This window comes from Stenotrophomonas sp. AS1 (assembly GCF_048957655.1).
GTDB classification, from domain to species: domain Bacteria; phylum Pseudomonadota; class Gammaproteobacteria; order Xanthomonadales; family Xanthomonadaceae; genus Stenotrophomonas; species Stenotrophomonas bentonitica_A.
In genome coordinates, this window is sequence record NZ_JARVXM010000001.1 from 624,900 (window position 1) to 679,787 (window position 54,888).

57 protein-coding genes and 1 other RNA gene (2 of these 58 running past the window's edge) are annotated in these 54,888 nt (G+C 67.2%); 23 read left to right on the plus strand and 35 right to left on the minus strand.

Annotation, left to right across the window (positions count from 1 at the left end; translation table 11 throughout):
* The 5 genes from PV764_RS02835 to PV764_RS02855 all read left to right on the plus strand — a co-directional run.
* Positions 1-144, plus strand: partial view of an RNA polymerase sigma factor gene (locus tag PV764_RS02835; RefSeq protein WP_026069777.1) — the end only. The gene continues 411 nt to the left of window position 1, outside the view; the window shows 144 of its 555 coding nt (coding positions 412-555); its start codon lies off the left edge, out of view; the stop codon is at positions 142-144.
* Positions 141-1,121 carry a hypothetical protein gene (locus PV764_RS02840; RefSeq protein ID WP_421116155.1) on the plus strand — a complete coding sequence of 327 codons (981 nt, stop codon included), beginning with the start codon at positions 141-143 and terminating at the stop codon, positions 1,119-1,121. The genes PV764_RS02835 and PV764_RS02840 overlap by 4 nt, the downstream gene beginning before the upstream one ends.
* A 44-nt stretch (positions 1,122-1,165) precedes the next feature.
* The gene (locus PV764_RS02845; protein WP_019183149.1) at positions 1,166-1,774 is read left to right on the plus strand and encodes an IMPACT family protein; all 609 of its coding nucleotides are present in this window, start codon (positions 1,166-1,168) and stop codon (positions 1,772-1,774) included.
* Positions 1,767-3,533, plus strand: a complete 1,767-nt coding sequence (locus tag PV764_RS02850; RefSeq protein WP_046272951.1) for an ABC transporter transmembrane domain-containing protein — start codon at positions 1,767-1,769, stop codon at positions 3,531-3,533. Before PV764_RS02845 ends, PV764_RS02850 begins: the two co-directional genes overlap by 8 nt.
* A 67-nt stretch (positions 3,534-3,600) precedes the next feature.
* Positions 3,601-3,795: a hypothetical protein gene (locus PV764_RS02855; RefSeq protein WP_019183151.1), complete on the plus strand. Its 195-nt coding sequence runs from the start codon at positions 3,601-3,603 to the stop codon at positions 3,793-3,795.
* 147 nt (positions 3,796-3,942) lie between these two features.
* Here the strand turns inward: PV764_RS02855 and PV764_RS02860 are convergent, their stop codons facing one another.
* The 6 genes from PV764_RS02860 to hrcA form a co-directional block, all read right to left on the minus strand.
* The gene (locus tag PV764_RS02860; RefSeq protein ID WP_284129547.1) at positions 3,943-5,055 is read right to left on the minus strand and encodes a prephenate dehydrogenase; all 1,113 of its coding nucleotides are present in this window, start codon (positions 5,053-5,055) and stop codon (positions 3,943-3,945) included.
* Positions 5,052-5,960: a pyridoxal kinase gene (gene pdxY / locus PV764_RS02865; protein WP_019183153.1), complete on the minus strand. Its 909-nt coding sequence runs from the start codon at positions 5,958-5,960 to the stop codon at positions 5,052-5,054. The genes PV764_RS02860 and pdxY overlap by 4 nt, the downstream gene beginning before the upstream one ends.
* Before the next feature lie 242 nt (positions 5,961-6,202).
* Entirely contained in the window at positions 6,203-7,336 is a 1,134-nt protein-coding gene (gene dnaJ / locus PV764_RS02870; protein WP_019183155.1) for a molecular chaperone DnaJ, read from the minus strand.
* Between the two features lie 164 nt (positions 7,337-7,500).
* Positions 7,501-9,429: a molecular chaperone DnaK gene (gene dnaK, locus PV764_RS02875; RefSeq protein ID WP_019183156.1), complete on the minus strand. Its 1,929-nt coding sequence runs from the start codon at positions 9,427-9,429 to the stop codon at positions 7,501-7,503.
* Between the two features lie 175 nt (positions 9,430-9,604).
* Positions 9,605-10,120: a nucleotide exchange factor GrpE gene (grpE, locus tag PV764_RS02880; RefSeq protein ID WP_019183157.1), complete on the minus strand. Its 516-nt coding sequence runs from the start codon at positions 10,118-10,120 to the stop codon at positions 9,605-9,607.
* A gap of 82 nt (positions 10,121-10,202) precedes the next feature.
* On the minus strand, positions 10,203-11,270 hold the full coding sequence (gene hrcA / locus PV764_RS02885) for a heat-inducible transcriptional repressor HrcA (protein WP_019183158.1): 1,068 nt from the start codon (positions 11,268-11,270) through the stop codon (positions 10,203-10,205).
* Positions 11,271-11,395: 125 nt separating this feature from the next.
* Between hrcA and recN the strand changes: the two genes are divergently transcribed.
* Positions 11,396-13,057, plus strand: a complete 1,662-nt coding sequence (gene recN / locus PV764_RS02890) for a DNA repair protein RecN (RefSeq protein WP_046272949.1) — start codon at positions 11,396-11,398, stop codon at positions 13,055-13,057.
* Between the two features lie 179 nt (positions 13,058-13,236).
* Here recN and PV764_RS02895 read toward each other — a convergent pair whose 3' ends face one another.
* Entirely contained in the window at positions 13,237-14,154 is a 918-nt protein-coding gene (locus PV764_RS02895) for a LysR family transcriptional regulator (protein WP_019183160.1), read from the minus strand.
* Between the two features lie 96 nt (positions 14,155-14,250).
* Between PV764_RS02895 and PV764_RS02900 the strand changes: the two genes are divergently transcribed.
* A complete protein-coding gene (locus PV764_RS02900; protein ID WP_421116156.1) occupies positions 14,251-15,492 on the plus strand; it encodes an SGNH/GDSL hydrolase family protein in 1,242 nt (413 codons plus the stop codon).
* A gap of 86 nt (positions 15,493-15,578) precedes the next feature.
* On the opposite strand, the gene fur is transcribed toward PV764_RS02900, so the two are convergent.
* Entirely contained in the window at positions 15,579-15,986 is a 408-nt protein-coding gene (gene fur, locus PV764_RS02905; RefSeq protein WP_019183162.1) for a ferric iron uptake transcriptional regulator, read from the minus strand.
* A 104-nt stretch (positions 15,987-16,090) separates the two neighbouring features.
* Between fur and PV764_RS02910 the strand changes: the two genes are divergently transcribed.
* Positions 16,091-16,483 carry an outer membrane protein assembly factor BamE gene (locus PV764_RS02910; protein WP_421116157.1) on the plus strand — a complete coding sequence of 131 codons (393 nt, stop codon included), beginning with the start codon at positions 16,091-16,093 and terminating at the stop codon, positions 16,481-16,483.
* Positions 16,484-16,499: 16 nt separating this feature from the next.
* Here the strand turns inward: PV764_RS02910 and PV764_RS02915 are convergent, their stop codons facing one another.
* Both PV764_RS02915 and PV764_RS02920 read right to left on the minus strand, forming a co-directional pair.
* Positions 16,500-16,760, minus strand: a complete 261-nt coding sequence (locus PV764_RS02915) for an RnfH family protein (protein WP_019183164.1) — start codon at positions 16,758-16,760, stop codon at positions 16,500-16,502.
* A gap of 3 nt (positions 16,761-16,763) precedes the next feature.
* Complete coding sequence (locus PV764_RS02920; RefSeq protein ID WP_026069778.1) at positions 16,764-17,192, minus strand: type II toxin-antitoxin system RatA family toxin; 429 nt, start codon at positions 17,190-17,192, stop codon at positions 16,764-16,766.
* Positions 17,193-17,249: 57 nt separating this feature from the next.
* Between PV764_RS02920 and smpB the strand changes: the two genes are divergently transcribed.
* The 4 genes from smpB to ssrA all read left to right on the plus strand — a co-directional run bounded on the left by smpB (position 17,250) and on the right by ssrA (position 19,182).
* Complete coding sequence (smpB, locus tag PV764_RS02925; protein WP_019183166.1) at positions 17,250-17,753, plus strand: SsrA-binding protein SmpB; 504 nt, start codon at positions 17,250-17,252, stop codon at positions 17,751-17,753.
* The gene (locus PV764_RS02930) at positions 17,753-18,181 is read left to right on the plus strand and encodes a GNAT family N-acetyltransferase (protein WP_019183167.1); all 429 of its coding nucleotides are present in this window, start codon (positions 17,753-17,755) and stop codon (positions 18,179-18,181) included. The genes smpB and PV764_RS02930 overlap by 1 nt, the downstream gene beginning before the upstream one ends.
* Positions 18,182-18,318: 137 nt before the next feature.
* Positions 18,319-18,672, plus strand: coding sequence for a hypothetical protein (locus PV764_RS02935; protein WP_019183168.1), 354 nt, complete (start codon positions 18,319-18,321; stop codon positions 18,670-18,672).
* Positions 18,673-18,779: 107 nt separating this feature from the next.
* Positions 18,780-19,182: a transfer-messenger RNA gene (gene ssrA, locus PV764_RS02940) on the plus strand.
* Positions 19,183-19,272: 90 nt separating this feature from the next.
* On the opposite strand, the gene PV764_RS02945 is transcribed toward ssrA, so the two are convergent.
* From PV764_RS02945 to PV764_RS02960, 4 genes are all read right to left on the minus strand, one after another.
* A complete protein-coding gene (locus tag PV764_RS02945) occupies positions 19,273-20,115 on the minus strand; it encodes an alpha/beta hydrolase-fold protein (RefSeq protein ID WP_019183210.1) in 843 nt (280 codons plus the stop codon).
* A 97-nt stretch (positions 20,116-20,212) separates the two neighbouring features.
* Positions 20,213-20,524 (minus strand): hypothetical protein, encoded by a 312-nt coding sequence (locus PV764_RS02950; RefSeq protein WP_019183211.1) that lies wholly within the window; start codon positions 20,522-20,524, stop codon positions 20,213-20,215.
* Positions 20,525-20,579: 55 nt separating this feature from the next.
* Positions 20,580-21,131 carry a TetR/AcrR family transcriptional regulator gene (locus tag PV764_RS02955; protein ID WP_019183212.1) on the minus strand — a complete coding sequence of 184 codons (552 nt, stop codon included), beginning with the start codon at positions 21,129-21,131 and terminating at the stop codon, positions 20,580-20,582.
* A gap of 4 nt (positions 21,132-21,135) precedes the next feature.
* Positions 21,136-22,641, minus strand: a complete 1,506-nt coding sequence (locus PV764_RS02960) for an MFS transporter (protein ID WP_421116158.1) — start codon at positions 22,639-22,641, stop codon at positions 21,136-21,138.
* 210 nt (positions 22,642-22,851) lie between these two features.
* Between PV764_RS02960 and PV764_RS02965 the strand changes: the two genes are divergently transcribed.
* Positions 22,852-23,121, plus strand: coding sequence for a hypothetical protein (locus PV764_RS02965; protein WP_070470240.1), 270 nt, complete (start codon positions 22,852-22,854; stop codon positions 23,119-23,121).
* 17 nt (positions 23,122-23,138) lie between these two features.
* On the opposite strand, the gene PV764_RS02970 is transcribed toward PV764_RS02965, so the two are convergent.
* Together PV764_RS02970 and PV764_RS02975 are read right to left on the minus strand one after the other, a co-directional pair.
* Positions 23,139-23,474 carry a hypothetical protein gene (locus tag PV764_RS02970; RefSeq protein WP_421116159.1) on the minus strand — a complete coding sequence of 112 codons (336 nt, stop codon included), beginning with the start codon at positions 23,472-23,474 and terminating at the stop codon, positions 23,139-23,141.
* 129 nt (positions 23,475-23,603) lie between these two features.
* A complete protein-coding gene (locus PV764_RS02975; RefSeq protein WP_019183216.1) occupies positions 23,604-23,774 on the minus strand; it encodes a hypothetical protein in 171 nt (56 codons plus the stop codon).
* 271 nt (positions 23,775-24,045) lie between these two features.
* Here PV764_RS02975 and PV764_RS02980 point away from each other — a divergent pair, with 271 nt between their 5' ends.
* The 3 genes from PV764_RS02980 (at position 24,046) to PV764_RS02990 (ending at position 26,153) form a co-directional block, all read left to right on the plus strand.
* On the plus strand, positions 24,046-24,456 hold the full coding sequence (locus tag PV764_RS02980) for a g-type lysozyme inhibitor (protein ID WP_421116160.1): 411 nt from the start codon (positions 24,046-24,048) through the stop codon (positions 24,454-24,456).
* Between the two features lie 55 nt (positions 24,457-24,511).
* Entirely contained in the window at positions 24,512-25,180 is a 669-nt protein-coding gene (locus tag PV764_RS02985) for a hypothetical protein (protein ID WP_421116161.1), read from the plus strand.
* Between the two features lie 100 nt (positions 25,181-25,280).
* Complete coding sequence (locus PV764_RS02990; protein WP_421116162.1) at positions 25,281-26,153, plus strand: endonuclease/exonuclease/phosphatase family protein; 873 nt, start codon at positions 25,281-25,283, stop codon at positions 26,151-26,153.
* 81 nt (positions 26,154-26,234) lie between these two features.
* On the opposite strand, the gene PV764_RS02995 is transcribed toward PV764_RS02990, so the two are convergent.
* The 6 genes from PV764_RS02995 to PV764_RS03020 all read right to left on the minus strand — a co-directional run bounded on the left by PV764_RS02995 (position 26,235) and on the right by PV764_RS03020 (position 34,258).
* On the minus strand, positions 26,235-26,456 hold the full coding sequence (locus PV764_RS02995; protein WP_019183220.1) for a membrane protein: 222 nt from the start codon (positions 26,454-26,456) through the stop codon (positions 26,235-26,237).
* 208 nt (positions 26,457-26,664) lie between these two features.
* Positions 26,665-28,095 carry an efflux transporter outer membrane subunit gene (locus tag PV764_RS03000; RefSeq protein ID WP_284129563.1) on the minus strand — a complete coding sequence of 477 codons (1,431 nt, stop codon included), beginning with the start codon at positions 28,093-28,095 and terminating at the stop codon, positions 26,665-26,667.
* Entirely contained in the window at positions 28,089-28,826 is a 738-nt protein-coding gene (locus PV764_RS03005; RefSeq protein WP_421116163.1) for an SDR family oxidoreductase, read from the minus strand. Before PV764_RS03005 ends, PV764_RS03000 begins: the two co-directional genes overlap by 7 nt.
* Positions 28,827-28,851: 25 nt before the next feature.
* Positions 28,852-32,022, minus strand: coding sequence for an efflux RND transporter permease subunit (locus PV764_RS03010; protein WP_019183223.1), 3,171 nt, complete (start codon positions 32,020-32,022; stop codon positions 28,852-28,854).
* A 160-nt stretch (positions 32,023-32,182) separates the two neighbouring features.
* Complete coding sequence (locus PV764_RS03015) at positions 32,183-33,394, minus strand: efflux RND transporter periplasmic adaptor subunit (RefSeq protein WP_046272934.1); 1,212 nt, start codon at positions 33,392-33,394, stop codon at positions 32,183-32,185.
* Between the two features lie 90 nt (positions 33,395-33,484).
* A complete protein-coding gene (locus tag PV764_RS03020; RefSeq protein WP_421116164.1) occupies positions 33,485-34,258 on the minus strand; it encodes an SDR family NAD(P)-dependent oxidoreductase in 774 nt (257 codons plus the stop codon).
* Between the two features lie 367 nt (positions 34,259-34,625).
* Between PV764_RS03020 and PV764_RS03025 the strand changes: the two genes are divergently transcribed.
* Positions 34,626-35,648: a LysR family transcriptional regulator gene (locus PV764_RS03025; protein WP_019183226.1), complete on the plus strand. Its 1,023-nt coding sequence runs from the start codon at positions 34,626-34,628 to the stop codon at positions 35,646-35,648.
* Positions 35,649-35,853: 205 nt separating this feature from the next.
* On the opposite strand, the gene PV764_RS03030 is transcribed toward PV764_RS03025, so the two are convergent.
* Together PV764_RS03030 and PV764_RS03035 are read right to left on the minus strand one after the other, a co-directional pair.
* Entirely contained in the window at positions 35,854-36,549 is a 696-nt protein-coding gene (locus tag PV764_RS03030; RefSeq protein ID WP_019183227.1) for an OmpA family protein, read from the minus strand.
* 152 nt (positions 36,550-36,701) lie between these two features.
* Positions 36,702-38,117 (minus strand): cryptochrome/photolyase family protein, encoded by a 1,416-nt coding sequence (locus PV764_RS03035; RefSeq protein WP_421116165.1) that lies wholly within the window; start codon positions 38,115-38,117, stop codon positions 36,702-36,704.
* Between the two features lie 219 nt (positions 38,118-38,336).
* On the opposite strand from PV764_RS03035, the gene PV764_RS03040 reads away from it, so the two are divergent.
* Together PV764_RS03040 and PV764_RS03045 are read left to right on the plus strand one after the other, a co-directional pair.
* Complete coding sequence (locus PV764_RS03040) at positions 38,337-38,966, plus strand: superoxide dismutase (protein ID WP_046272932.1); 630 nt, start codon at positions 38,337-38,339, stop codon at positions 38,964-38,966.
* 112 nt (positions 38,967-39,078) lie between these two features.
* Positions 39,079-39,405, plus strand: a complete 327-nt coding sequence (locus tag PV764_RS03045) for a tetratricopeptide repeat protein (RefSeq protein WP_019183230.1) — start codon at positions 39,079-39,081, stop codon at positions 39,403-39,405.
* Positions 39,406-39,616: 211 nt separating this feature from the next.
* Here the strand turns inward: PV764_RS03045 and PV764_RS03050 are convergent, their stop codons facing one another.
* From PV764_RS03050 to PV764_RS03065, 4 genes are read right to left on the minus strand one after another with little or no spacing between them, the layout of a single operon-like run.
* Positions 39,617-40,252 (minus strand): inorganic diphosphatase, encoded by a 636-nt coding sequence (locus PV764_RS03050; protein ID WP_046272930.1) that lies wholly within the window; start codon positions 40,250-40,252, stop codon positions 39,617-39,619.
* A 49-nt stretch (positions 40,253-40,301) separates the two neighbouring features.
* Complete coding sequence (locus PV764_RS03055) at positions 40,302-41,687, minus strand: metallophosphoesterase (protein WP_421116166.1); 1,386 nt, start codon at positions 41,685-41,687, stop codon at positions 40,302-40,304.
* Complete coding sequence (locus PV764_RS03060; protein ID WP_421116167.1) at positions 41,684-42,817, minus strand: phytase; 1,134 nt, start codon at positions 42,815-42,817, stop codon at positions 41,684-41,686. The genes PV764_RS03055 and PV764_RS03060 overlap by 4 nt, the downstream gene beginning before the upstream one ends.
* A complete protein-coding gene (locus PV764_RS03065; RefSeq protein ID WP_399620885.1) occupies positions 42,817-45,387 on the minus strand; it encodes a TonB-dependent receptor in 2,571 nt (856 codons plus the stop codon). The genes PV764_RS03060 and PV764_RS03065 overlap by 1 nt, the downstream gene beginning before the upstream one ends.
* 336 nt (positions 45,388-45,723) lie before the next feature.
* On the opposite strand from PV764_RS03065, the gene upp reads away from it, so the two are divergent.
* Both upp and PV764_RS03075 read left to right on the plus strand, forming a co-directional pair.
* A complete protein-coding gene (gene upp / locus PV764_RS03070; RefSeq protein WP_019183235.1) occupies positions 45,724-46,359 on the plus strand; it encodes a uracil phosphoribosyltransferase in 636 nt (211 codons plus the stop codon).
* A 108-nt stretch (positions 46,360-46,467) separates the two neighbouring features.
* Positions 46,468-46,752: a PsiF family protein gene (locus PV764_RS03075; protein WP_313217935.1), complete on the plus strand. Its 285-nt coding sequence runs from the start codon at positions 46,468-46,470 to the stop codon at positions 46,750-46,752.
* Between the two features lie 139 nt (positions 46,753-46,891).
* Here PV764_RS03075 and PV764_RS03080 read toward each other — a convergent pair whose 3' ends face one another.
* From PV764_RS03080 to rsmD, 6 genes are all read right to left on the minus strand, one after another.
* Complete coding sequence (locus PV764_RS03080) at positions 46,892-47,779, minus strand: MBL fold metallo-hydrolase (protein WP_019183237.1); 888 nt, start codon at positions 47,777-47,779, stop codon at positions 46,892-46,894.
* 96 nt (positions 47,780-47,875) lie between these two features.
* Complete coding sequence (gene ggt / locus PV764_RS03085) at positions 47,876-49,612, minus strand: gamma-glutamyltransferase (protein WP_421116168.1); 1,737 nt, start codon at positions 49,610-49,612, stop codon at positions 47,876-47,878.
* On the minus strand, positions 49,609-49,893 hold the full coding sequence (locus tag PV764_RS03090) for a YfhL family 4Fe-4S dicluster ferredoxin (RefSeq protein WP_070427136.1): 285 nt from the start codon (positions 49,891-49,893) through the stop codon (positions 49,609-49,611). Before PV764_RS03090 ends, ggt begins: the two co-directional genes overlap by 4 nt.
* Positions 49,894-50,018: 125 nt before the next feature.
* Entirely contained in the window at positions 50,019-50,510 is a 492-nt protein-coding gene (locus PV764_RS03095; RefSeq protein ID WP_019183240.1) for a hypothetical protein, read from the minus strand.
* A 47-nt stretch (positions 50,511-50,557) separates the two neighbouring features.
* Positions 50,558-51,067, minus strand: a complete 510-nt coding sequence (gene coaD / locus PV764_RS03100; RefSeq protein ID WP_019183241.1) for a pantetheine-phosphate adenylyltransferase — start codon at positions 51,065-51,067, stop codon at positions 50,558-50,560.
* Positions 51,068-51,074: 7 nt separating this feature from the next.
* Entirely contained in the window at positions 51,075-51,677 is a 603-nt protein-coding gene (gene rsmD / locus PV764_RS03105; protein WP_399620897.1) for a 16S rRNA (guanine(966)-N(2))-methyltransferase RsmD, read from the minus strand.
* Positions 51,678-52,004: 327 nt separating this feature from the next.
* On the opposite strand from rsmD, the gene htpG reads away from it, so the two are divergent.
* Positions 52,005-53,903 carry a molecular chaperone HtpG gene (gene htpG, locus PV764_RS03110; RefSeq protein ID WP_019183243.1) on the plus strand — a complete coding sequence of 633 codons (1,899 nt, stop codon included), beginning with the start codon at positions 52,005-52,007 and terminating at the stop codon, positions 53,901-53,903.
* A 91-nt stretch (positions 53,904-53,994) separates the two neighbouring features.
* Here the strand turns inward: htpG and PV764_RS03115 are convergent, their stop codons facing one another.
* Complete coding sequence (locus tag PV764_RS03115) at positions 53,995-54,291, minus strand: hypothetical protein (protein ID WP_019183244.1); 297 nt, start codon at positions 54,289-54,291, stop codon at positions 53,995-53,997.
* A gap of 167 nt (positions 54,292-54,458) precedes the next feature.
* On the opposite strand from PV764_RS03115, the gene ftsY reads away from it, so the two are divergent.
* On the plus strand, positions 54,459-54,888 hold the 5' end (the start) of the coding sequence (gene ftsY / locus PV764_RS03120) for a signal recognition particle-docking protein FtsY (RefSeq protein ID WP_019183245.1). 1,130 nt of this gene lie beyond the right edge of the window; only the first 430 of its 1,560 coding nucleotides appear in the window; its start codon is at positions 54,459-54,461; its stop codon lies beyond the right edge, outside the window.

The following is a 54,888-nucleotide window of genomic DNA, read 5'->3' on the forward strand; positions in this document are numbered from 1 at the left end:
GAGCAGCGCGAGGTCCTGCAGTTGCGCCTGGAACAGGAACTGAGCCTGGAAGAGATTGCCGAGATCACCGGGGTCGGCCGCGAGACCGTCAAATCGCGGTTGCGCTATGCCATGGACAAACTCCGTGCGGGGTTGACCGTATGAACCGCCCGGATCCGCTGACCCCTGAAGAACGCGAACTGGCCCGGCTGCTGGGCCGGCCCAGTGCCACCGGCCCGGCGCCGGCGATCGACGAGGCCGTGCTGGCGGCCGCGCGCACCGCCGTGGAAGCACCGGCGGCCGATGCGGCCACCTGGAAGCTCCCGCCCGATGCGCCCCTCCGTTCGCGGCGCCCGCGCTCGCGGCTTCCGGCGGCGTTCGGGCTGGCCGCCTCGGTGATCTTCGCGGTGGGCATTGCGTGGCAGCTCAAGCCCGACGACCCGCCCGCGCCCCCTCTGGCCGAGCCGGTCGCTGCCCCGGCCTCGAGCGCCGCAGTCACCGACGCTGCACCGGCGATGGATGCCGCGCCGTCTCCGCCACCGCCTGACGCGGCACCACCGGTGGTGCAACAGCAGCGCGCGGCCAAGCCCCAGGCACAGGCCCCGGCACACCCCCCACCTGCTCCAGCCGCCGCGCCGCCGGCACCCGAACGCGCACGGCGCGTCGCAGCGCCGCGCCCGGAAGCCATCGCCGCGCCTGTACCGCCCGCCCCGGCCCCGGTGCAGGCGCCGGCACCGATGATGTCGGCCCCGGCGCCCGAAGCGGCCACCTCCTATGCGATGGAGGCGGCAGAACCGGCGCTGGACCGTGTCGTGGTGACCGGCTCCACCCTCGAGCGCCAAGCGCCGCGCGCCGCCTCCACGAGCGCCGCACCGGCCAAGCCCGCGCCCAGCGCGCCTGGCGTGATGCGTCGTGCGGCCGCGCCGATGGCGGCACCCGCCTCGGCAGACGACGCCGTGCGCGCCCTGCATCAGGCCGTCGCGGCCGACGCCGGCCTGCCGCGCAAACAGTGGCTCAAGCGCATCCGCGAGCGTCGCGATGCCGGTGACGTGGATACCGCGCGTGCCAGCCTGGAACGCTACCTCCAGCAATACCCGGAAGTGCGCATCCCGCGCGATCTGCGCCAGCTGCTCGAGAACTGACGCTGCGCGTACGGTGAACGGGCATCCCCACTAGAATGGCGGGAATGCCCGATACGCTCGCCACCACCGTCAGCCACAGCCTGGACATCAAGCACAGCCGCTTCATCGCCCACGCCGCGCCGATCCCACATGTGGCCGCCGCGCTGGAATTCCTGCAGCAGGTTGCCGTCGTGGATGCCACCCACAACTGCTGGGCCTATCGCTACGGCAACGACTACCGTTCCAGCGACGACGGCGAGCCCGCTGGCACCGCCGGCCGCCCGATCCTGGCGGCGATCGATGGCCAGGGCTTCGACCGGGTGATGGTCGTGGTCACCCGCTGGTACGGCGGCATCAAGCTCGGCGCGGGCGGCCTGGTGCGCGCCTACGGCGGTACCGCCGCCGAGTGCCTGCGGGTCGCGCCACGGCTGCCTCTGATCGCCATGGCCGAACTGGATGTGCACGCCGGCTTCGAAGATCTGGGCCCGCTGCATGCCGCGCTGGGCGCGCATCTGGCCGAAAAAGTGGGCGAAGCCTTCACCGCCGACGGCGTGAACCTGCACCTGCGCTTGCCGGCCGATCAGGTCGAGCTGTTGAAAAACCGCCTCCGCGACGCCACTCGTGATCGTGTCCGTATTGAATCCCGCATCGAACCAGGCCCATCGAATGACTGACGCACCCGCTCCGCAAGACACGCCGATGCGCCGATTGGGCAGCTTGAACACGCTGTGGCCATTCGTGCGCCGGCATGTCGGGCTGTTCAGCGCCTGGCTGGTGGCCCTGGCCGTGTCGTCGGTGGCTACGCTGAGCCTGCCGGTCGCGGTCCGCCAGATGATCGACCACGGCTTCAACAGTGGCGGCCAGATCAACAAGGCCTTTGCCCTGCTGTTCCTGGTCGCGGTGGTGCTGGCGCTGGCCACGGCCGCTCGCTTTTTCTTCGTCTCCCTGCTGGGGGAAAAGGTGGTCGCCGATCTGCGCAGCCGCCTGTACGCGCACCTGATCACCCTGGGCGCCGGCTTCCATGACCGCAGCCGCAGCGGCGAGCTGGTCTCGCGCCTGACCGCCGACAGCGAACTGCTGCGCAGCGTGATCGGCTCGACCATGTCGGTGGCCCTGCGCAGCAGCGTCACCGTGATCGGCAGCCTGGTGATGCTGTTCGTGACCAGCCCGCACCTGGCGGCCTGGTCGCTGGTCGGCATTCCGCTGGCGGTGCTGCCGATCATCATCGGCGCCCGCCGCCTGCGCAGCATCGCGCGCGCCAGCCAGGACCGCATCGCCGATGCCAACAGCCTGGCTTCGGAAACCCTGGGCGCGGTACGCACCGTGCAGGCGCACGCGCGCGAGCCCTATGAACGTGGCCGCTTCAACGCCGCCCTCAGCGATGCCATCGGTGCCGCACGCCGGCGCATCCGCGCACAATCGATCGTCACCGCCAGCGCCATCGTGCTGGTGTTCGGCGCGATCGTCGGCGTGCTGTGGTTGGGCGCGCACGAGGTGATCGACGGCAACATGAGTGCCGGCACCCTGGGCCAGTTCGTGCTGTACGCGCTGATCGGCGGCGGCTCGGTCGGCGCACTGGCCGAAGTCTGGAACGAACTGCAGCGTGCCTCCGGTGGCATGGGCCGCATTGCCGAGCTGCTGCAGGAAGAGGTCGAGATCACCGCCCCCGCCAATCCCACCGCGTTGCCGCAGCCACTGCGCGGCGAGATCCGGTTCGAGGAGGTGGTGTTCCACTACCCGCAGCGCCCGGATACCGCCGCGCTGGACCATGTGGACCTGCACGTGCGCCCGGGCGAGACCGTCGCACTGGTCGGTCCGTCCGGTGCCGGCAAGAGCACCATCCTGTCGATGCTGCTGCGCTTCCACGATCCGGCTGCCGGCCGCATCCTCGTGGACGGCGTGGACCTGCGCCAGGTCGACCCCGCGCAGCTGCGCGAGCAGCTGGCACTGGTGCCGCAGCAGCCGACCCTGTTCGCCAGCAGCGCGTTCGAGAACATCCGCTACGGGCGCCTGGACGCGACCGATGAAGAGGTGCAGCGCGCGGCCGAAGCGGCCGAGGCCGATGAGTTCCTGCGCGCCCTGCCCGAGGGGTATGCCAGCGAGCTTGGCGAGCGCGGTGCGCGCCTGTCCGGCGGCCAGCAGCAGCGCATCGCGATCGCGCGCGCCCTGCTCAAGAACGCGCCGATCCTGTTGCTCGACGAAGCCACCAGCGCGCTGGATGCACAGAGCGAGCGCGCCGTGCAGCAGGCGCTGGAGCGCCTGATGGCCGGGCGCACCACGCTGGTGATCGCGCACCGCCTGGCCACCGTGCTCAAGGCCGACCGCATCGTGGTGATGGACCACGGTCGCATCGTGGCCCAGGGCACGCATGCCGAACTGCTGGCCGAAGGCGGTCTCTACGCCGAACTGGCGCGCCTGCAGTTCATCGATTGATGACGGGCCGGTAACACCGGGCGTCGCATCCTGCAGCCCTCACTGGATGCGCTGCAGGAGGTGTTTCATGTCGTTCCGACAGTTTCCCGCCACCGATGCCAACGGCGACGACTACGTCATCATCGAGTTCAAGGATGAGCAGGCCGATGCGGCCGCCGGCAACAGCCAGGGGGCGCGCTATGAGTTGGCCGACGGCCGCCATCTGATCCGCGACGGCCGCCAGTTCCGGACCGCCGGTGGTGAGCTCACCCTCACCACCTGAGGCCCGGCAAAAAAGTTGCACGGATGTTGGTCATTTTTTGACCAAGTATCTTGACAGCCTTTTGGCGCAAGGCGCGAACACACTTATCCACACGTTTGTGCGCAGATCATCCACACCCCCTGTGGATGAATGTTGCACTGCACCGTGTCAGCGCACCAGCACGCGGCCGATGCCGGAGGCATCGATCTCGATGGCGGCCGCCTGCAGTGCCAACGCGTCGCTGCCCGCCACGAACCCCACCCGGAAGTGCACCTCACCGGCGGGCGTGCGCGAGGAATGGATCGACGCCAGGCTGACCCGGTGCCGCTCGAACACGTGGAGCAGCTCGCGCAGGGAACCCGGCCGGTCTTCCGGGAGATGCACGCTGATCGCATTGCGCTCGGTCAGATCCGCGAGCAGGTACCCGACCCGCTCGAAGGTGTAGTTGCCATCGGCCAGCACCCCGGTTCCCAGGCTGTCACGATTATCCAGCAACAGCTGCTGTCGGAACGCCGCCCGTGCCGCGTCATCGCCCTGCTCCAGCTGCGCCCGAAGCTGATGCAACTGGGCCAGCAAGCGGTCCAGCATCGGTGCGACGTGCGGATTGCCGAACTGGATGTCTTCGTAGATCGCCGGATTGAGCGAGAGGATGCGCGCGATGATCGCGGTATCCAGTTCGAACGAGGCCGAGCGGTACGGCATCAACGCCGGCAAGGCGCCCAGGATCGGCGCGTACTCGCGCAGCACGCCGGCCTGCGCCAGATGGGTGGCATGCACCATTGCCTGCACCAGCGCCATGACCTGGTCGTGGTGCTCCGGCGTGGCGCGCACGCACTCGGCTTCCAGCGCGTCGCACAGCTGCTGCACGAACGGCTGCCACTGCGACAGGCGCGCCTCGCAGACCACCATCACCCGACCCTTGAGCGTGGGTGCCTTGGGCGGTGCGGTCATCGGGTGCAGGCCCACCACCTCCGCCTGCGAGGCGAGCATCGCCTCCACCGGTGCGGATTTGACCGAGGTGACATCCAGCCACAACCGACCGGCTTCGCGACCGGCAGAGCGCGCCGCATAGTCGGCGATCAGCGCCGGCGTGTGCCGGATCGGTGCGGAGAAGATCAACACCTCCGCGCGGTCCAGCAGCGTCTCCGGGCTGTCCGATGCGGCATCGGCCGGGTCATGCCCGATGACCTCCAGCCCAAGACGTTGTTCCAGGAAGCGGCGCAGCCAGCGCCCGTAGGCACCGTCGCTGCCGACGATGCCCACCACCGGTGTCAGACTCACGCCAGACGCTCGGGAACGAAACGATCGGGCAGCGCCAGCGCCGCCGGCGCCGCGGCCAGCACATCGAACTCTTCGTGGCCGTTGGCCAGCGTGGTTTCCAGCGCGACATGCACGCCGGCGATGGCGCGCGAGATCGCCTGTTCGAAGGTTTCGCCACGCAGCAGGAAGGCGACCAGCAGCGACATCAGCACGTCGCCCGTCCCGGCCACGTCCACCGGCAGATGCGGCGAGGACCAGCGCCAGATGGCATCACGGCTGACCGCCAGCGTGACCAGCTGGCCCGGATCACCGCCGACGCTGTGCGCCAGCACCCATTCCGGACCGCGTGCGAGCAGGGCCTGCGAGGCGGCGATCGCATCGTCCTGGGCCAGGCTCGGCATCCCCGTGAGGCGGCCGAGTTCGAAGGCATTGGGCGTGACCAGCCAGGCGTGCGGAAGCAGGCGTTCGGCGAAGACCTTCTCCAGGCCCGGCTCGACATAGGGGCCGGTATGGGTGTCGCCGATGACCGGGTCCAGGCAGTAGCGCAGCTGTGGCGAGGACGGCAGCACCGCATCGAGCCAATCGGCGAAGGCCGCACCGTTGCCGACGCTGCCGAAGTAACCGGAAACCAGCATCCGCGCGCGTTGCGGCAGGCCGCGCTCGCCCGCACCCAGGAGCAGGTCGGCGAACCAGTCCGAGGGCAGCACGCGGCCACGCGTGGTCTCGTAGAACGGCGCGTTGCTGAGCAGCGTGGTGGGGATTTCGGCCACGCGCACGCCCAGCGCGCGCAGCGGCGGCACGGCAGCGCTGTTGCCGGCATAGCCGTAGACCAGCTGCGACTGGACCGAGATAACGTCGACCGGCGACGGACCGTCCGGGCGCTGGCGGCGGCCGTGGACCAGGTGGCTTTCGAGGGATTCGTTCATGCCGACATTTTACGCCCGGCGCCGCCCGGTAGAGCCACCCCACGGGTGGCTGTCAATCCACGGTAGAGCCACCCCATGGGTAGCTGTCGATCCACCGGGCACCGCGTGCAGCCACCCATGGGGTGGCTCTACCTTGGCCGGGCGGTGCAGCCACCCATGGGGTGGCTCTACCCCCGGTCTGGGCGCACAAAAAGCCCCCTGTCGCCAGGGGGCCTTCGGTAGTTCACAGGAACCTGTGACGCTTACGACGTCATGCGATCCCAGAAGCCCTTCACGCCATCGATGAACGTCGCCGACTTGGGCGAATGCTTGCGCGCTTCCTCACCGGTGAAGGTGGTCTCGAACTGCTCCAGCAGCTTGCGCTGCTCCGGGGTGAGGTTGACCGGGGTCTCCACCACCACGCGGCAGTACAGGTCGCCTTCGCTGCGGCTGCGCACCGAACGCACGCCCTTGCCACGCATGCGGAACAGCTTGCCGGTCTGGGTTTCGGCCGGAATGCGGATCTCCGCATAACCACCGAGCGTGGCCACGCGCACGGTATCGCCCAGCGCGGCCTGCGAGATGCGGATCGGCACTTCGCAGTGCAGGTCGTCGCCGTCGCGCTGGAAGATCGCGTGCTCGCGCACCCGCACTTCCACGTACAGATCGCCCGCCGGGGTGCCAGCCGGACCGGCCTCGCCTTCACCGGACAGACGGATGCGGTCGCCGGTATCGACGCCCGCAGGCACCTTGACCGACAACACCTTGTCTTCCTCGACACGGCCATTGCCGTGACAGGTCTTGCAGGGGTTCTGGATGATCTGGCCACGGCCGTTGCAGTGGTGGCAGGCCTGCTGCATCGCGAAGATGCCCCGCTGGATGCGCACCTGGCCCTGGCCACGGCAGACCGAACAGGTCTCGACCTTGCCATCTTCCGAACCGCTGGCATTGCAGTCATCGCATTCGACAAGACTCGGAATCTCGATGCGGCGTTCCACGCCCATCACCGCTTCTTCCAGGTCCAGCTCCATCACGTAACCGATGTCGGCACCGCGACGGGCCTGGCGCGGACCGCCACCGCCGGCGCCACCGCCGAAGATGTTGCCGAAGATGTCCCCGAAGATATCGCCCATGTCCGGGCCACCCGGACCACCGCCGCCGCCCATGCCGTGCTCGAACGCGGCGTGGCCGTGGGCGTCGTACATGCGGCGCTTGTTGCTGTCGGACAGGGTTTCGTAGGCTTCCTTGCATTCCTTGAAGGATGCTTCGGCCTCGCTGTCACCCGGATTGCGGTCCGGATGGTACTTCATCGCGCAACGGCGATAGGCCTTCTTCAGTTCTTCGTCGCTGGCGGTGCGGGACACGCTCAGCACTTCGTAGTAATCGCGCTTGCTCATAACTTGAATCGGGTTCCGGAAGTCGGGATTCGTCAAAGCGGAAGAGCGGCACCAGGTCCGCTCTTCCGCCGGGCGCCCCGACAGGCCGGGAAACGGCTGTCAGGACCAGAAGGGGGATATGACAACGGGACGCTGCCTGCGCAACGTCCCGTGTCGAGTCCGGATCAGGACTTCTTGTCGTCCTTGACTTCGGTGAACTCGGCGTCGACCACATCGTCGTGCGCGCCGTTGTTGGCACCGGCATCCGGGCCCGGCGCCGCGCCGCCCTGCTCTGCCGCTGCGGAGGCAGCAAACAGCGCCTGGCCGGCTTCTTCCAGCACCTTCGACTTGGCTTCGATCTGGGCCTTGTCGTCGCTCTTCATCGCGGTTTCCAGATCGGCCAGGGCCGACTCCACCTTGCCGATCACATCGCCGCCGACCTTGCTGCCGTGCTCGGTGATCGCGGTACGGGTACCGTGGATCAGCGCGTCAGCCTGATTGCGAGCCTGGACCAGCTCGTGGAACTTCTTGTCTTCTTCGCGGTTGGCTTCCGCGTCGGCGACCATGCGTGCGATCTCGTCCTCGGACAGACCCGAACCGGCCTTGATCTCGACCTTCTGTTCCTTGTTGGTCTTCTTGTCCTTGGCCGACACGTGCAGGATGCCGTTGGCGTCGATGTCGAAGGACACTTCCACCTGCGGCAGGCCGCGCGGCGACGGCTCGATGCCGGAGAGGTCGAACTTGGCCAGCGACTTGTTGAAGCGGGCCTGCTCGCGCTCACCCTGCAGCACGTGCACGGTCACGGCCGACTGGTTGTCCTCGGCGGTGGAGAACACCTGCGAGGCCTTGGTCGGGATGGTGGTGTTCTTCTCGATGATCTTGGTGAACACGCCACCCAGGGTTTCGATGCCCAGCGACAGCGGGGTCACGTCCAGCAGCAGCACGTCCTTGACGTCGCCGCCCAGCACGCCGCCCTGGATCGCAGCACCCAGTGCCACCGCCTCATCCGGGTTGACGTCCTTGCGCGGTTCCTTGCCGAAGAACTCGGTCACGGCCTGCTGCACCTTCGGCATGCGGGTCTGACCGCCGACCAGGATGACTTCACCGATGTCGCTCGAACGCAGGCCGGCATCGTTCAGCGCGATGCGGCACGGCTCGATCGACTTCTTGATCAGGTCTTCCACCAGCGCTTCCAGCTTGGCGCGGGTCAGCTTGATGTTCAGGTGCTTCGGGCCCGACGCGTCAGCGGTGACGTACGGCAGGTTCACTTCGGTCTGCTGGCTGGTGGACAGCTCGATCTTGGCGCGCTCGGCGGCGTCCTTCAGGCGCTGCAGGGCAAGCGGATCCTTGCGCAGGTCGATGCCCTGGTCCTTGTTGAACTCGTCGACGAGGTACTCGATGACGCGGTTGTCGAAATCTTCGCCGCCCAGGAAAGTGTCACCGTTGGTGGCCAGCACTTCGAACTGCTTCTCACCGTCGACGTTGGCGATCTCGATGATCGACACGTCGAAGGTGCCGCCGCCCAGATCGTACACAACGATCTTGCGGTCACGGCCGTCACCCTTGTCCAGGCCATAGGCCAGGGCAGCAGCGGTTGGCTCGTTGATGATGCGCTTGACTTCCAGACCGGCGATGCGGCCTGCGTCCTTGGTGGCCTGGCGCTGGCTGTCGTTGAAGTAGGCCGGCACGGTGATCACGGCCTCGGTGACGGTCTCACCCAGGAACGCTTCGGCGGTCTTCTTCATCTTCTCCAGCACGCGGGCGGAGATTTCCTGCGGGGCCATCTTCTTGCCGTCGCTGGTCTGCACCCAGGCGTCGCCGTTGTCATGGGCCAGGATGCCGTAGGGCACGTGCGCGATGTCCTTCTGGACTTCAGCGTCGGTGAACTTGCGGCCGATCAGGCGCTTGACAGCGTAGAAGGTGTTCTTGGGGTTGGTCACGGCCTGGCGCTTGGCCGAGGCGCCGACCAGGACTTCGCCGTCCTTGGTGTAGGCGACGATGGACGGCGTGGTGCGATCGCCTTCCGCGTTTTCGATGACGCGGGCCTTGCCGCCGTCCATGATCGCCACACACGAGTTGGTGGTGCCGAGGTCGATACCAATGATCTTGCCCATGAGGGAGACTCCTGAAAGTTCTGGGTACATCCGGCAGTTGCCGGGTTATGAATGGGATGTGTGGGACGCTGGGGACACTTTCAAGCCGTCCATCAAACACAGTGTTCGATGGCGACCCAACGCGTTCAGCGTCCGGTCGAGCAGCCGGGCAACGCCCGGCTCACCGGCCTGCGGCTCAGTCGCGGGCCACCACGACCAGCGCCGGACGCAGCAGGCGGTCGTTGAGCAGGTAGCCCTTCTGGAACACCTGGACCACGCTGCCCGGCGCCGCGCCGGGCGCGTCGACCTGGCTGATGGCCTGGTGGTGGTCCGGGTTGAAGGTCTGACCGGTCGGGTCGAGCAGGGTCAGGCCGTTGTCGGCGGCGACCTTGAGCAGCTGCTTGTAGGTCAGTTCGAGACCTTCGCGCAGCGGGCTCGGGTCACTGCCGGCGGCATTGAGGCCGGCATCGAGGCTGTCGAAGACCGGCAGCAGCTCGCCGAGCAGCTTTTCGTTGGCGAAGCGGCGCGCCTGTTCGACGTCGCGGGCCACGCGCTTGCGCTGGTTGTCCAGGTCGGCGCGCTCGCGCAGCGACTCCGAGCGCAGCAGCGCCAGCTCGTTGTGCAGGCTGTCCAGCTGCTGCTGCAGGGACGGCTCCGCGGCCGGCTCGCCGGCGGGATTCTGGGATGCGATATCTGACTGATCTTGGTTCATTTCCGGATCCTTGGCGGTGACTCTCCGCCTCCACCCACCCCTATGTGGGCGCGGCTACGGGATTCAAGAGTCCAAGGCCGCTTTATGCGCGATCGCGGGACAATCCGCCGCCACCGGGCGAGCCCAGCGCAGCGCCCAGCACCTGGGCGGTGGCTTCCACCAGCGGAATCATCCGGTCGTAGGCCATCCGCTTGGGGCCGATCACCCCCAGCACGCCCAGCACCTGGCCGTCGGCCGAATACGGGGCGGTGACCAGCGAGACGCTTTCCAGCGGCATCACCCCGGTCTCCTCGCCAATGAAGATGCGCACTCCCGGGGCCTGGATGGTGCGTTCGAGCAGCTGGAGGATCTCGCGCTTGCTGGCGAACACGTCGAACAGCTCGCGCAGGCGCTCCAGGTCGGACAGGTCCTGCACGCCCATCAGCCGGGTCTGCCCGGCCAGCACCATGTCGTCGGCCGGCGGCACCATGGCCTGCTCGGCCAGCTCGATGCTGTGCGCCAGCAGCTGCTCCATCTCCGACTGCGCATCGCGCAGCTCCAGCAGCAGCCGGGCCCGGATCTCGGCCAGCGGCCGCCCGGCGCAGTTGGCGTTGAGGTAGTTGGCGACCTGCTCCAGCTCGCCCGGATCGAAGCTGCGGCGCGGCTCGATCACCCGGTTCTGCACTTCGTTGTCGGCAAACACCAGGATCGCCAGCACCCGACGCGCGTCGAGCGCCACGAAGTCGATGTGCCGGAACGCGAACTGTTCCCGGCGCGGGGCGCTGACCACCCCGACGAAATGGCTCATCGCCGAGAGCAGCTCCGAGGCACTGCCGAGCAGGGCCTGGGTGCCGGTGCCGGTGGCCAGCTCGGTGCGCAGGCGGCTGAGCTCACCCTCCCCCGGCGGCTGCATCTTGACCAGGCTGTCCACGAACACCCGGTAACCGTGCGCGGTCGGCACGCGGCCGGCCGAGGTATGCGGCGAGCTGAGCAGGCCGAGGTCTTCCAGGTCGCCCAGGATGTTGCGGATGGTGGCCGGGCTGACATCCAGGCCGGCATGCCGGGCAAGCGTCTGCGAGCCGACCGGCTCGCCATCCTGGATGTGGCGCGCGATCAGCGTCCGCAGTAGATGGCGGGCACGCGGGGCGAGATGGGACGCGGAAGGGTGCATGGAATCAGCCTGTGAGACGCCCACTTAGATAATGGCTGCACGGGGCGTTGGCAAGTCATTGGAGACGCCCCCCGCCCATGCTAGCTTGCGCGGCTTGGAGACGCCCCTCGTGTACAACGTAGACCATGCTTAGACATCTATCGATCAAGGATTTCGCGGTCGTCCGCGCCACCGAGCTGGAATTCGGCGCCGGCATGACCGTGGTCTCGGGTGAAACCGGCGCGGGCAAGTCGCTGATGGTGGACGCGCTGGGCTTCCTGTCCGGGCTGCGCGCCGACAGCGGCGTGGTCCGCCACGGCGCCGCCCGCGCCGAGCTCTCGGCCGAATTCGCGCCGCCGGCCGATGCGCCGGCCCGCCAGTGGCTGCGCGACAACGAGCTGGACGACGAAGAACAGTGCCAACTGCGCCGGGTGATCCGCGCCGATGGCGGTTCGCGCGCCTTCATCAACGGCCGCCCGGTGACGCTGACCCAGCTGACCGAGCTGGCCGGCATGCTGGTGGAGATCCACGGCCAGCACGAACAGCAGGCCCTGCTCTCGCGCCCCTCGCAGCTCTCGCTGCTGGACGCCTTCGCCCGCAACGACGCCGAGCGCGCCCAGGTCCGCCAGACCGCGGCACGCTGGCAGGCGCTGGTGGACGAAGCCGAGGCGCTGTCGCGCCAGGGCGATGTCAGCGACCGGATCGGTTACCTGGAGCACCAGCTCAGCGAGCTCAAGCGCGAAGACCTGGACCCGGCCTCGATCGCCACCCTGGGCAGCAGCCACCGCCGCCAGGCCCATGCCAGCGCGCTGATCGGCGCCTGCGACGTGGCCGTCAGCCGCCTCAACGGCGACGACGAGGTCTCGGTGCTGCAGCTGCTGCAGCAGACCCGGCATGATCTTGCCCGCGTGGCCGAGCACGACAGCCGGCTCGGCGAGGTCGATGCACTGCTCGACAGTGCCGCCATCCAACTGGACGAAGCGCTGTCCCTGCTTGATCGCGTCCACGACGACCTGGACGCCGACCCAGAGCAGTTCGAGGACATCGAGCGACGCCTGGGCCGCCTGCACGACCTCGCCCGCAAGCACCGCGTGCCGATGGAAGCGCTGGGCGAGCACCGCGACGCCATGGAAGCCGAAGTCGAGCAGCTTCGCGGTGCCGACGAGCGCCTGCAGGCCCTGGCCGGCGAGATCGACCGTGCCGCCGGCCAGTGGACGACCGTGGCCGAGGTGCTCAGCGCCAGCCGCCGGAAGGCTGCCAAGGCCCTGTCGGACACCACCACCACCCTGATCGGCGAGCTGGGCATGGGCGGCGGTCAGTTCCTGATCGATATCGAGCCGCAGAGCGTGGTCAAGCCGGACCCGAACGGCGCCGAGCGGGTCGAGTTTCTCGTTGCCGCCAACGCCGGCCAGCCGCCGCGCGCCCTGCGCAAGGTGGCCTCGGGCGGTGAACTGTCCCGCATCTCGCTGGCGATCGAAGTCGCCGCCTTGGGCCTGGATGCCGTGCCGACCATGGTCTTCGACGAAGTCGACTCAGGCATCGGCGGCGCCGTGGCCGACATCGTCGGGCAGAAGCTGCGCGCCTTGGGCGAGAAGCGTCAGGTGCTGTGCGTCACCCATCTGCCCCAGGTCGCCTCCAAGGGCCACGCCCACTACCGGGTCAGCAAGGCCCCGGTGGACGGCATGACCCAGAGTGCGGTCGAGAAGCTGGACACCAAGGCCCGCGAAGAAGAGCTCGCGCGGATGCTGGGCGGCGTGGAAGTCAGCAAGGAAGCCCGCGCCGCGGCGCGCAAGCTGTTGCAGGTTTGAGGGCGGGTACCGACCAACGGTCGGTACCTACCCGTTCCAACGTATCGACCAACGGTCGGTACCTGCCGCTCCAACGTACCGACCCACGGTCGGTACCTGCCGGCCACGACCCGGTAGTGCCGGCCGCTGGCCGGCTCCCCGCGGACCCGGTTCCGCCCGCGGCATCCACCCCACACCCCTCACCCCAACGGCTGGGCCAGATCGACCCGCGCGACCAGAAAATCCAGCAGCGCGCGCACGCGCAGCGGCAGGTAGCCGCCCTGCCCCTGGAACACCGCGTGCACCTCCTCCAGATCACCAGGGTTGGCCGATTCCAGCACCGGCAGCAGGCGCCCGGCCGCCACATCGGCCTGCACCTGGAACGCCGCCAGCCGCGCCATGCCCACGCCACCGAGCACCAGCCTGCGCAGCGCCTCGCCGTCGCTGGCGCGCGCGTTGCCCTGGGTGGGCACGACCTGCCGCTCGCCATCAACGACCAGCGGCCAGCCGGCCTGCGTACGCGGATGCCCGATGTCGAGCCGGTTGTGGGCCAGCAGCGTGTCGGCGTCCTGCGGCAGGCCGTGTCGGGCCGCGTAGCTGGGGGCGGCGACGATCATCATCCGGGTCGCGCCCAGTCGCCGCGCAACCAGGCTGGAGCTTTTCAGCGGGCCGGCGCGCACCGCCACATCGGTGCGCTGCTCAAGCAGGTCGATCACCTCGTCGGTCAGCACCAGGTCCACGCCGACCTGCGGGTGCAGCGCGAGAAAGTCCGGCAGCAGCGGCAGCAGGAAATGCTGGCCAAACGGCACATTGGCATTCACCCGCAGGCGCCCACGCGGTTCGGCATGGGCGCTGGCACAGCGCTCGGCTTCATCCAGATCGGCCAGCACCCGCAGCCCGCGCTCATAGAACGCGCAGCCCTCCTGGGTCAGCTGCAGCTGGCGGGTGGAGCGCTGCAGCAGGCGCGTGCCGAGCCGCTGTTCGAGCCGCGAAACCAGCTTGCTGACCGCCGAGGGGCTCAGGTCCAACGAACGCGCAGCCGCTGAAAACCCGCCGGTTTCGATGACCCGGACGAACACTTCCAGTTCGCCGGAACGGTTGATGTCGGTGCCTGCCATGGGATGAATCCAGTTCACAGATGATTGTCCTCAGGCAGTCTAGTTCACAGGTACCCCGAAGATCACCATGGCGCTTCCTCTCCCACGGATCGCCCGATGAATACCTTCGCCCGCCTTACCGCCACCGCTCTGCTGGCCACCGCCGGCACCACGGTTGCCGCCCCTGCGCCCACCTGGGTGGCCAGCTGGCAGGCCAGCCCGCAGCCGGTCTGGAGCGCAGATTTCCTCTTCCCCACGCTGATCCCAACGCACCTGGAGGCGCAGACCTTCCGCCAGACCGCGCGCCTGAGCCTCGGCGGCCCCCAGCTGCGGGTGCGCCTGAGCAATACCTATGGCGAGCAACCGCTGCGGATCAGCGCGGCCAGCGTTGCCGCGGGGGCCGGCCTGCCGCCCCTGGCGCTGTCCTTCGAGGGAAGCGCGGAGACCGTGATCGCCCCCGGTACCGAGCGCCTGAGCGACCCGCTGGCGCTGGCGACCACCGATCTCCAGGCCGTGCAGGTGAGCGTCTATCTGGCCGAGCGCACGCCCCTGCGCAGCTTCCACTGGGAAGGCCGGCAGACCGCTGCATTCGCCACCGGTGACCAGACGCTCGCCCCGACGCTGGCCACCTCCTCGACCACCACCGCCCGCCTGTTCGTCTCGGGTATCGATGTGCAGGCCGCCGCAGGCGCCCGCAGCGTGGTGGTGATCGGTGACTCGATCACCGATGGCGCGACCGCCAGCCTGGACCGCGACCAGCGCTGGACCGACCACCTCGCCGCACGCCTCGCGCCGCAGGGCGTGGCCGTGGTCAACGCCGGCATCTCCGGTGGCCGCCTGCTCCGCGATGGCATGGGAGAGGCCGCGCTCTCCCGCTTCCAGCGCGATGTGCTCGATCAACCCGGCGTGGCCAGCGTGATCGTGCTGCTGGGCACCAACGACATCGCCTGGCCCGGCACCGCCTTCGCCCGCTCCGAACCTGCGCCGACCCTGGCCGAACTGCAGGCCGGCTATCGCGCCCTGGTGGATCGCGCCCATGCCCGGGGCGTGCGCATCGTCGGTGCGACCCTGCCGCCGTTCGCGGGCGCCCTGCCCGGCACGCCCCTGGACGACTACTACCAGCCCGACAAAGATGCGCTGCGCCGCCAGCTCAATGCCTGGCTGCGGCAGGACAGCCCGTTCGATGCGGTGATCGACTTCGACGCCGCCCTGCGTGACCCGGCCGATCCGGCGCGGATGGCGCCAGCGTTCGATTCCGGCGACCACCTGCACCCGGGCGATGCGGGCAACCGGGCGATGGCCGACGCGGTGGACCTGCAGGCACTGCTGCCCGGCCAAGTGCCGGTCACGACACCCTGACAACGAAAAACCCCCGGGCCGGGGCGCGGGGGTTTGATCTGCAGCGTGCCCTGCCCAGGCCGGTCGTCACGACCGGCCCGGTGCCATCACCGGCGCTTCTTGCGCACGTACAGGACCAGCGAGTGCTCTTCCAGTTCGTAGCCGTGGTCGGCTGCGATCTTGCGCTGCAGCTCCTCGATCTCGTGGCTTTCGAACTCGATGATCTTGCCGCTGTCCACATCGACCATGTGGTCATGGTGACCCCCGCGGTCCAGCTCGTAGACGGCCTGGCCACCTTCGAAGTTGTGCTTGAGCACCAGGCCGGCCGCCTCGAACTGGGTCAGAACCCGGTAGACCGTGGCCAGCCCGATCTCATCACCGTGCTCCAGGAGCTGGCGGTAGATGTCTTCGGCGGTCATGTGGTGGCTGGCATTGCGCTGCTCGAGCAGCGACAGGATCCGCATACGCGGATGGGTCACCTTGAGGCCGACTTTGCGCAGGTCGTGGGTTTCCATAGTTCTCCGTTCATTGGCGATTTAGCGCCAGCTGCCTCGGATTGGGTCGCGGCGACACGTCGGGAGTGTATCATCGACTCGATTTCCCCAAACGCCATTCCCCGATGCGCAATCTCCTGCTGGTCGCCGCCGTTGCCCTGTCCACCACGGGCTGCGGCATCATTTACAAGCAACCCATCTATCAGGGCAACCTGATCCGGGAGCAGGCCGTCGGTCAGCTGCAGGTGGGCCAGAGCAAGCAGCAGGTCAACGCCCTGCTTGGCACGCCTTCCATCCCGGACCCGTTCCATGCCCAGCGCTGGGATTACACCGCCAGCCAGCGCGTGAACCGGGTCGGCAAGACCGAAGTGAAGAACTTCACCGTCTACTTCGAAAACGACGCGGTCACCCGCTGGGACGGCGAGTACTTCGCCAGCGACGACGCCCAGCTGGCCCGCAGCACGCTGCGCCAGTTCGGCCGCAACCTGCCCAAGGAGAAGAAGAAGCGCGGCCGCTGAGACCCGCGTTCTTCACTCAGCTGCCGGCGCGGGCGCGTCGGCGGCGGTTGTCTTTCGGGTCGGCCAGCAGCGGACGCAGCAGTTCGACCCGGTCGCCCTCGCGCAGCACCTGATCCGGCTTGGCCAGCAGGCCATGCACGGCCACGGCCGGGCACTGGTCGCTGGCCTCGATGCCGGCCAGCGCGATGGCCTCGGCGACGGTGGTGCCCTCGGCGAGGGTCAGCAGTTTCGACGCGGCCCGATCGGGCCAGGCCAGCACCACCTCGACCGTGATCACGGCTCAGTCCTGGGCGTCGGCGACGCGGACGAAATCATTGACCATCCGGTCGGCCAGGCCCTGGAAGCCCAGCGCGAGAGCCGGACCGAGCAGACGTGAGGTCGGCTCGAACTCCAGCGTCAGCGTGACCTTGCAGGCATCTTCGGCCAGCGCGTGGAATTCCCAGCGACCGTGCAGGCGCTTGAACGGCCCGTCCTTGAGCTGCATATCGATGCTGTGCGGGCGTTGCAGCGTGTTCTCGGTCATGAACCAGGTGGAGAACGAACCGAAGCCCAGATCCAGGCGCGCGACCAGGCGGTCCGGGCCGGACTCCAGGATCTGCGAGGCCGAGCACCAGCGGAAGCGGCGCGGATAGGCGTCAATATCATTGACCAGGTCGAACATGCGGGCAGCCGAATGTTCGACCAGGGCACTACGGCGGATAGTTGGCATGCGATACAGATGTCTGATGAATCGACCGGGCGTGCCCGAATCGGAGACAATAGGGAAATGAGCAAGAACAGCGGCAAGGATAAAGCAAAGGGCGCGACGGCCAACAAAACCATCGCACTCAACAAGCGTGCCCGGCACGAGTACCACATCGAAGATCGCTTCGAAGCCGGCCTGGCCCTGCAGGGCTGGGAGGTCAAGTCGATCCGCGCCGGGCGTGGCAACATCATCGATGCTTACGCCTACGTGCGTGATGGCGAGATCTATCTGATCGGCGCGCAGATCACCCCGTTGATCCAGGCCTCCACCCACGTGGTGGCCAACGACCGCCGGGACCGCAAGCTGCTCCTGCATCGCAACGAGATCGACAAGCTGATCGGCAAGGTGCAGCGCGACGGCTACACGATCGTGCCCACCGCGATGTACTGGAGCAAGAACAAGATCAAGCTCGAGATCGCGCTGGCCAAGGGCAAACAGACCCACGACAAGCGCGATGCCGAGAAGGACCGCGACTGGGCGCGCGAGAAGTCGCGCACCATGCGCCGACACAACCGCGACGCGTGATGGCCCCGGTGTCGCCGGCGCCTGCGATCACACCAGCCAGCGCCGAAGACACCCGCGTGGTGTTCGCCGGCCTGCTGGCCTTCAACCAGGCCGCCAGTGGCGATGCCCTGGACGACCAGCCGGTCAACCGGGTGATCCACGATGCCACCGGCCGGGTGGTGGCCGGGATCGCCGCCGACGTCTGCGGTGGCTGGCTGATGGTGCATGCGTTGTGGGTGGACGCCAGCCAGCGTGGCCAGGGGTTGGGACAGACGCTGCTGGCCGATGCGGAGCAGCAGGCCCGCACGCTCGGCGCACACGCGGTGACGCTGGATACCTTCTCCTGGCAGGCCGAGGGCTTCTACCTCAAGCAGGGCTATGAGGTGTTCGGCCGGCTGCAGGACTTCCCGCCCGGGCACCATCGCCTTTACCTGCGCAAGCCGCTGTAACGCCCTGCCCGGGCGCTGCCAGCGCCACGTATCGCCAAGGCCGGCCTGACCCCGCGGCCCCGGCAGGACAGTGATCTTTCCCCGCCAGGCCCGCGCAGCTGTCAGAATCCCCGCATTGATACGGAAAGGATCCGCGCGTGACACTTGAAACTACCCCGGCACCCGCACTGGCGGCGGACGAACTGACCACCCTGCGCGCCGACGTGGCCGCGCTGGAGTTCATCTTTGACGAACTCGCCCGCGCGATGGACCCGGCCGCGCTGCTCAAGGTGCTGACCTACCTGATCCGCAACGCCAAGCGCGTTGCCTCGGAAACGCAGAGCTACGACACCCTGGAGCACCGCCGGCTGGTCGCCCAAGTGGAATCGCTGATGGCCCGGGTCGAGCCGCAGGCCAAGAAGCAGGCGATGGCCGTGCGCAACGAGCACAACCGCCTGAAGAAGGAAAAGGCCCGCCACAAGGCCGACAGCCGCCGCCAGCTGCAGAAGTAAGCGGCAGACCGGCAAGGTGACTGTTCAGCCGGATTGGAGTAGCATCCATTCCGTCAAGTAGACGTCCGGCGCTGTTTTCCGGATGAAGTGCGGTTCTTGAAGAAACCGGGGGTGCATTGGTTTCGACGGGGGTTGTGAAGTTACTTGGTGCATGCCGAGGGGGCAGCTTTCCTCGTTAATCCAGCAGCAAACTTTTAGTTGCCAACGACGACAACTACGGTTCGAACGACTTCGCAATCGCTGCCTAAAAACAGCTTTAGCGTTTAGTTCTACAGCCGCCTTAGGCGAACCCCCGAACCTACTTGTGCCCGTGCTCGTAGATGTAGGGTCATTATCACGGAACCGGTTGTGATGGCTGCCTGTCAGTCACGACTTAACTAAAGCAGGCTGGTCCTGGGGTGCGCTTTGCACACCGTGCTGCCACAGGATGAGATTCAACGGTGAGCTAAGCATGTAGTACCGGGGATGGAGTGCCTTCGGACGGCGGTTCAATTCCGCCCACCTCCACCATTAGACGGTCCCACAAGGACCACAGAAAGCCGGAACCTCCCGTTAGACAAGGGGTTCCGGCTTTTTTGTTGTCTGCCGCCCCGCCAATGCTCAGGGCGAGGCAGGCACTGGCGCCGGAAACATCGTACGCAACGCCTGCAGGGCCGCCGGGTGATAGATCGTGGCGTGGGTCTCGTCCGGCATCGGCTGGTATTTCACCAGCAGCGAGGGCGAGGCCTGCTGCAACAGTGCCGAGAACTGCAGCGTGCTGGCCGCCAGTTGCGGCTGCCCACTGCTGGCCAGGAACACCCGCGGCTGCGCTTGGCGGACAGCCGCCAGTTGCTTCGGTGCATCGGCCAGCAACTGCCCCCGGTTCCACCACAGGCTGGGGTCGAGCGCGATGTAGCTGTTGAACAGCGTGGGTTCCTGCAGCAGCGTTTCGACCACGAACAGACCGGCCAGCGACTCCCCGATCAGCGCACGCTCGTCGGTGGTCGCATAGCGTTGGCGCACTTCCGGCATCAGCTCATCGCGCAGGAATGCCCGGTACGCAGCTGAGCCGCCGATGCGCGGGGCGATCTTCCGGTCTTCGGGATCACTACTGGGACCGGTCATGTCACGGCGACGCTCGGTGTTCTCGATGCCGACCAGCAGGAACGGCCGGATGCTACCGTTGCCGGACAGCACCTGCACCAGCCCCGCCACGTGCAGGAAATCCTCGGCGATACCGCCGTCGGGCATGTAGATGACCGGGAGCGGCGCCTTCGGGTCCAATCCCCAGGGCTGCGGGCGGTGCACGTTGATGCGTCGGGTCTCACCCAGCGCCGTGGAGTGCACGGTGAACGTTTCACCGATGACCAGCGGCGAGCTGGGTGCGGACTGGGCCGGATCGGCGGCCAGCGAGGGTGCAACGGACCCGGTAAGCAGCAACAGGGACAGCACGAACAGGCGCATGGCGCGATCCATCAAGGGCAGGCAGCGAGCATAACCGCCGCACCGCCGGAATCGTTTCGACTGGCGTGGCTGAATCGCCCGGATCGATACGCGTGCCTCACGGCAAGGTAAATTTCCGCGCCATCCGCAGTGGCCAGACCGACGTGAACTGCGCGCCACCCACCAGCCGGTATGCTGCCGAAACACTGCGCAGCACGCCCATCGCCTCCAGCACATCCTTGGTCTTCCGGAACGTCGGCCGCGGATCCGCAGTGAACATGAAAAGGTTGATCTCTTTCGCGCTGACGTCATAGCCGTCCAGCGTCGCGGCCTTGCCGAGCGCGGCGGTCAGCTCGGCCTCCAGCGTCGCCAGGAATGCCTCATCGTCCAGCGACTTGCGCCAGAACTTGATCACAAGCTGGTAATCCATCAGGCGGCCCCGTCATTCAAGAAGTGAACCGCCAAGGTTACCCGCATGAAGGAAATCACGCTGTGTTTGAAGCGGCGGCAATCATCTGCGCCAGCCGGTCGGCGATGGCCTGCCCCACCTCCGGCGGCAGGCGCGAGCGCGACAGCGCTTCGAACACCCACATGCCGTCGGCGGCGAGCTTGGCGATGAACAGGTCCAGCGCGGCCGGGTCGCTCAGGTCCTGCGGGGTCGGCGGCGACCAGCGCTCGGCCACGGTCGCCCAGGGCTGCACGTTCTCGTCCGTCGCCGCCGCGTCGAACATCAGCTGGAGTTCGGCGCGCGTAGCGGTCTGCGCACAGGTCAGTGCGTAGGCCTGGTAGCGCTCGGTAGCATCGGCGGCCTCGGCCGGCTTGCCGGCCACCTCGATCAAGCTCGCCTCCCACACGCCGGCCAGGTGCTGATGGATGCCCTGGAGCAGCGCGTCGCGCGAGGGGAAGTGGTACAGCAGCCCTCCCCTGGCGATGCCGGATTCGGTGGCGACCGCCTCGAAGGTGAGCGCGGTGATGCCGTCGCGTTCGATCACGCGGACGGCGGCATCAAGGATGTTGGTTCGGTTGCTCGGGCGCATGGAGTCAGTGGGCGTGGGAGACAGTGGTGGCGCTGCCGGGGCCGTGACGGCGCAGCAGAATGCCGGTGACGACGGTGCCGACCAAGAGCACGGCAACGATCACATACAGTACCCAAACATAGCTGGCGTCGTAGGCGCTGGCGGCAGCACCGAGCCACCGTGCATCGGAACCGGGCTGCGCGGCCAGAGCGAACGCCTGCTGGATGCTCTCACCCGCAGCGGCGTCCACGCCGTCCGGAAGCGACACGGTTGCCGAGTACAGCGCGGCAATCAGGCTGCCCAGCAGCGAGACCGCGAACAGGCTGCCGAACTCGTAGGACACCTCCTCCACCGAGGACGCCATGCCGGCGCGGTGCGGCGGCACGTTGCCGATGATGGCCGTGGAAGCGACCGAAATGGTCGCGCCCATGCCGAGCCCGGTGAGCAGCAACCCGGTAATGGTCCAGCCCAGGTCGCTACCAAAGGTCACCGCCACCAGCAGCACGCCGGCGGTACCCACGCCGAGCCCACCGCTGATCAGCGGTAACAGCCCGACGCGGTGCAGGAACGCGCCGCCGAGGATCGCGCTGGGCAGGCAGCCGAGCGCGACCACCGACACCAGCAGACCGGCCTGCAGCGGCGTGTAATCGCCGACCAGCTGGAAGCGCTGGGTGGTCAGCAGCTGCAGGCCGGCGATGGCGAACATCGCGAAGGCCGCCGAGAGCACACCGGCCAGGAACGGCGCATTGCGGAAGATCGCCACATCAAGCATGGGATACGGCAGGCGACGCTGGCGACGCAGGAACAGCACCAGACCCACGACGAAGACCAGCGCCGCGCCCGCGGCCAGCGGCCCGTTCGGCGGCGCATGCGCGATTTCCTTGATCGCCACCACCAGGCCGGACAACGCGACCAGGCTCAACAGCGAGGAAATCAGGTCCCACGGCTTGCTCGCATCGGGCGTGCCGTGCGGCGCGAACAGCACGGCGCCAACCATCGCCAGCAGCACGATCGGCACGTTGATCAGGAACACCGAACCCCACCAGAAATGAGCCAGCAGCACGCCGCCGACGATCGGGCCGATCGCGCTGCCAATGATGGAAATGCAGCCCCAGACCGCGATCGCCAGATTGCGCTCGCGCTCATCCGCGAAGGTCAGGCTGATCAGCGCCAGGGTGGCCGGCATCATCGCCGCGGCACCCACCGCGAGCAGCGCGCGGGCGCCGATGAGCAGGTTGGCGTCCGGCGCGAACGCAGCCAGCAGCGAGGCGATGCCGAAGATCACCAGGCCGATCAGGAACATACGGCGGTGCCCCAGCCGGTCGCCGAGGGTGCCTGCGCCGAGCAGCAGGCCGGCCATGACCAGCGGATAGGCGTTGATGATCCACAGCCCCTGCAGCGACGTGGCGCCGAGTTCGGCGGTCAGGGTGGGCAAGGCGGTGTACAGCACCGAGTTGTCGAGCGTGATCAGCAGCAGGCCGGCGGCCACGGTGAGCAACAGGCTCCAGCGCTGGGTCTTGGTGGGGGTCATGGGGAACGAACGTTTCGGGCGGGCAGTAACTATACAGGACGTCCTGTTTGGTTATGGCTCCCCCCTCCCGACGGGTTCAGCCTGCGGCAGGCACTGCCGTGCGCAACCGCGGGCGTGGCCGGTCTGCGTGGCGACTGGCGTTGGTCACATGGCAGGGGGGCTCACCCGCGCAGGTACGCCTGCCCGGTATGCACGGTGTCGGGGATCACTATGGACGGACAGAAAGAGGCATTTCGGCAGGCACACGCCGAGTTGGAGCAGTGCTGGACGCGCGGCCGGTCGGCGGCCGAGCGATGGGCGGTGTACGACGGTATCCACGACCGGCTGGTAGCGCAGTGGCCGGGCGATGCCACCCGCATCGTCGGCATGATGGTGATGTGGGTCACCGAAATACGCGGCAGCTGCCCGTCGCCCCATGGCGTTGCCGAGCCGGGACGGAGCGAGGTCCTCCGGCTGCGTGCCTCCCGGATCGATTCCTGAGCGCCGTGCCGGCTGGGTTACGGTGCGGTCGGCTGGAAAGGCGCGTTGCGCCCGGCCACTTCCATGTTGATCGCATTGATCAGGGCCGACACGGCCGTCGCCAGGCGGCGGCTGTCGGCGATGGAGCCGAAGAACAGGATCGAGGTGCCGTCCAGTTCGACCCCGGCCAGGCCGAGCTCGCCCTTGAGCGCGGCGACGCGTTCGTCGAACAGCCTCAACCAGTGGGCATCGGGGGCGACATCCAGCATCGCCACGATCGCCTCGTCCGCACCATGGTCGACGATGGTCTGCAGGGTCGGGACGTCGAAACCCAGCAGGCGTGGCACGCTGCTGTCGGGAAGAGGAATGCTCATGCGGGCATGGTAGCCGGTAAGCCGCTGCGGTGCCCGACGGCGACTGGCGATGGCTGAAGCGTTGTGATTGCCCATGACGCACAAAGGCCCGGCCAGATCGGCCGGGCCCTCGGTGCGTCATGCCTGGCCTTATTCTTCCTGGTCGCTCTGCTGGCCCGAGCGCTGGCCCTGCTGATCCTGCTGTTGCTGCTGCTTCTGAGCGTCACGGTCGCGCTGATCCTGCTGATCCTGCTGGCCCTGCTGCGGGGTGTTGCGCTGCGGATCGTTCTGACCCTGCTGCGGGTTCGGGGTGTTGGCCATTGCCGTATCTCCGGTGTTCGGCATCGAAGTGGTGCCGGTGAAACCACGCTAGGCCTGCCCGCGTTACCCATGTGTGCGTGGCGGGCGGCGCGCCCTGCACGCGCCGGGCACCTGCGTAAACAATTCAGAACGTATTGGAAAACGACACCGAGAGAGCACGGTGCGTTCACTGCCCGGTAGCGGTGATCTGCAGCGCATCGACAGTTCCTTGATGGGCGCGCGCTCATGCTCGCGACGAAAGGCCCTTGCCGGGCCCCAACGAGGATGTGCCATGACGCCGCTCCGCTCGCTGCTGTTGACCGCCCTGCTCGCCCTGACGCCGATGCTGGCCACCGCGGCGGACAAGGTCACCACCACCCCCGTGCACTTCACCAAGGGCGCCAGCAGCGCCACCCTGCGTGGGACGTTGTCCGGTTATGACACCGTCCGCTACACGATCGCCGCGCGCGCCGGCCAGACCATGGCGGTCACGATCGACGGCAGCCCCAATGCCAATTTCAATGTATTCGCGCCCGGCGTAACGCCCGGTCAGGGCGAGGCCCTGGGCAGCAACGACGAGACCCGGCGCTGGAGCGGCACCCTGCCGTCCACCGGCACCTATGTGGTGCAGGTCTACCAGATGCGTGCGCAGGCGAGCCGGGGTGAGAAGGCACCGCACAGCTTGACCGTCGCCATCCGCTGAGGCCAGCCCCGGGTATCCTCGGGGGTGTCGGTTTCGTCCACGCAAGGGGCCCGGGATGGACTTCCTCAAACTGCTGCGGTCGCTGGAAGAGTTTCTCTACGAGCTGTGCACCTGGTTTCTGTTCTTCCCGCGCACGCTGTACCGCGTGGTGGTGCATCCGCGGCGGATGGCCCAGTACGTGGATACCGAGCTGAAGGAAAAGCTGGAGCGCCAGTTCGACGATGCGATCAGCCCGCCGATGTTCCTGATGCTGTCGGTGCTGGTCGCTTACGGGGTGGAGCTGATGCTGCACCAGCAGGTGGTCGGCACCGGTGCGCTGTCGCGTTCGATTTTCGGCAATGAGGAAAGCCTGCTGCTGTACCGCTCGATCACCTTCGCCATCTGGCCGCTGGTGACCACCACGCACCTGCTGCGGCGCAAGCATGTGCCGATGACCCGGGAGTCGCTGCGCCGACCGTTTTTCATGCAGTGCTACCTGACCGCTCCGTTCGCGGTGACATTGTCCACCAGCATGGTGTTCGTACGGCTGCCCGGCGAGCTGTCGACCGTGCTCGGCACTGCGGTGGGGGTGATCGCCGCGCTGTGGTATGCGGTGGTCCAGGCCGGGTGGCTGAAGGTCGCGCTTCAACGCTCATGGTTGAACACGATCCTCTCCACGGTATGGGTGCTGGTGCTGGGCTCGCTCATCAACATCACGATCGGGGTGATCCTGCTGTCGAATTGATGCGACCGGCGCCCCGCCCAACCGCCATGTCGCGCATATCCTTTCCCCGCCCTTCCATGCGACCCTTTGGGAACGTTTTCATGGAATGGAGAGATTCCACATGCTGTTTCGTTTCCACCGGCCCGCGCTGCTGGCCCTGATGATGTTTGCCGCCCCGCTGGGCAGCGCCTGGGCGCAGGCACCGGACGCGTTGAAAGTCATGTCGTTCAACGTGCGCACGCCGGCCGATACCGACCCCGGCAAGCGCTGGGAAGACCGCCGCGATGCGATGGTCACGCTGATCCGCGAACAGAAACCCGAGGTGATCGGCACCCAGGAGCTGGTGCGGAAACAGGGCGAGTACCTGGTCGCGCACCTGCCGGACTACACCCTGTTCGGCAGGGACCGCCGCGGCGGCAACGCCGACGAACACATGGGCGTGCTGTACGACAGCGCGCGCCTGAAGGTGCTCGAATCAGGCGACTTCTGGCTCTCCGATACACCGGATGTGCCGGGCAGCATCACCTGGGGCAACCTGTTCCCGCGCATGGTGACCTGGGCGCTGTTCCAGCGTCAGGCCGATGGCCAACGCTTCTATCTGTTCAACACCCACCTGCCCTATCGCGATGAAGATGAGCCGCGCCGCGTGCTCGGTGCGAAGCTGATCGTCTCGCGGCTGGCAACGCTGCCCAAGGACATCCCGGTCGTGGTCACCGGCGATTTCAACAGTGAGCCCGGCAGCGACACCTACAAGGCCTTCACTGCCGCATTGGGCGATGCCCGCGAACTCGCCGGCAAGGTCGAAGGCCCGCGCCTGACCTTCCACGATTTCACCGGCAAACCGACGGTGGAACTGGACTGGATCCTGGTACGCGGTTTCAGCGTGGACCGTTTCAGCACGCTGGACCAGAAACCCGGTGGCGTGCTGCCTTCGGACCACTACCCGGTCCAGGCCGAGCTGCGGTTCCCCGCGTCGCCGCCGACGGGCCGGTAAGCAGACGCGCGATGGGCGGCCATAGCACCGTCCATCGGCTTGCGCATGGCCGCACTGCGGCCCTGCGCTTTCACCCGCCGATTACGGCTGCCGCTCATCGATCTGCTGCAGCAGCTGGTACAGCGCCTGATGCTGCTCGCGTGCCTGGCAGATCCGCGCGCCGATGGCGATGAACACACCGGTGGCGATCAGGCCGATCTCGAACAGGCCCTCGGTCAAACGGGCGAATCCGATGGCGACCACGATGATCGCGGCGACCAGCAGCGCGATGACACCGCGCGAAAGCCCCGCGCCGGATCCCATGCCCGGCTCCTGCACACGCGGACGGACAGGACGCCACTGATTGGGTTGCATGCGGGCCACTCCAGAGAACAACCCACGCTTGTAGCATCGTGCATTGGCACCGTGCAGAGGCAAAGCCGTCAACCGCGACGCCCTGCGCAGCGGATGTGACGGCTGTTGCCATTCTTGCAGGGACGGCGCCTTCGCCGCCCCTGCGACCTGCGGCCGGTCAGCGCTGCGTCACCGCCACCGGGGTGTTGGCTGCATCCTGCTGCTGGCCCCAGCCACCCAAGGCCTTGTAAACCCCCACCACACTGACGTTGACCGTGGATTCGGCCTCGGCCAGTGCATCGTCCGCGGCCAGCTGGGTGCGTTGTGCATCGAGCAGGGTCAGGAAGTCTTCCGACCCCTCGCGGAAGCGGATCTGCGCCAGTTCCTCCGCGCGCCCCGCCGCCTGGGCCTGCTCGGCGACGATCGCCAGGCGGGCCTGCTGCTTGGCGTACCGCGTCAGCGCGTTCTCGGTGTCTTCCAGCGCCAGCAGCACCGCCTTCTCATACTCGGCGGCGGCACCGTCGGCCTGCGCCTTGCTGGCGCGCAGACGGGCTTTGACCGTGCCGAAATCGAAGGCAGCCCAGCTGATCGACGGGGTCACCGACCACGCCTTGTTGTTGCCGTTGACCAACCCGCTGGCATCACCGGACAGGAAGCCGACGAACCCACTCAGGCTGATCCGCGGGAACAGGTCGGCGGTGGCCACGCCAACGCGCGCGGTGGCCGCCGCCAGCCGACGCTCGGCCACGCGCACATCGGCGCGCTGACGCAGAAGATCGGTGGTGTCACCCAACGGCAACGCCTTGGCGTACGGCCGCATCTCGCGCGGCTGCAGCAGGCTGTCCAGTGCATCCGGACGCTGCCCCAGCAGGACGGCCAGGCGATGACGCGACTGCACTTCGGCGACTTCCAGCAGCGGGATGTCGGCCTCGATCGCCTTCAGGCGCGCACGGCTGCTCTGCACGTCCAGCTCGCTGCCGGCGCCCAGTTCCCAGCGGGTCTCGGTGAGCTTCTGGGTGTCGCGCAGATTGACCAGGGTGCGCTTGGCCACCGCGATGCGCTTCTGGGTACCGCGCAGCTCGAAGTAGTTACGGGCTACTTCGGCGGCGACGGTGACCTGCGCGTCGGCGAGGTTGTCCTGCTCGGCGCCCAGGTCCGCGCGCGCCGCTTCGGCGGCACGGCGTTGGCGACCGAACAGATCCAGCTCCCAGCCGGCATCGAAGCCGAGCTGGTAGGTCTCGCTGAAGACGCGCTCACCACCCACCGTGGCATCGGGCTGCTTGCGGCGGTCATAGCTGCCGCCGCTGGTGACGTGCGGCAACTGGTCCAGGCGCTGCTCGACGAACACCGCGCGGGCCTCGCGCACCCGGGACATCGCGATGCGCAGGTCCAGGTTGGTGCCCAGTGCTTCATGCACCAGCTGCTCCAGCACCGGATCGTCGAACTGGGCCCACCAGCTCGCCACCGGCGAGGTTGTGGTGAACACCGGCGCGGCGGCGCCCTGCAGGGTCACCGGCTCGGCCGGTGGCGCCTGGTAGTTGGGGCCGACGCTGACGCAGCCGGCCAGCAGCGCGCTGGTCACGGCCACGGTCAACAGGCGGATTACCATGGCAGCACCTCGCCGAGGTAGGTGAAGCTGCCGTTGGGGCCATCGGCATCGATCAGCGCCATGCCGACGCTGGAGCGTGCGCCTTCGCTGATTTCGATCTCGCCCTCACCGCCGTTCATGTCGGTCTTGACGTAACCGGGGTGCACGGTATTGACCTTGGTGGTGCTGTCGCGCAGCTCGTAGGCGAGCTGTACGGTCCACGCATTCACCGCACTCTTGGAGGCGTTGTAGGCGGGCACCGCGAAGCCGTAGATCGGCGAGCCCGGCTGGCTGTGCAGGGTCAGCGAGCCCAGGATGCTGGAGACGTTGACGATGCGGCCAGCCGGCGAGGCGTTGAGCAGCGGCAGGAAGGCCTGGGTAACGGCGATCACGGCGAACACGTTGGTGTCGAAGGTATCGCGCCAGGTCTGCAGGGTCTGCGCCGACGGCGCCAGCTTTGGGTCGTCGAGCAGGATGCCGGCGTTGTTGACCAGGATGTCCAGGCGGCCGTGACGCTCGGTCACGGTCTGCACGGCGGCGGCGATGCTGGCGGCATCGCCTACGTCGAGCTGGATCGCTTCGACCGGCAGGCCCTCGGCCTGCAGCTTCAGCGCCTCGGCCACGGCGACGTCGCGCTTGCGCCCGGCCAGCAGCGTGTGCACGCCGGCCTGGGCCAGCTGACGGACGGTTTCCAGGCCGATGCCGCGGGTGGCACCGGTGACCAGGGCGATCTTTTGGGTAGCGGTATTCATGTGAAAAACCTCGCGGGGGAAGGAATCAGTGGTGGATGGTCGGTTCGCCGTGGGTCACCAGCTGCCCGCCGCCGTTACGGCTGACGAACTTGCGCAGGGCCACGTAGAACACCGGGGTCAGGAACAGGCCGAACAGGGTGACGCCCAGCATGCCGGCGAACACCGTGATACCGGTGACCGAGCGGACTTCCGCACCGGCGCCATGCGAGATCACCAGCGGGATGGTGCCGGCGATGAACGCGATGGAGGTCATCACGATCGGGCGCAGACGCAGGCGGCACGCTTCCAGTGCAGCCTCCACGATGCCCTTGCCACCCATTTCCAGTTCTCGGGCGAACTCGACGATCAGGATGGCGTTCTTGCAGGCCAGGCCCATCAGCACCACCAGGCCGACCTGCACGAACACGTTGTTGTCGCCACCGGTCATCCATACGCCGAACAACGCCGACAGCAGGGTCATGGGGACAATCAGGATCACCGCCAGCGGCAACGACCAGCTTTCATACAGCGCGGCCAGCACCAGGAAGGCCAGCAGGATCGCCACCGGGAACACGATGAAGGCGGCCTTGCCCTGGGTGGCCTGCTGGTAGCTCAGGTCGGTCCATTCGGTCTGCATGCCGACCGGGAGTACCTTGCCGGCGATTTCGGTCAGCTTGGTCATGGCCTCGGCCGAGGACAGCATGCGCGGGTCGGCTTCGCCGGCCAGATCGGCCGCCGGGTAACCGTTGAAGCGCAGCACCGGGTCCGGGCCGTAGGTCTGCTTCACGGTGACCATCGAGCCGATCGGCACCATCTCGCCACGGTTGTTGCGGGTACGCAGGCGACCGATGTCTTCCACGCTGTCACGGAACTGGCCGTCGGCCTGGGCGATCACCTGCCAGGTACGACCGAACTGGTTGAAGTCGTTCACGTACGCCGAGCCCAGGTAGGTCTGCAGCGTGTCGAACAATTCGGTCAGCTCCACGCCCTGGGCCTTGGCCTTGACGCGGTCTACTTCGGCATCCAGCTGCGGCACGTTGGCCTGGTAGCTGGTGATCGGGAACGCCATGCCCGGCGTCTGCGCGACCGCACCCTGCATCGTGCTCACCGCCGTCTGCAGTGCGCCATAGCCGAGATTGCCGCGGTCCTGGATGAACATCTGGTAGCCGTTGCCGTTGCCCAGGCCGAGGATCGGCGGCGGCATCATGGAGAACGCAAAGCCCTCCTGCAGCCCGGCGATCTTGGCGTTGATCTCGGCATTGATCTGCGCGGCGGTGCGGCCCTTGCGCTCACTGAACGGCTTGAGCGGAACGAACGCGACGCCGGTGTTGGGCGTGTTGGTGAACTGCAGCGCGTTCAGACCCGGGAACTGGATCGTGTGCGCCACGCCATCGGTATTGCGCGCGATCTCGGCGACCTTGGCCAGCATGGCGTCGGTACGTGCGATCGAGGAGCCTTCCGGCAGCTTCACGCCGGCAATCAGGTACAGCTTGTCCTGGGTCGGGATGAAGCCGGCCGGCACCGCCTTGAACATCAGGCCGGTGGCCAGCAGCAGGCCGGCGTAGACCACGAACACCAGGCCACGACGGCCCAGCAGGCGGCCAACCGAACCGTGGTACTTCTCCGAACTGGTCTTGAAGAAGCGGTTGAACGGACGGAAGATCCAGCCGAACAGACGGTCGATCAGGCGGGTGAGGCCATCCTTCGGCGCGCCGTGCGGCTTGAGCAGGCGTGCGGCCAGGGCCGGCGACAAGGTCAACGAGTTGATCGCCGAGATCACGGTCGAAATCGCGATGGTGACGGCGAACTGCTTGTAGAACGCACCGGTCACACCGGACAGGAACGCCATCGGCACGAACACGGCACACAGCACCAGCGCGATCGCCACGATCGGGCCGGACACTTCACGCATTGCCTGGTGGGCCGCGGCCAGCGGAGTCAGGCCTTCTTCGATGTTGCGTTCGACGTTTTCCACCACCACGATCGCGTCATCGACCACGATGCCGATCGCCAGCACCAGCCCGAACAGGGTCAGGGTGTTGATCGAGAAGCCGAGTACGTACAGCGCCGCGAAGGTACCCACGATCGACACCGGCACGGCGATCAGCGGAATGATCGAGGCACGCCAGGTCTGCAGGAACAGGATCACCACCAGCACCACCAGCGCGATCGCCTCGAGCAGCGTGGAGACCACGGCCTTGACCGAATCGCGCACGAAGATGGTGGTGTCATACACCGCTTCGTACTTCACGCCCGGCGGGAACTGCTTGGTCAGTTCATCCATGGTGTGGATGACCGAGTCGCGGATCTCCAGCGCGTTCGCGCCGGGGGCCTGGAAGATACCGATACCGACCGCGTTCTTGCCGTCCAGCTGCGAGCGCAGCGTGTAGTCACCGGCGCCCAGTTCCAGGCGGGCGACATCGGACAGGCGCACCACTTCACCGTCGTCACCGGCCTTGAGCACGATATCGCGGAATTCCTGTTCGGTACGCAGGCGGCCCTGCGCATTGATCAGGGTCAGGAAGTCGCTGCTGGGCATCGGCTCGGCGCCGAGCTGGCCGGCCGAGACCTGCACGTTCTGCTCGCGCATCGCCCGCACCACATCGCTGGCGGTCAGGCCGCGCGCGGCGATCTTGTCCGGGTCCAGCCACGCACGCATGGCGTAGTCGCCGCCGCCGAACATCTGCGCATCGCCCACGCCCTGCAGGCGTGCCAGGGCATCCTTGACGTGCAGGCGGGCGTAGTTGCGCAGGTACAGCGAATCGTACTTGCCGTCCGGCGAGGTCAGGTGCACCACCATCAGGAAGGTCGGCGACTGCTTCTGGGTGGAAACACCCTGGCGGCGCACGTCTTCGGGCAGGCGCGCCTGCGCCTGGGCGACGCGGTTCTGCACCTTGACCGCGGCCTCGTCCGGATCGGTGCCCGGGCGGAAGGTCACGGTCATCTGCAGCACGCCGTCGGAGCCGGCCACGGACTTGATGTACATCATGTCCTCCACGCCGTTGATCGCTTCTTCCAGTGGCGTGGCCACGGTTTCAGCGATCACCTTCGGGTTGGCGCCCGGGTACACCGTACGCACCACCACCGAAGGCGGTACCACTTCGGGGTACTCGCTGATCGGCAGCATCGGGATCGCGATCAGGCCAGCGGCGAAGATCACGATCGACAGCACCGCCGCGAAGATCGGCCTGTCAATGAAAAAACGGGAAAAGTCCATGGGTGGATTCCTGGGGTTTCACCAGCGCCGGCGTGCACGACCCCGGCCGCTGTCGCAGGCGACAGCGGTGGCGGGTTCCCCTGCACGGGGCGATGGCAGTCACGGTAGAGCCGACCGTTGGTCGGCTGCTATGTAGAACCGACGGTCAGTCGGCTGCCCTTCAATTCTTTGCAACAGCCGGCGCGGCTACCGGTGCGGCAACCGGCTGCATCGCAACGGCCTTGGCCTGGACCGGCATGCCGGGCATGAAGACTTTCTGCACGCCATCGATGATCACGCGGTCACCGGCCTTCAGGCCCTGCTCGACGATACGCAGGCCGTCGGCATTGCGGCCGAGTTCGATATCGCGGCGCTGTGCCTTGTTGTCCTTGTCGACCACATAGACGAACTTGCGGTCCTGATCGGTCAGCACGGCCTTTTCATCGATCAGCATGGCCTGGAACTGGCCACTGCCCAGCAGCTGCACGCGGGCGAACAGGCCCGGAGTGAACGCGCGGTCGGCGTTGTCCAGCAGCGCGCGGACCCGGATGGTGCCGGTGCTGCGGGTCACCTGGTTGTCCAGGAAGTCGACCTTGCCTTCATGCGGGAAACCATTCTCACCGGACAGGCCCACCTTCACCGGCAGTTCGCTGTCGCGCTCGCTCGGGCGTTCGCCCTTGCGGGCCATCTGTGCGTAACGCAGGAAGGTGCCTTCATCGGCATCGAAGTAGACGTGGACCTTGTCCAGCGAGACCAGCGTGGTCAGCACGCTGGCACTGTCGCCGGCGGTGACCAGGTTGCCGGCGGTCACCATCGCGCGCCCGGCGCGACCGTTGATGGGGGCGCGCACCTGGGTGAACTCCATGTTCAAGCGCGCCGCATCCACCGCCGCCTGCGCGGCCTGCACCTGCGCCAGCGCCTGCTCGGAAACGGCACGACGCTGTTCCCAGGTCTCGGTGGAGATTGCCTGCTGGTCGGACAGACGACGGGCACGGTCGGCTTCGCTGCGGCTCACCTGGGCCTGGGTGCGCGCGCGGTTGAGCTCGGCGGTGGCGCGGTCCAGCTCGGCGCGGTAGCTGCGTGCGTCGATGGTGAACAGCACATCGCCCTTCTTGACCTCCTGGCCTTCGACATAGTTGACCTTGTCGATGTAGCCGGAGACGCGCGGACGCAGCTCAACGCTTTCGACCGCTTCGACGCGGCCACTGAAGTCGTCCCACTGGCTGACCTGCTTGACCAGCACCGGCGCGGCACTGACCGACGGCGGCGGCGGCATGCCGGCTTCTTCAGCATGGCTGCCACTGCAGGCGGTCAGCACCGCGGCGGCAAGGATCGAAACGCCGGCCATGGCCAGCCGTCGGGTGAAACGTTGCGGGGAGGAGTTGGAAGTCATGACATGCATCCGTACGTAGGGGTGGTGATACAGAATCGAAAACGTGGGGCGACGTGGGGGCGTAGCCTGGGACCTGAACCTTGGTAGAGGTCAAGCCGTGCCGGCCGTGTTGCGCGACATCGGTGGAGGGCGGTCGAGGTGCAGCAGTCCGCGCGGCAGTTCGGCATCGCGCGCATCGCAGCGGACGATGGCGCGGTTGTCGGTGCAGTTGTCGAGCAGCGAGACAACACGGCGGCCGACCAGCAGCGCGCTCGGCCACTCGATGCAGGCCTTGGCCGCATTGGCCGGGGTACACACCGGATCGCACACTTCCAGCATCTGCGCACGCACGCCCAGGGCCTGGGCTTCCTGGTGCAGCACCTGCGCGTACATGCGCGTGGCCGACATGGTGATGGAGGACTCGCCATGCCCGGCCCACGGCTTGAAGCCGGCCGGGCCGCCCACCAGCACGTAGCGCCGCGCCTGCGCGCCGCCGCGCAGCAGCGGCAGCAGATGCCGGCCGGCGTGCACGTGCGGCATCACGTCGGCCTGCAGCGCCTGCAGCAACGCGTCGCCGCTGCGGTCGGTCACCCGCCCGCGGTTGTACGGGCCGCCCATCGCATCCACCACCGCAGCCAGCGCGCGCGGGCGCCCGCCGATGCGGTCGGCCACGGTGCGCGCCGAGCCATCATCGCCCAGCGAACCGAGCAGGACTTCCAGGCCCGGCTCGTCGGCGAACTGCTCCTGCAGCGCCGCCAGCCGGCCGGGATCGCGGCCGACCACCAGCACGGGGCTGCCGGCCTCCAGCAAGGCCGCCACGATGCCCTGGCCCACGCTGCCGGTGCCACCGAGCACCAGCACCTCGGGGGCCAATGTCCCATTCATGGGACTTTCACTCCCGTCGCCGGGATAATCCCAATTCGGCCCAGTCGATCGCCACCGCGGCCGCCCAGGCGGATGCTGCCGCCACGCTGCATGTTGGCAGGCGGAGTGAATTCGCGGAAAGCCTTGCGGGAGAGGGATCCCGGGCGAGCTTCAACGGTCATCGCGAGGTCCAGCGGGGCGCTGGGGCCGCTACGCAGGCGGCCAAGAATGTTCCGCAACCACATGGTTGACGTCCTTCATATCTGGAATGGCGCCAGATTAGTCTTCAAACTCCCCCTTGATTAGTCCGGATTTAGGGGAATAATCATCCCGTGCCCGGCACAATCATTTGCGGCACTCTTCCCCTCCCCCGACTTTGGATCCCGTCATGGCCCACGATCTCAACGACACGCTGATCTTCGTCAAAGTGGTCGAGCAAGGCAGTTTCATCGCCGCCGCCACGGCACTGGGGCTACCCAAGACCACGGTCAGCCGCAAAGTGCAGGAACTTGAAACGCGCCTGGGCGCACGGCTGCTGCACCGGACCACCCGCCGCCTCGGCCTCACCGAAGCCGGCTCGGTCTATCACGAGCATTGCCAGCGCATCGCACGCGAGCTGGAGGAAGCCGAAGGCGCGGTCAACCAGCTGCAGTCCGGGCCGCGCGGCTGGCTGCGCTTCACCGTGCCCTATTCGATCGGCATCACTTGGATCGCGCCGCTGCTGGGTCAGTTCCATGCGCAGTACCCGGAAATCCAGCTGGACATGCACCTGGGCAATGAAAAGCTGGATCTGATCGCCGGTGAGGCGGATCTGGCGCTGCGCGTGGGCACCCTGCCCGACTCCAACCTGGTGGCGCGCAAGCTTGGCAGTCTGCGTACGCAGGTGTTTGCCAGCCCGGCATACATCGAACGCTACGGCGAGCCGCTGCATCCGGATGAGCTGCAGTTCCACCGCATCCTGGCGATGCGCAAGGCGCGCAATCTCAACAACAACCGGTTCTTCTGGCAGCTGGGCGAGAACGGCGGCGAACTGCTGGATTTCCCGGTCAACCCGTTGCTGGTGGCCAACGACCCGTCCGCCTTGAACGGTGCCTTGGTGTGCGGCGAAGGCCTGCTGCTGACCGGTGACGTGATGGCCAAGCCGTTCGTCGAATCGGGCATGGTGCGCCGCGTACTGGCCGGCTGGACCGGGCCGGAAGTGGACTTCAACGCGGTGTTCGCCGGCGGGCGACTGGTGTCGCCGAAGGTCCGCGCGTTCGTCGATTTCCTGGTGGAGAAGATGAACTTCGATGCCAACTACATGCTCGCGCAGTGCCCGGCGGCCAAGCTGGCCAAGCAGCAGCAGACCCAGGTGGAAACCGAACTGCAGGCGACCGGGAAGCGCATTCTGGAGACGGTGACCGCGGGATGATTCTGACGATGCTTGATCGGCGCAGTGCCGTTTGAACGACAACGCCGCCCTCGGGCGGCGTTGTCGTTTTGGTGTTGCGGGTGTGCGAGTGGACGGGATTGTTCAGGGCGTCCCGGCCCACGGCCGGTCCCCACAAGAATGCCGCCTGCAAGGGCGGCATTCTGTTCCCGCCTACGGCGCGAACGTTGCAACAAAACGCGTCGCGTTATTGTTGCAACGGAATCACACGGATCTCGACACGGCGGTTCTGCGCGCGGCCGGCATCGGTGTTGTTGTCGGCAATCGGGTAGGCCTTGCCGGCACCCAGGGTTTCGATGCGGGCGCGCTGCACGCCCTGGCCGGCCAGGTAGGCGGCGACCGAATCGGCACGTTCCTTGGACAGGCGGTTGTTGACCGCGTCGCTGCCGATGCTGTCGGTATGGCCGACCACTTCGATCATCGTCTGGTTGTACTCGGCCAACGTGCTGGCCACGCCATTGAGCGAGCTGTAGAACTGCGGCTTCAGGGTGGACTTGCCGAAATCGAAGGTGATGCCGTCCGGCAGGTTCAGGGTCAGGTTGTCACCATCACGGGAGACGTCGATACCGGTATTGGCGGTACGTTCGCGCAGGGCGCGTTCCTGGCGGTCCTGGTACTGGCCGACGGCCGCGCCGCTCAGTGCACCGATACCGGCGCCGATCATGGCGTGCTGGCGGCGCTCGGTGGCGCTGTTGCCGCTGAGCAGGCCGGCGGCGACGCCGACGGCAGTGCCGATCAGGGCGTTGCGGCCGGTGCGGTTCTGCTGTTCGACGGGGTTGCCGTACTGGTCACTCTGCACGTAGGAGCCACCGGTGGCGCAGGCCGTCAGGGCGGCAGCAGTCATCAGGGCCAGGGCCACGTTGCGGGTTGCGGGTCGAATCATGAGGGTTCTCCTTGGTTACCGGACGGCGCCGGCTTGCGGGGCCGTGAAGAGCATAAACAGCCCAACGCGATGCCGGCATGATGAATGGCACGCTCGGCAGCTCCCTGTTCAGGTAAACGCTTACTCCAGAACCGGATGACCCGAGATGGCCATCACGCCCCGCCTGAGTGCCGATACGCGGCCAAGGCGGCGTCGCGGCCTTCGCCCAGATCCACCAGCGGCAAGGCGGGATAGGCTGGGGCGTGCTCGGCCAGCAGCTGCGGCGATTGCCAGGGCGCGAAGCGTGCCTTCAGCGGCAGCGCGGCCAGTTCCGGCACCCAGCGCGTGATGTAACGCGCCTGCGGATCGAACTTCTGCGACTGCGTCACCGGGTTGAAGATCCGGAAGTACGGCGCAGCGTCGGCCCCCGTGCCGGCCACCCACTGCCAGCCCATGGTGTTGTTGGCCAGGTCTGCATCGACCAGCGTGTCCCAGAACCAGCGCGCACCTTCGCGCCAATGCTGGCGCATGTGCTTGCACAGGTAGCTGGCGACGATCATGCGCACGCGGTTGTGCATGTAGCCGGTGGCCCACAGCTCACGCAGGCCCGCATCCACGATCGGAATGCCGGTGCGGCCCTGCTGCCATGCACGCAGCGCGTCCGCATCGGGCTTGGCCCATTGGAACTGATCGAAGCGCGGGTTGAGGTTGTGGTCCGGCGTCTGCGGGAAGTGATGCAGCAGGTGATACGAAAACTCGCGCCAGCCCAGCTCGCGGATGTAGCCGTCGATGTCGGCATCGCGGCTGGCACTGCGCTCGCCCTGCAGCCGGCGGACGATCTGCCACGGGGCAATCTCGCCGAAATGCAGGTGCGGCGACAGCAGCGACGTGCCCACCCGGTCCGGCAGATCACGCTGCTCGCGATAGCCGTTGAGGGCACCATCGATGAACACCGTCAGCGCTTCGTGCGCACCGGCCTCGCCTGGTTGCCAGTGGTCCCAGAACTGCCGGTCCCACGGTATCGAGGGTGCCAGGCCGAAGGCATCGAGCGTTTCGCCGCCCGCCGTGTGCGCGGGCAGCCGGTCAGCCACGCGGGTGGGCGCCGGCAGCTGCAGGCGCGTCAACGCATTGCGCCAGAATGGCGTGAACACTTTGTACGGCCCACCCTGCTGGGTCGCCACGTCCCACGGCTCGAACATCAGGCTGCCGTTGTGGCTCTCGGCCTCAATGCCCTGCTCGCGCAGTTCGCGCTTGATCTTCGCATCGCGCGGCTGCGTGGCCGGCTCGTACTTGCGGTTCCAGTAGACCGCCACCGCCCCGGTCTGCTCGATCAGCTGCTGCAGCTGCGCCTGGCTGTCGCCCTGGCGCAGCACCAGCGAAGAACCGCGCGCACGGAGGTCAGCGTCCAGCGCCGCCAGCGAGCGGTGCAACCAGCTGTTCGACGCGCCGCCCGGCGCCCACTCGCCTTCTTCCCGGGGCGCCTGGATGTAGACCGGCACCGGCACATGGCCGGCATCCAGGGCCGCCTGCAGGGCCGGGTTGTCCTGCAACCGCAGGTCACGGCGAAACCACACCAACGCTACCGACACGAGACTACCCCGGAAGATTCGAGAGGCAATCATAGCCAGTGCAGGTGAAGGACAGGCAGCGATCACGCGCGGATGGCCCGCACTGTTCCACATCGCCGTGCTTGACCTCAATCACGCTTGAGGTTCTATCGTGGCGTCCACCGAACCAACGCGGGCCTGCCGAAGCCCCTGTGCTTCGTACCTGTACCGACCCGCCCTTTCGTTTTGCTGGAGATACCCATGGCTTACACCCTCCCCGCCCTGCCCTACGCCTACGACGCACTCGAACCGCACTTCGATGCACGCACGATGGAAATCCATCATGCCAGGCACCACCAGACCTACGTCACCAATCTCAATGCCGCCCTCACCGATGCCGGGATCGAGAGCGCGGATATCGACGCGCTGATCGCCGATATCGGGTCCCTGCCCGAAGGGGTGCGCAACGCCGTCCGCAACAACGGTGGCGGGCATGCCAACCACAGCCTGTTCTGGACGGTGCTGACCGCCAGCGGCGGCACGCCGGAAGGCGCTGTGGCGCAGGCGATCGATCGCGACCTCGGCGGCTACGCCGCGTTCAAGGAGGCCTTCACCAAGGCCGCGCAGACCCGCTTCGGCAGTGGCTGGGCGTGGTTGACGTTGAGCCGCGATGGCAAGCTTCTGGTGGAGAGCAGCCCGAACCAGGACAACCCCTTGATGGGCGACGTTGCGGGCCTCTCCGGTGGCACGCCGATCCTGGGGCTGGATGTGTGGGAACACGCTTACTACCTGAACTACCAGAACCGCCGCCCGGATTACATCGCTGCGTTCTTCGAGCTGATCGACTGGACCGAAGTCGCGCGCCGTTACCAGGCCGCCGGCGGCCGTTGATGGACACGGGTCCCGCACTCGGCCTCGGCACGCAGCCCTCCGCCACGCCGTCCGAGGCTGCAGTGCTGGACCCGCCGCTTGCCCGCCTCACCGCTGCCTGAGTCTGCATCGAATGGATATCTCCGCACTGCAACGTCTGCTCGAGCAGGGCCGCGACAGCGCCCTGCTCCGCTTCGGCCTGGGCAAGGCCCTGCTCGACGCGGGTCACACCGCGGAAGCGGTCATCCATCTGCAGCGCTGTGTCGCACAGGATCCACGGTACTCGGCGGGCTGGAAATGGCTGGGCAAAGCCCATCTGGCGGCCGGGGATTCGGAGGCGGCGGCACAGGCATGGCAGCAAGGCAGTGCTGTGGCCGGGACCAACGGCGACAAGCAGGCGGTCAAGGAAATGGCCGTGTTCCTGCGGCGGCTGCAGAAGGCGAGCGCCGGCCCTGCGTGATCGGCCGGGAGGGCTACCAGAGCAGACCGTTGTGGATCACGGTCAGTACGCCGCGCTTGATCTCCTCTTCCATGTGCCGTCGCCCCGTCCCTTGAATGGCCTGCCATCGGCAGTGCCCCGCCGCAGGGCATCGAGCATAGCGGACGAGCTCGGCGTCACGGAAGGTGGTGCGTGAGCGGCGGATCAGCAGCCGCTCCCGTGACCTGGGCCCTCAGTCGCCTTTCGCGTGCCGCTGCTGCGCATCGAAACGCTGCATCGAAGCACGGATCAGCGCCTTGGCCTCGGCGGCATTGCCCCAACCGTTGAGCTGGACCGGGTTGCGGCCGGCCGGCAGGTCCTTGTAGACGCGGAAGAAGGCTTCGATGCGCTGCCGTTCGATCAGCGGCAGGTCGTCCAGATCGCGGATGGTGGCGTAGGTGGGGTCGATCTTGTCAGTCGGCACGCCGATCACCTTTTCATCCTGCTCGCCGTCATCGACCATCTTCAGGAAGCCGATCGGACGGAACCGCACGATCACGCCAGGATGCAGCGGCTCCCGGGTCAGCACCAGCGCGTCGAGCGGGTCGTTGTCGCCCGCCAACGTGCGCGGCATCGAGCCGTAGTTGGCCGGGTAGGCCACCGGCATCGACTGGAAGCGGTCCACGTGGACCAGGCCGTCCTCCTTGATCTCGTATTTGGTGACGCTGCCAGCCGGGATCTCCACGGCCAGATTCACCTCTTCCGGGGCATTGTTCGGCTGCGCGGCAAGGAACGGGTGCAGCACTGCGTTGCCAGCCACGCCGGCGCCGGTGAGCAGCAGCAGGGACGCGGCCAACACAGCCCGCCCGATGGAACGGCGATGGATCATCTCGGTCTCCACGAAGGGCCGGGCACGCCGCAGCGGCCCGGCCGGTCGGTCATTCCCAGCAACGGTCGGCGCGCCCCTTGAGGGTATGCGCGCGCGTGCAGTCACGGGGGGCGATGCGTCCCTGCGTCAGTTCGGTCTTCTGTTTGCGACCATCGGTGCCACGTGTCAACTCGAAACCGTCGTACAGGCGTCCGGTGACCGTGCGCGCCTCGTAACGCAGATGGGTCGGGTCGATCTTCAGCACCTGGAACAGCTGCGTGTCCTCGCCGACCGGCGCCATGGTGGCGCGGGCCTCATCGGACAGCCGGTACTGCTTCGGCCCGGCCACGGTGACCACGAACTGCGGCGTCGCGCCCTGGCCTTCACCGCGGCGGCCATAGGTATGGTCATGGCCCTGCAGCACCAGATCGACTTGGTGACGGCGCACCACCGGCAGCAGCACATCGCGCAGCTCGGTGTTCTCGCGGCCTTCGCGCGGGGAATAGAACGGCTGGTGCAGCAGGACGATGCTCCACGGGTGCGGGTTGTCGGCCAGCACCGTGTCCAGCCACGCCGCCTGCGCCTTGGCCGTGCCCAGATCGAGCGCGGAAGTGCCATCGAGTACGGCGATGCGCACGCCCTGGTAGTCGAACCAGTAGGTGCTGGTGTCCGCGGCGTCCACGCCGTTGCGCGGCAGCGCGAACGTCACCGGCCAGTGGCGACCAAGCACGCGACGCTCCTGCGGGGTGTCTTCGAACTCCTCGAAGTACTCATGGTTGCCGATCGCCGGGGCGACCGCGGTTTCCTGCGGCAGCCAGCCGGCGGCGGCGAACCACTCGCCCCACTCGCTGTCGTCCTGCCCATCGCCCCCACTGACCAGGTCACCGGCGAACAGGCTCAGGCGCGCGTCCGGGGCGGCCTTGATGCCGGCCCGCATCACCCGGGAGACGTGGCTGAGGTTCTTGTTCTGGGTATCACCGAAATACAACAGGGTCAGCGGCTGCTCGGCACGGCCGGCGGTACGCAGCTGGTTCCAGGCACTCCAGGTGTTCTGCCCCTGCACGCGCCACAGATACAGCGTGTCCGGCTGCAGGCCAGTCACGTCCGCACGGTGATGGTGGGACGTGCCGAGTTCGGTGCTCAGCGCCTGGGTGGTGGCGGTGATGCGGATCGGCGTGCCGACATCCGGAGAGTCGCCGGCCAGCACCCATTCCAGCACCGGTGCCTTGACCGAGGTATCGGTGCGCCAGGCGACCGAGAAGCCGCGGGCAGCGTCCTGCGCCGGGGAGGCGACCAGCCGGTCCGGGAATCCGCTCGCGGCGTAATGGCGGTTGCCGGCCGGGACCTGGGTGTTGGGTTCGGCACCGGTCTCGGCCTCCTTCTTTGCCAGGGCGCTGCCACTGCACAGCAGCAGCCCCAGTGCGAGCGCGGTCAGGGCGGCAGGAACGCGGCTCACGCGCCACACTCCAGCGGCAGCGACAACTGCTTGGCGATGCTGGCCCAATCGAAGGCTACTACGCCCTGGTCATCGTGCACGGCGTACAGCGCGCCGTTCGGGAAACGCGCGGACGGCGCCTGCATCGACCAGATGCCGTCGGTGTTGGCCACCGTGTTGCCCTGGAAGGCGCCGACGTGCTTCAAGGTGTGGCGGTCGAACAGGTGGAACACGCTGCGCTGCTTGCCCTGCTCGGTGGTGATCCACCAGCCATCTTTGCCGCAGGTCCGCAGCATCACGCCTTCGGCCTGGGCCTGGAAGGCATCGCGGCCAAACGTGGTGCCGCTGAAGCGACCTTCCAGCGTGTAGACCTTGAACTCGCTGGCGTAGGTTTCGTCCTCTTCGGCGATCAGCAGGCGATCGTTGGCGGGGTCGCCCCAGATCGATTCGACCACGCGCAGCGCGCCCGCTTCGGTGGTGTCACCGATGCTGGCGGTGAGCGAGGCCTGCGCCTTGCCGCCCTGCACAGTGAGCGCATACCGGCGCACGCGCTTGTCCAGCTCGGCCAGCGGCGGCAGCACGTCGTTGCCCTGCGCGTCTTCGCCAGCGTCGTAGGAATCGGTGACGTACACGTCGTAGCCGCTGCCGAGCTTGTTCACCCACACCCCGTACGGCTTGCGCAGCTCACCGGCGCCGAACACGCCCAGCGGGGTGAAGTCCGGCAGCTGCAGCACCTGTACACGGTGATTGTCACGCTCCACGATCATCACCAGGTCATCGACCACGGCGATGCCGTTGGGGCGGTCGAACTGGCCCGGCGCCGTGCCGAGGCTGCCGACATCGCGCAGCTTCGCGCCGGTCTGCCCGTCATAGACCACCAGCTTGTCGGTGGCCTTGGCGGTGGCGATCAGCCAGACCTGGCCGTCGGGCGTGGTCCAGCTGGCCGGCGAGTCGATGTTATCGTCCGGGGTCATCGGGGTCAGGAATGCCTCGGCGACCGTGGCGACCTGGCGCACGGCGGAGGCGTCGGCAGCAGCTGTCGGCGCCCCGGGTGCGGCAGGGTCTGGCGTCGCTGCTCCGGGGGCGGCGACAGGCTTGCAGGCGGTCAATAGCGCCAGCGCGAGAAGGCTCAGGCAATGGGAGGCGCGCATCACAGGGCCACCTTCAGGCCGAGGGCGTAGGTACGGCCATACTCCTCGTTCTGCAGGGTGCGCGAGCGCACGCCCTGGTACAACTCCAGCGGCTTGTCGAGCAGGTTCTGCGCTTCGAAGTAGACGCTCACGTTCGAGGTGATCTTGTAGTCCATGCTGAAGTCGAGCTGGGTGTTGGGTGCGACGTAGATGTCATACGCGCGGCTGTCGCCCAGCGAGTCCAGATACTCGCTGCGGTAGACCACTGCCACGCGGGTGCTGAAACCAGCCTTTTCATAGCCGATGTGCGCGCTGTACACATGCTTGGAGGCACGCGGCAACATGAAGTCGTCGCGCTCGCGACCGGCCACGCCCGGGTCGAAATCGGTGTCCAGCCAGGTGCCGCTGGCGCCGACCAGCAGGCCATCCCAGCCGGCCGGCAGGAAGGCGAGCTGCTGCTGCCAGTTGAACTCGGCACCCTTGACCGTGGCCTTGTTGCCGTTGATCACCCGGGTAACTTCGAAGCCGGGATACGCCGGATCCGTGTTGCTCACCGTGTTGACGATGTAGCCATCGATCGACTTGTGGAACACCCCCAGCGAGACGATGCCGGTGCTGCCGAGGTACTTCTCGAGCGACAGGTCGATGTTCTTCGATTCGTACGGGTCCAGCTGCGGGTTGCCGATCCGCACTTCCTCATCGCCCCGGCTCAGGCCGACACGCGGCGCCACATCGCCGAACGAGGGGCGCGAGACGGTCTTGTTGGCGGCCGCGCGCAGCACCCAGTCATCGCCTGCGTCGTAGCGCAGGTGCAGGCCAGGCAGCACATTGGTGTAGCTGCGGCTCACGCTCAGCGGGGTGACCGTGAAGCTGCGGCCGTTGGGCGCCACCTCCACGCTGTTGCCGGTGGCACTGAACTGGGTGTTCTCCACGCGTACGCCGCCGATGATGCGCAGCGCGCCAACATCCCAGGTGCCCATCGCGTAGCTGGCGAAGATGTCCTCGCTGGCGGTGTAGTCCTCTTCCAGCGAGGCCAGGGCGTTGCCGCCGGCATCCTGCGGGCGGGCGCTGTACTGGCCGCCCTGCTGGGCCCAGTAGCGCCGCATGGCGTCCGAGCTCATCCCCTGGCCGAGGCTGCCGCCCCGGTGATCGGGCGTGGAGGTGGTCCAGTCCGACAACGCCACGTCCGGGCCGACCCGCAGTTCGCGCTCATCCACGTTGACGTCGCGGTCGCGCCAGCGGCCCAGCAGGCCGATCTTGTAGCTGGACGAATCGCCATCGAAGCGCACGTTGATCTGCGCGCTGCGCTCGCTGTCGTTGACCTGCTTGGGCGACACCACGAAACGATCGAAATCGTAGTTGCCGTTGTCCATCCACTGCGCGCTGGTCAGGGTGTAGCGCGGGATGCCGCTGTTCTGATCGACGCTGGCACCCAGGTCATCGCCGTTGTACTCGAAGCGCGCCTCCATCTCGTCGTTGACGCGCTCTTCGGTACGCGTGTAGCCGACCTTGTAATCGACCACCGCATTGGTCAACCGGTTCTCGCCGCCGGCGCTGGTGGTGAACGTGTTTTCCTTCTTGGTGCGGTAGCGCATGCGCTTCTGGATCGCATCGGCCGGCAGGTCATCGACGCGGTACTGGTTGTTGCCCAGCGCGGTGACCTCGCCATCGCCGAAGTTGAAGAGGGTGCGCTGGCGGGTTTCGGCATCATCGAACTGGCTGTACAGCGTGCGCAGGTAATACCGGTTGTCCTCGTCCGGGTGCCAGTCCAGGTTGAGGTTGGCGCCGATGCGCTTGCGCTCGATCTCGTACTTGCGCTGCTGCAGGCTGTTGGCGAACAGGTCGTCCTCGGCACCGCCGTCGAACTCGCCGTACTCCACTTCGGTGTTGTCGGACTCGAACTTGCGGTTCTGGTAGTTCACACCCAGCGCCACGCCGAAGGTATCGGCGAACACTTCGCTGTAGTTGATCGCGGCCTTCGGGCTGGTATTGCCGGAGAGCTGCTGGTGGCTGGCTTCGATCTTGCCGCGCAGGTTGCGGCCTTCGCGGTCGAACGCCGAGGCCGACTCGACCAGGATTGCGCCACCGATGGCGTCGCCCGGCATGTCCGGGGTGGGCGACTTGACCACGCGCAGGCGCTCGGTCGAGTCGGAGGGGATCACGTCCAGCGGTGCAGCGCGGCTGGAGTCTTCCGGGGTGCCGATGGCGATGCCGTCGACACTGACGCTGTTGAGATTGGCATCCAGGCCACGGATGACCACGAAGCGCCCCTCGCCCTGGTCACGGGTGACACTGACGCCGGGCAGGCGCTGCAGCGATTCGGCCACGTTCTTGTCCGGGTAGACGCCCATGGCATCGGAGGACACTGCATCTTCGATCGCATCGCTGCTGCGCTTGAGGTCGACCGCGCGCGTCTGCGACTCCAGCTGCGGGCGTACTTCCACCCGGTCCAGATCGATGGCGGCGGCACCGGCGGCGGCACTGCCGGCCACCGTGCTGCCATCGGGCGTATCGGCGGCATGGGCGGACGGGGTGATCACCGCCAGCAATGAAAGGCTGATCGCCAGGCCCAACGGACGCTTCTTCTGCACTGCATTCCCCAATCTGTGTAAAGAATGGGTCAGCACGGTATGTCCGGGAGGTTGCATGGGGATGACACCGGGGACATCGAGGGCGGAGATCGGGGTCTGGGTGGCGCCAAGCCATGCTCGGCTGCCTCGGGTTGACGGGTGCGCCGGTGATCGGCTTCGGCATTGGCGGGCCTGCCGAGCGTCGGTTTCGGCATTGGCGGGCCTGCCGAGCGTCGGCTTCGTCATTGGCTGGCCTGCCGAGCATGGCTCGGCACTACCGGGCAGGGCGGCTTCGGCTTTTGGCTTCGGTTGGGCGTTGCGGCACACTAGTGACCTCTCCTCTCCCCTGATTCCCCCATGAAAATCGTCGAAGTGCGCCATCCGCTGGTGCAGCACAAGATCGGCCTGATGCGCGATGCGTCCCTGAGCACCAAGGACTTCCGCGAGCTGGCCAATGAACTCGGTGGGCTGCTGGCCTATGAGGCCACCGCCGACCTGGATACCGAAGCCCACACCATGGCCGGCTGGGCTGGCCCGGTCACGGTGCAGCGCATTGCCGGGGCCAAGATCACCGTGGTGCCGATCCTGCGCGCCGGCCTGGGCATGCTCAGTGGCGTGCTCTCGCTGATCCCCGCCGCGCGGGTGAGCGTGGTCGGCCTGCAGCGCGATGAGGAGACCCTGCAGCCGGTGCCCTACTTCGAGCGCCTGACCGGCCGCCTGGAAGAGCGCGATGCGCTGATCCTGGACCCGATGCTGGCCACCGGCGGCACCCTGATCGCCACCATCGACATGCTCAAACGCGCTGGCGCCCGCCGCATCAAGGGCATCTTCCTGGTCGCCGCGCCGGAAGGCATCGCCGCCGTGCAGGCCGTGCACCCGGACGTGGAGATCTTCACCGCCGCCATCGATGCCCAGCTCAACGAGAAAGGCTACATCCTGCCGGGCCTGGGCGATGCCGGCGACCGCATCTTCGGGACCCGCGTGGTCGGTTGATCCGCTCGTTCTGACCGGCGGCCAGCTCCGGCCGCCGGCGCTTCACACGGCCTGGCCATGGCCGGGCAGAAGCTGCGCGCACCATCAACCCGTGCGTGGAGCTGCGTCATGAAGACCCTGTCCCTGCTGGCCTGTCTGCTGTTTCTGGGTGGCCCTGTGATCGCCAGCGCGGCGACCCCGCAGCAACAGCGGATGGCCGATTGCTCGGCCAAGAACAAAGGCAAGACCGGCGAGGACTACAAGACTGCGCAGAAGGCCTGCCTGAGCGCTCCGGCGCCGGCGGCCAGCACGCCGCAGGAGCGCATGAAGACCTGCAACGCCGATGCGGCCGCGAAGAAGCTGGCCGGCGATGCGCGCAAGACGTTCATGAGCGGGTGTTTGAAGGCGCATTGACGCGTTGAGCGGGTAATGCCCGCGGCCGTGGGCGCCGTGCCGACCAACGGTCGGCACCTACCGGTGTGCTTGCGCAGACGTTACTGCAGGGGGCCGCGCGGTGACACCGGCCCATGCGCGGCCGGATGTACCGCAGGCGTTACGCGAGCGCGCGGGCCTTCAGTTCGCCCTGTTCGTGCACGGTGCCGAAGCGGCCCTTCTCATCGCGTGACACCTGCGCCAGCGCGCACTGCGGGTCGTGGGTGAAAAACAGATGGACGTTGCGGGCCAGTTTGTCTTCCAGGAAGCTGCGTTTCTCGTCGATCAGCAGTTCGGCGTTACGGTCGTAGCCCATGGTGATCGGTACGTGCACCCACGAGCGGCCGGGAATCAGGTCCGCACAGAACACCACCCCACCCCGCGCCTGCCCATCCACGCTTTCGGGGCCGATGATCTCGGCCAGCATCAGGCCCGGCGTGTGCCCGTCGCTGAAACTGAAACGCACGCTGTCGCCCAGCGTCCTGGAGTGCGGGCCGTCGACGATTTCAAGCCGACCGCTAGCCTGCAGCAGGCCAGGCAGTTCGGGGATGAAGCTGGCACGGTCGCGCGGGTGCGGATGCAGTGCGCGCGCCCAGTGCTCGGCGCCGACCAGGAAGGTCGCGTTCGGGAACAGCAGTTCGGGCGTGCGCCCTTCGCTCCACGGCGCCAGCAGTCCGCCGGCATGATCGAAATGCAGATGGCTCAGCACCACCACGTCGATGTCCTCGTGCTCGAAACCGGCCTCGCGCAGGGATTCGATCAGCACATGGCCGGGTTCCTGCACGCCGTAGCGGTCACGCAGCTTCGGTTCGAAGAAGGCCCCGATACCGGTTTCGAACAGCACGGTCTTGCCCGCCAGCGGGCTGGCAAGCAGTGCACGGCAGGCCAGTTCGATCCGGTTGAGATCGTCCGGTGCCGCCCACTTTTCCCACACCGCGCGCGGGGCGTTGCCGAACATCGCACCGCCGTCGAGTTTCTGGGTGTTACCGCGGATGGACCATAGTTTCATTCGCAAATTATCGTCGCGTGCCCGTTAAATATTCGCTAGCCATCGCCCATGAAAAAACCCCGCCACTGGGACGGGGTTTCTCGTTTCTGCGGTCAGTCAGTGCGCTTGGCTGACCGCGGCGCTGCCGACCGGATTGCGTGGGTCGCTGCCGCCGCTGAGCACGTTGCTGCGACGGTCCCATTCCACGGTCTGCAGGTTGCCCCAGACGTGGCTGGAACCGCGGCCGCCAGCTGCGGTATCGCCGGGCAGGTCGATCTTGTGGCCCATCGCCTGCAGCTGCTTGATGGTGCCCACATCGAAGGTACCGTCCTCGGCCTCGATCAGGTCCGGCAGCCACTGGTGGTGGTAGCGCGGCAGCGCGGCGACCTGCTGGGCGGTCAGGCCGTCGTCGTACCCCAGGATGCCCAGCAGCACCATGGTGATGATGCGGCTGCCACCGGGCGTGCCGAGCACCACGACCTTGTCGGCGGACTCCATGAAGGTCGGGGTCATCGAGCTGAGCATGCGCTTGCCCGGCTTGGGCGCATTGGCCGCATAGCCCATCACGCCGAAGGCGTTCGGCGTGCCCGGCTTCAGCGCGAAATCGTCCATTTCGTTGTTGAGCAGCACGCCGGTGCCGGACGGAATCAGGCCCGAGCCGTATAGCAGGTTCACGGTCTGGGTCGCGCCGACGCGGTTGCCTTCGCGGTCGATGATCGAGAAATGGGTGGTCTCGTCATCTTCCAGCGGGGTCGGGTTGCCCGACAGCAGATCACTGGGGGTGGCCTTGTCCGGGTGGATGGTGGCACGCAGGCCCTGCGCGTAATCCTTGCTGGTCAGCACCTTCTGCGGGATGTCCACGAAATCCGGATCGCCCAGGAAGAAGGTACGGTCGCGGTAGGCGCGGCGCATGGCTTCCACCACCAGATGGGTGCGGTGCGCCGGATCCATCGGTTTCAGGTCCCAGCCTTCCAGGATCTGCAGCATGGCGGCCAACGCGATGCCACCGGACGACGGCGGCGAGGCGGTGGTGATGGTCCAGTCGCGGTACTTGAAGGCGATCGGCTCGCGCAGCTTGACCCGGTAGCCGGCCAGTTCCTCGGCGGTCCAGTGTCCGCCGGCCTGCTTCACGCCCTTGAGCAGCAGCTTGCCGGTCTCGCCCCGATAGAAGCCATCGAAGCCCTGGTCGGCCAGGCGCTCCATGGTCTTGGCCAGTTCCGGCTGGCGGAACAGGTCGCCCTCGGCGATCGGCTTGCCGTTGCGCTCGTAGACCTCGCGCGTGCCGGGGTAGCGCTGCATCACCTCACGCCGGGACTGATAGCCCTTGGACATGCGCGCGTACACCGGGAAGCCATCGCGCGCGATGCGCATCGCCGGCTCCAGCGAGGTCTTCAGCGGCAGCTTGCCGTGCTTGGAGGACAGTTCCACCAGCGCGGCCGGCAGGCCCGGGATACCGGCCGACCAGGCGCCGTTGACCGAACGGTCGCGGTCCAGGTCACCCTTCTTGTCGAGAAACGCCTCGGGCGTGGCGGACTGCGGCGCGGTTTCGCGCGCGTCCAGCATCACGTCCTTGCCAGTGGCCGCATCGTGCAGCAGGAAGAACCCGCCGCCGCCGAGGCCCGAGCTGATCGGCTCGACCACCGCCAGCGTGGCAGACACGGCCACGGCGGCGTCGAACGCGTTGCCGCCCTTGGCCAGGATCTCCATGCCCGCTTCCGTGGCCAGGTGATGGCCACTGGCGACGGCGGCGCCGTCAGGGTGTTTGGCCAGAACCGCCGGTGCGGATTCCGCGGCCCAGGCACTCGGGGCCACCAGCAGGACGAGCAGCAACCAACGACGCGACAGCGTTCTCATTTCGGCAGAAACTCCGTGACATACAATTCGGGATGATCGCGCTGCAGCCCGTGCAGCTTGGCCAGCAGGGCGTCCTGGGTTTCCGGAATGTCCGGATCGGGATCGATGCATTCGACCGGGCAGACGACCACGCACTGGGGTTCGTCGAAATGCCCCACGCACTCGGTGCAGCGGGCCGGATCGATCACGTAGATGGTTTCACCCATCGAAATGGCCTGATTGGGACAGGCCGGCTCACAGACGTCGCAATTGACGCAGAGCTCATTGATTTTCAGCGACATGGCGTTACTCCACGCCCGCGCCGGCGGATGAGAACCGGCCCACGCGGGCGCGCGGGCCGGTCATCGGTGACGCCCCTGCGGGCGCCACCCGGGCCGCGCACAAGGCACGGCCGCCACTGCACGGGTTACTTGGCTTCGACGAAGATGTACTCGGCGCCGGTCGGCTGGATGATCGACTGGACGCGGGCGTTGTCGGCGGCCTTGCCGATGAACACCACGCGCACACCCTTCATCGAGTCCGGCGAGACGTCCTTGAACACGGCCTGGATCATGTCGGCCATCTTGGCCGAGGCCGAGGAACCGAAGGCCAGCATGTTGCCCGGCTGCACGCCACGGCCCACAGCCTGGGTGGCGCTTTCGACCTGGCGCTCATACTTGGCCGCGAATTCCGGGTCCGATTCCGGGGCGAGGTAGTACAGGTACGGGCTGTTGCTGATGTTGCCCATGTTCTGCACGGCCACGGCCTGCAGGTACTTCTTCCAACCGGCATCGTCATCGGCAGCCGGGGCGACCAGCGCCTGCTGGGCTTCGACGACCGGCGCGGCCTCTTCCTTCTTGCAGGCGGTGAAGGCCAGCGCGAACGACGCGATCAACATGGCACGCATGGTGTTGTTCATGGAATTCCTCCCTTGGTGATTCTTGGTATGTATGGGTCTGACAGGTACTACGCTTGGCCCGACTTCGCTTCACGGACCTTGCGCAGTGCCTCAAGCACGGCGGACGGCACGAAGCCGGACACGTCGCCGCCCAGGCGGGCGATCTCGCGGACCAGCGAAGACGAAATGAAGCTGTGTTGCTCGGCCGGGGTCAGGAACAGGGTCTCGACCTCCGGGATCAGATGGCGGTTCATGCTCGCCATCTGGAATTCGTACTCGAAATCGGAGACCGCGCGCAGCCCGCGCAGCAGCACCCCGCCCTGCACCGAGCGCACGAAATGCGCCAGCAGGGTATCGAAACCACGCACTTCCACGTTGCGGTTGTGGCCCAGCGCATCACGGGCGAGCTGGACGCGCAGCTCCAGCGGCAGCGTCGGCCCCTTGGACGGGCTCTGCGCCACGCCCACCACCACCTTCTCGAACAGGGGTGCAGCGCGGTTCACCAGATCGATGTGACCGTTGGTGATCGGATCGAAGGTGCCCGGGTAGACAGCAATGCGGCGGTTGGCCACGGTCATACGTCAGCTACGCGTGTTGGTCTGGTGAAAGTGTAGCAGTGGCGCGGCGATACAGGGCAAAACGGACCTCCCGGGTGCCCCCCTCGCGGTGCAGCAGCCACGGCGCGGGCATCTTCGGCGCCTGATCGGCCGGGGACTCCACGTACACCCAGGCATCAGGCGCCAGATGCGGGGGCAGCCCCGCCATCACGGCCTCCCACAGCCCATCGGCAAACGGCGGATCGACGAACGCGATATCCGCCAGCGGTCCGGCCGGCTGCCGCAGCCACTGCAGCGCATCGGCCTGCACCACGGCGATCTGGTCCTGCGCCCCCAGCCTGGCGACCGACTCGCGCAGCTGCCGGGACAATGCGGGATCGCGCTCCACCAGCGTAGCCTGCGCCGCCCCGCGCGAGACCGCTTCCAGCCCCAGCGCCCCGCTGCCGGCGAACAGATCCAGCACCCGCGCCCCGCCCAGGCGCGGCATCAGCCAGTTGAACAGCGTCTCGCGCACCCGGTCACTGCTGGGCCGCAGCCCCGGCGACAGCGGCACCGGCAGCTTCGTATTGCGCCATTTGCCCCCGATGATCCGCACCTGGCCCACGGCAGCGGCCGGCTGACGCGGTTTCATGCGGGGCTCCGGAGATGGATGGCGATCGGATGGGCGAGCGGGCGGGAAAGCGTCATGGGCAGGCAGGCAGGTAGTTCAGGACGACATTCTAGGCGGTCCAGTCGCTGTCTTTGCCAGGCACCCCGATGCTGGAATGAAATGCAGCCACGCATGGCGTGGCTCTACCTGTCGCACGTCCGACCCACCTTGTAGAGGCAGGCGCCGCGCTCCTGCTTGCGATTCGGCCCCGAAGGCTGCCGCCGCTCTTGAATTCGGGACAATCCACCCCTACCCCTTGAGCCAGCCGCCGCGCCGGGCGCGGCAATGTCCCAAGGAGCAACACGACCCATGACCGTGCAGACCCAAAAAGAAACCCTGGGCTTCCAGACCGAAGTCAAACAGCTGCTGCAGTTGATGATCCACTCGCTGTACTCCAACAAGGAAATCTTCCTTCGCGAGCTCATCTCCAACGCGGCCGATGCCTCGGACAAACTGCGCTTCGAAGCGCTGACCCAGCCGGCCCTGCTCGAGAACGACGGCGACCTGCGCATCCGCGTCAGCTTCGATGCCACCGCCAACACCCTGACCATCGACGACAACGGCATCGGCATGAGCCGTGACGAAGCGATTGCCCACCTGGGCACCATCGCCAAGTCCGGCACCGGCGACTTCCTGCGCCAGCTCTCCGGCGACCAGAAGAAGGACTCCCAGCTGATCGGCCAGTTCGGCGTCGGCTTCTACAGCGCCTTCATCGTCGCCGACCAGGTGGACGTCTACTCCCGCCGCGCCGGCCTGCCCGCCAGCGAGGGCGTGCACTGGTCCTCGCGCGGCGAAGGCGAGTTCGACGTGGAAAGCATCGACAAGCCCGAGCGCGGCACCCGCATCGTGCTGCACCTCAAGGATGACCAGCGCGACTTCGCCGATGGCTGGCGCCTGCGCGGCATCATCAAGAAGTACTCCGACCACATCGGCCTGCCGATCCAGATGGCCAAGGAACACCACGGCGAAGATGCCCCGGCCGAGGTCGAATGGGAAACCGTCAACCGTGCCAGCGCGCTGTGGACCCGCCCGCGCACCGAGATCACCGACGCCGAGTACCAGGAGTTCTACAAGCACGCCGCGCATGACCACCAGGATCCGCTGGCGTGGAGCCACAACAAGGTTGAAGGCAAGCTGGAGTACACCTCTCTGCTGTACGTGCCCGGCCATGCGCCGTTCGATCTGTACCACCGTGACGCGCCCAAGGGCCTGAAGCTGTACGTGCAGCGCGTGTTCGTGATGGACCAGGCCGAGCAGTTCCTGCCGCTGTACCTGCGCTTCATCAAGGGCGTGGTGGATTCCAACGATCTCTCGCTGAACGTTTCGCGCGAAATCCTGCAGTCCGGCCCGGTCATCGATTCGATGAAGTCGGCGCTGACCAAGCGTTCGCTGGACATGCTGGAGAAACTGGCCAAGGACAAGCCGGAGGTCTATGCCGGCTTCTGGAAGCAGTTCGGCCAGGTGCTCAAGGAAGGCCCGGCCGAGGACTACGGCAACCGCGAGAAGATCGCCGGCCTGCTGCGCTTCGCCTCCACCCATGACGACAGCGGCGAGCCGAGCGTCTCGCTGGCCGATTACGTGGGCCGCATGATCGAAGGCCAGGACAAAATCTACTTCCTGACCGGCGACAGCTACACCCAGGTCAAGGACAGCCCGCACCTGGAAGTGTTCCGCAAGAAGGGCGTGGAAGTGTTGCTGCTCACCGACCGCATCGACGAATGGTTGATGGGCTACCTGACCGAGTTCGACGGCAAGTCGTTCGTCGATGTCGCGCGTGGCGATCTGGACCTGGGCGCGCTGGAAACCGCCGAAGACAAGCAGGCCCAGGAAGCCGTGGCCAAGGACAAGCAGGCGCTGGTGGACCGTATCAAGGCCGCACTGGGCGATGACGTGGCCGACGTGCGCGTCTCGCACCGCCTGACCGACTCCCCGGCAATCCTGGCGATCGGCGAACAGGACCTGGGCCTGCAGATGCGCCAGATCCTGGAAGCCAGCGGCCAGAAGGTGCCCGACAGCAAGCCGGTGTTCGAGTTCAACCCCGGCCATCCGCTGATCGGCAAGCTGGACCAGGAAGGCGATGCCGCGCGCTTCGATGACCTCAGCCGCGTGCTGTTCGACCAGGCCGCGCTGGCCGCGGGCGACACGCTGAAGGACCCGGCGGCGTATGTGCGCCGGCTCAACAAGCTGTTGCTCGAGCTGTCGGCGTAAGTCGCTCTGCGGGTGGGTGCCGGCCAAGGGTCGGCACCTGCCGGCGTTGATGATGCGTGGCGCCGGACGGTGGCCGGCGTGCGCGATCGAGTCAGGCCCAGCGGTCGAGCAAGGTGCCCAGCATCTGGTCCTGGCGGCGGAGCACGCTCGCGTTGGCGGCGAACGCCAGCGCGGCTTCTCTGGCCGTGAGCAGGTCCGCGATCGGCGCATTGGCATCGTCGGGCGCGGTGATCACGCTGGCAGTGACGCCGCCACCTGCCGCTGCAGTCTGCGCGACGCCCAGGCGGGTCGCATCCGTGACCGGCAACCGTGCCACGTTGGACGCGGCGGTCTGTACCCCGAGCGAGGCGGCACGCATGCCGGCACTGGCAATGGACATCACGCTCATCGGTCACCGTTTTCTGCTGTTCCGGCCGCGCCGGCATGGTGCAGCCCTTCACAACCGGTAACGGCCGCATCGGCCATTACTTGAGTCCCGCCCCACCGCACCTGCACGCCCATGGGCCTTCGGGGTGCAGTGGTAGCATACCCCTCTGATTTCAGCGTCTTTTGCCAATGCTCAGCTTCTTCCGCCGCAAAAAGCCCCAGGACGCCCCGCAAGAGGCGGCCAAAACCCAGCATTACTCCACCGAGGAGCTGGCAGCCGCGTTCCCACAGGCCAATCCCCAGCCTGCAGAACCGCCGGCGCCTGCGCCGCTGCCGCCGGCAGCGGAAGCCCCGGTGCCTGCCGTCGCGCCGACTGCCCCCGCAGAGCGCGTGATCGCGCCGACCCCGGAGGTTCCCGCTCCGGCAGTTCCGACGCCTGTAGTTTCGACCCCGGTCGTGCCGGCCCCCGTTGTACCTGCGCCCGTGGTCGCACCGCCTGCCGCCCCGCCGCCGGTCGCGCCGGCACCTGTAGTGACCGCACCGGTTGTCCCGGCTCCGGCTGCTCCTGCACCTGTCGTCGCGGCGCCGGCTCCAGCAGCTCCCGTGGAGGACCGCGCGG

Bases quoted from the DNA above. Each gene is read 5' to 3' on its own strand.
- PV764_RS03030 (WP_019183227.1), bottom strand. From the start codon at position 36,549: ATGATTCGACCCGCAACCCGCAACGTGGCCCTGGCCCTGATGACTGCT.
- PV764_RS02855 (WP_019183151.1), top strand. From the start codon at position 3,601: ATGTCGTTCCGACAGTTTCCCGCCACCGATGCCAACGGCGACGACTAC.
- PV764_RS02975 (WP_019183216.1), bottom strand. From the start codon at position 23,774: ATGGCCAACACCCCGAACCCGCAGCAGGGTCAGAACGATCCGCAGCGC.
- coaD (WP_019183241.1), bottom strand. From the start codon at position 51,067: ATGACCGTGGCCAACCGCCGCATTGCTGTCTACCCGGGCACCTTCGAT.
- PV764_RS02850 (WP_046272951.1), top strand. From the start codon at position 1,767: ATGACTGACGCACCCGCTCCGCAAGACACGCCGATGCGCCGATTGGGC.
- PV764_RS03000 (WP_284129563.1), bottom strand. From the start codon at position 28,095: ATGGTAATCCGCCTGTTGACCGTGGCCGTGACCAGCGCGCTGCTGGCC.
- PV764_RS03080 (WP_019183237.1), bottom strand. From the start codon at position 47,779: ATGAAACTATGGTCCATCCGCGGTAACACCCAGAAACTCGACGGCGGT.
- PV764_RS03015 (WP_046272934.1), bottom strand. From the start codon at position 33,394: ATGACTTCCAACTCCTCCCCGCAACGTTTCACCCGACGGCTGGCCATG.
- PV764_RS02960 (WP_421116158.1), bottom strand. From the start codon at position 22,641: ATGACCCCCACCAAGACCCAGCGCTGGAGCCTGTTGCTCACCGTGGCC.
- PV764_RS02910 (WP_421116157.1), top strand. From the start codon at position 16,091: ATGCGCAATCTCCTGCTGGTCGCCGCCGTTGCCCTGTCCACCACGGGC.
- PV764_RS02995 (WP_019183220.1), bottom strand. From the start codon at position 26,456: ATGGGATCCGGCGCGGGGCTTTCGCGCGGTGTCATCGCGCTGCTGGTC.
- recN (WP_046272949.1), top strand. From the start codon at position 11,396: ATGCTTAGACATCTATCGATCAAGGATTTCGCGGTCGTCCGCGCCACC.
- PV764_RS02955 (WP_019183212.1), bottom strand. From the start codon at position 21,131: ATGCGCCCGAGCAACCGAACCAACATCCTTGATGCCGCCGTCCGCGTG.
- upp (WP_019183235.1), top strand. From the start codon at position 45,724: ATGAAAATCGTCGAAGTGCGCCATCCGCTGGTGCAGCACAAGATCGGC.
- PV764_RS03020 (WP_421116164.1), bottom strand. From the start codon at position 34,258: ATGAATGGGACATTGGCCCCCGAGGTGCTGGTGCTCGGTGGCACCGGC.
- htpG (WP_019183243.1), top strand. From the start codon at position 52,005: ATGACCGTGCAGACCCAAAAAGAAACCCTGGGCTTCCAGACCGAAGTC.
- PV764_RS03115 (WP_019183244.1), bottom strand. From the start codon at position 54,291: ATGAGCGTGATGTCCATTGCCAGTGCCGGCATGCGTGCCGCCTCGCTC.
- grpE (WP_019183157.1), bottom strand. From the start codon at position 10,120: ATGAACCAAGATCAGTCAGATATCGCATCCCAGAATCCCGCCGGCGAG.
- PV764_RS02845 (WP_019183149.1), top strand. From the start codon at position 1,166: ATGCCCGATACGCTCGCCACCACCGTCAGCCACAGCCTGGACATCAAG.
- PV764_RS02840 (WP_421116155.1), top strand. From the start codon at position 141: ATGAACCGCCCGGATCCGCTGACCCCTGAAGAACGCGAACTGGCCCGG.
- rsmD (WP_399620897.1), bottom strand. From the start codon at position 51,677: ATGAAACCGCGTCAGCCGGCCGCTGCCGTGGGCCAGGTGCGGATCATC.
- dnaK (WP_019183156.1), bottom strand. From the start codon at position 9,429: ATGGGCAAGATCATTGGTATCGACCTCGGCACCACCAACTCGTGTGTG.
- PV764_RS03010 (WP_019183223.1), bottom strand. From the start codon at position 32,022: ATGGACTTTTCCCGTTTTTTCATTGACAGGCCGATCTTCGCGGCGGTG.
- PV764_RS03005 (WP_421116163.1), bottom strand. From the start codon at position 28,826: ATGAATACCGCTACCCAAAAGATCGCCCTGGTCACCGGTGCCACCCGC.
- PV764_RS02985 (WP_421116161.1), top strand. From the start codon at position 24,512: ATGGACTTCCTCAAACTGCTGCGGTCGCTGGAAGAGTTTCTCTACGAG.
- PV764_RS02990 (WP_421116162.1), top strand. From the start codon at position 25,281: ATGCTGTTTCGTTTCCACCGGCCCGCGCTGCTGGCCCTGATGATGTTT.
- PV764_RS02900 (WP_421116156.1), top strand. From the start codon at position 14,251: ATGAATACCTTCGCCCGCCTTACCGCCACCGCTCTGCTGGCCACCGCC.
- smpB (WP_019183166.1), top strand. From the start codon at position 17,250: ATGAGCAAGAACAGCGGCAAGGATAAAGCAAAGGGCGCGACGGCCAAC.
- PV764_RS03050 (WP_046272930.1), bottom strand. From the start codon at position 40,252: ATGATCCATCGCCGTTCCATCGGGCGGGCTGTGTTGGCCGCGTCCCTG.
- PV764_RS02950 (WP_019183211.1), bottom strand. From the start codon at position 20,524: ATGGATTACCAGCTTGTGATCAAGTTCTGGCGCAAGTCGCTGGACGAT.
- PV764_RS03040 (WP_046272932.1), top strand. From the start codon at position 38,337: ATGGCTTACACCCTCCCCGCCCTGCCCTACGCCTACGACGCACTCGAA.
- PV764_RS02980 (WP_421116160.1), top strand. From the start codon at position 24,046: ATGACGCCGCTCCGCTCGCTGCTGTTGACCGCCCTGCTCGCCCTGACG.
- ggt (WP_421116168.1), bottom strand. From the start codon at position 49,612: ATGAGAACGCTGTCGCGTCGTTGGTTGCTGCTCGTCCTGCTGGTGGCC.
- dnaJ (WP_019183155.1), bottom strand. From the start codon at position 7,336: ATGAGCAAGCGCGATTACTACGAAGTGCTGAGCGTGTCCCGCACCGCC.
- PV764_RS02920 (WP_026069778.1), bottom strand. From the start codon at position 17,192: ATGCCAACTATCCGCCGTAGTGCCCTGGTCGAACATTCGGCTGCCCGC.
- PV764_RS03090 (WP_070427136.1), bottom strand. From the start codon at position 49,893: ATGTCGCTGAAAATCAATGAGCTCTGCGTCAATTGCGACGTCTGTGAG.
- hrcA (WP_019183158.1), bottom strand. From the start codon at position 11,270: ATGCACCCTTCCGCGTCCCATCTCGCCCCGCGTGCCCGCCATCTACTG.
- PV764_RS02965 (WP_070470240.1), top strand. From the start codon at position 22,852: ATGGACGGACAGAAAGAGGCATTTCGGCAGGCACACGCCGAGTTGGAG.
- PV764_RS03075 (WP_313217935.1), top strand. From the start codon at position 46,468: ATGAAGACCCTGTCCCTGCTGGCCTGTCTGCTGTTTCTGGGTGGCCCT.
- PV764_RS02970 (WP_421116159.1), bottom strand. From the start codon at position 23,474: ATGAGCATTCCTCTTCCCGACAGCAGCGTGCCACGCCTGCTGGGTTTC.
- PV764_RS02895 (WP_019183160.1), bottom strand. From the start codon at position 14,154: ATGGCAGGCACCGACATCAACCGTTCCGGCGAACTGGAAGTGTTCGTC.
- fur (WP_019183162.1), bottom strand. From the start codon at position 15,986: ATGGAAACCCACGACCTGCGCAAAGTCGGCCTCAAGGTGACCCATCCG.
- PV764_RS02945 (WP_019183210.1), bottom strand. From the start codon at position 20,115: ATGCGCCTGTTCGTGCTGTCCCTGTTGCTGCTTACCGGGTCCGTTGCA.
- PV764_RS03060 (WP_421116167.1), bottom strand. From the start codon at position 42,817: ATGCGCGCCTCCCATTGCCTGAGCCTTCTCGCGCTGGCGCTATTGACC.
- pdxY (WP_019183153.1), bottom strand. From the start codon at position 5,960: ATGAACGAATCCCTCGAAAGCCACCTGGTCCACGGCCGCCGCCAGCGC.
- PV764_RS03025 (WP_019183226.1), top strand. From the start codon at position 34,626: ATGGCCCACGATCTCAACGACACGCTGATCTTCGTCAAAGTGGTCGAG.
- PV764_RS03095 (WP_019183240.1), bottom strand. From the start codon at position 50,510: ATGAACAACACCATGCGTGCCATGTTGATCGCGTCGTTCGCGCTGGCC.
- PV764_RS03045 (WP_019183230.1), top strand. From the start codon at position 39,079: ATGGATATCTCCGCACTGCAACGTCTGCTCGAGCAGGGCCGCGACAGC.
- PV764_RS02930 (WP_019183167.1), top strand. From the start codon at position 17,753: ATGGCCCCGGTGTCGCCGGCGCCTGCGATCACACCAGCCAGCGCCGAA.